The organism is Bacteroidota bacterium, from assembly GCA_016706255.1.
Taxonomy (GTDB): domain Bacteria; phylum Bacteroidota; class Bacteroidia; order Chitinophagales; family BACL12; genus UBA7236.
In genome coordinates this window covers 115,343-173,013 of record JADJJZ010000030.1, presented here as the reverse complement: position 1 = coordinate 173,013, position 57,671 = coordinate 115,343, and the positions used below count along the sequence as shown (strand labels likewise).

At 36.2% G+C, this 57,671-nt stretch carries 41 protein-coding genes (2 of these 41 running past the window's edge); 26 read left to right on the top strand and 15 right to left on the bottom strand.

The features are described from left to right. A protein-coding gene (locus IPI65_23260; protein MBK7444352.1) for a gliding motility-associated C-terminal domain-containing protein crosses the window boundary here: on the bottom strand, window positions 1–24 show its start. 1,842 nt of this gene lie to the left of the window's left edge; 24 of the gene's 1,866 nt are visible here — the first part of the coding sequence; its start codon is at window positions 22–24; the stop codon falls past the left edge of the window. A 175-nt stretch (window positions 25–199) separates the two neighbouring features. Between IPI65_23260 and IPI65_23255 the strand changes: the two genes are divergently transcribed. Further along, window positions 200–385 carry a hypothetical protein gene (locus IPI65_23255; GenBank protein MBK7444351.1) on the top strand — a complete coding sequence of 62 codons (186 nt, stop codon included), beginning with the start codon at window positions 200–202 and terminating at the stop codon, window positions 383–385. A 191-nt stretch (window positions 386–576) separates the two neighbouring features. On the opposite strand, the gene IPI65_23250 is transcribed toward IPI65_23255, so the two are convergent. Further along, complete coding sequence (locus IPI65_23250) at window positions 577–2,223, bottom strand: Ig-like domain-containing protein (protein ID MBK7444350.1); 1,647 nt, start codon at window positions 2,221–2,223, stop codon at window positions 577–579. A gap of 119 nt (window positions 2,224–2,342) precedes the next feature. After that, on the bottom strand, window positions 2,343–4,205 hold the full coding sequence (mnmG, locus tag IPI65_23245; protein ID MBK7444349.1) for a tRNA uridine-5-carboxymethylaminomethyl(34) synthesis enzyme MnmG: 1,863 nt from the start codon (window positions 4,203–4,205) through the stop codon (window positions 2,343–2,345). A 392-nt stretch (window positions 4,206–4,597) separates the two neighbouring features. Here mnmG and IPI65_23240 point away from each other — a divergent pair, with 392 nt between their 5' ends. Beyond that, window positions 4,598–5,689 carry a fibronectin type III domain-containing protein gene (locus IPI65_23240; GenBank protein ID MBK7444348.1) on the top strand — a complete coding sequence of 364 codons (1,092 nt, stop codon included), beginning with the start codon at window positions 4,598–4,600 and terminating at the stop codon, window positions 5,687–5,689. A gap of 232 nt (window positions 5,690–5,921) precedes the next feature. Further along, window positions 5,922–7,616, top strand: a complete 1,695-nt coding sequence (locus tag IPI65_23235) for a T9SS type A sorting domain-containing protein (protein ID MBK7444347.1) — start codon at window positions 5,922–5,924, stop codon at window positions 7,614–7,616. Between the two features lie 243 nt (window positions 7,617–7,859). Here IPI65_23235 and IPI65_23230 read toward each other — a convergent pair whose 3' ends face one another. Continuing rightward, window positions 7,860–9,092 (bottom strand): T9SS type A sorting domain-containing protein, encoded by a 1,233-nt coding sequence (locus IPI65_23230; GenBank protein MBK7444346.1) that lies wholly within the window; start codon window positions 9,090–9,092, stop codon window positions 7,860–7,862. Between the two features lie 179 nt (window positions 9,093–9,271). Between IPI65_23230 and IPI65_23225 the strand changes: the two genes are divergently transcribed. Further along, window positions 9,272–9,625: a DUF1801 domain-containing protein gene (locus IPI65_23225; protein ID MBK7444345.1), complete on the top strand. Its 354-nt coding sequence runs from the start codon at window positions 9,272–9,274 to the stop codon at window positions 9,623–9,625. Window positions 9,626–9,685: 60 nt separating this feature from the next. Here the strand turns inward: IPI65_23225 and IPI65_23220 are convergent, their stop codons facing one another. Further along, window positions 9,686–11,593 (bottom strand): T9SS type A sorting domain-containing protein, encoded by a 1,908-nt coding sequence (locus tag IPI65_23220; GenBank protein MBK7444344.1) that lies wholly within the window; start codon window positions 11,591–11,593, stop codon window positions 9,686–9,688. Window positions 11,594–11,792: 199 nt separating this feature from the next. On the opposite strand from IPI65_23220, the gene IPI65_23215 reads away from it, so the two are divergent. After that, entirely contained in the window at window positions 11,793–13,298 is a 1,506-nt protein-coding gene (locus tag IPI65_23215) for a hypothetical protein (protein ID MBK7444343.1), read from the top strand. Window positions 13,299–14,619: 1,321 nt separating this feature from the next. On the opposite strand, the gene ybeY is transcribed toward IPI65_23215, so the two are convergent. From ybeY to IPI65_23195, 4 genes are read right to left on the bottom strand one after another with little or no spacing between them, the layout of a single operon-like run. Then, window positions 14,620–15,045, bottom strand: coding sequence for an rRNA maturation RNase YbeY (ybeY, locus tag IPI65_23210; protein ID MBK7444342.1), 426 nt, complete (start codon window positions 15,043–15,045; stop codon window positions 14,620–14,622). Further along, entirely contained in the window at window positions 15,045–15,455 is a 411-nt protein-coding gene (locus IPI65_23205) for an ATP-binding protein (GenBank protein ID MBK7444341.1), read from the bottom strand. Before IPI65_23205 ends, ybeY begins: the two co-directional genes overlap by 1 nt. Before the next feature lie 17 nt (window positions 15,456–15,472). Beyond that, window positions 15,473–17,074, bottom strand: a complete 1,602-nt coding sequence (locus tag IPI65_23200; GenBank protein MBK7444340.1) for a hypothetical protein — start codon at window positions 17,072–17,074, stop codon at window positions 15,473–15,475. Between the two features lie 26 nt (window positions 17,075–17,100). Beyond that, window positions 17,101–18,822: a hypothetical protein gene (locus IPI65_23195; GenBank protein ID MBK7444339.1), complete on the bottom strand. Its 1,722-nt coding sequence runs from the start codon at window positions 18,820–18,822 to the stop codon at window positions 17,101–17,103. A 141-nt stretch (window positions 18,823–18,963) separates the two neighbouring features. On the opposite strand from IPI65_23195, the gene IPI65_23190 reads away from it, so the two are divergent. From IPI65_23190 to IPI65_23165, 6 genes are all read left to right on the top strand, one after another. Beyond that, on the top strand, window positions 18,964–19,329 hold the full coding sequence (locus tag IPI65_23190) for a hypothetical protein (protein ID MBK7444338.1): 366 nt from the start codon (window positions 18,964–18,966) through the stop codon (window positions 19,327–19,329). Continuing rightward, window positions 19,326–20,072, top strand: coding sequence for a peptidylprolyl isomerase (locus tag IPI65_23185; GenBank protein ID MBK7444337.1), 747 nt, complete (start codon window positions 19,326–19,328; stop codon window positions 20,070–20,072). Before IPI65_23190 ends, IPI65_23185 begins: the two co-directional genes overlap by 4 nt. Before the next feature lie 144 nt (window positions 20,073–20,216). Continuing rightward, a complete protein-coding gene (locus IPI65_23180; GenBank protein MBK7444336.1) occupies window positions 20,217–21,119 on the top strand; it encodes an ATP-binding cassette domain-containing protein in 903 nt (300 codons plus the stop codon). A 4-nt stretch (window positions 21,120–21,123) separates the two neighbouring features. Further along, the gene (locus IPI65_23175) at window positions 21,124–21,891 is read left to right on the top strand and encodes an ABC transporter permease (protein ID MBK7444335.1); all 768 of its coding nucleotides are present in this window, start codon (window positions 21,124–21,126) and stop codon (window positions 21,889–21,891) included. A 195-nt stretch (window positions 21,892–22,086) separates the two neighbouring features. After that, window positions 22,087–23,145, top strand: a complete 1,059-nt coding sequence (locus IPI65_23170) for a sensor histidine kinase (protein MBK7444334.1) — start codon at window positions 22,087–22,089, stop codon at window positions 23,143–23,145. Continuing rightward, window positions 23,145–23,825 carry a response regulator transcription factor gene (locus IPI65_23165; protein ID MBK7444333.1) on the top strand — a complete coding sequence of 227 codons (681 nt, stop codon included), beginning with the start codon at window positions 23,145–23,147 and terminating at the stop codon, window positions 23,823–23,825. The genes IPI65_23170 and IPI65_23165 overlap by 1 nt, the downstream gene beginning before the upstream one ends. Before the next feature lie 12 nt (window positions 23,826–23,837). Here the strand turns inward: IPI65_23165 and IPI65_23160 are convergent, their stop codons facing one another. Continuing rightward, window positions 23,838–24,647 carry a hypothetical protein gene (locus IPI65_23160; GenBank protein MBK7444332.1) on the bottom strand — a complete coding sequence of 270 codons (810 nt, stop codon included), beginning with the start codon at window positions 24,645–24,647 and terminating at the stop codon, window positions 23,838–23,840. Then, complete coding sequence (locus tag IPI65_23155) at window positions 24,644–27,073, bottom strand: VCBS repeat-containing protein (protein ID MBK7444331.1); 2,430 nt, start codon at window positions 27,071–27,073, stop codon at window positions 24,644–24,646. The genes IPI65_23160 and IPI65_23155 overlap by 4 nt, the downstream gene beginning before the upstream one ends. Window positions 27,074–27,367: 294 nt before the next feature. Between IPI65_23155 and IPI65_23150 the strand changes: the two genes are divergently transcribed. The 5 genes from IPI65_23150 (at window position 27,368) to IPI65_23130 (ending at window position 38,403) form a co-directional block, all read left to right on the top strand. Then, entirely contained in the window at window positions 27,368–30,319 is a 2,952-nt protein-coding gene (locus IPI65_23150; protein MBK7444330.1) for a SusC/RagA family TonB-linked outer membrane protein, read from the top strand. A gap of 11 nt (window positions 30,320–30,330) precedes the next feature. After that, the gene (locus IPI65_23145; protein ID MBK7444329.1) at window positions 30,331–31,920 is read left to right on the top strand and encodes a RagB/SusD family nutrient uptake outer membrane protein; all 1,590 of its coding nucleotides are present in this window, start codon (window positions 30,331–30,333) and stop codon (window positions 31,918–31,920) included. Between the two features lie 87 nt (window positions 31,921–32,007). Then, the gene (locus tag IPI65_23140; GenBank protein ID MBK7444328.1) at window positions 32,008–33,846 is read left to right on the top strand and encodes a glycoside hydrolase family 13 protein; all 1,839 of its coding nucleotides are present in this window, start codon (window positions 32,008–32,010) and stop codon (window positions 33,844–33,846) included. Between the two features lie 98 nt (window positions 33,847–33,944). Further along, window positions 33,945–37,160: a glycosyl hydrolase gene (locus IPI65_23135; GenBank protein ID MBK7444327.1), complete on the top strand. Its 3,216-nt coding sequence runs from the start codon at window positions 33,945–33,947 to the stop codon at window positions 37,158–37,160. A gap of 151 nt (window positions 37,161–37,311) precedes the next feature. Further along, window positions 37,312–38,403: an acyltransferase family protein gene (locus tag IPI65_23130; GenBank protein ID MBK7444326.1), complete on the top strand. Its 1,092-nt coding sequence runs from the start codon at window positions 37,312–37,314 to the stop codon at window positions 38,401–38,403. Here the strand turns inward: IPI65_23130 and IPI65_23125 are convergent, their stop codons facing one another. Then, window positions 38,404–39,753, bottom strand: a complete 1,350-nt coding sequence (locus IPI65_23125) for an MFS transporter (protein MBK7444325.1) — start codon at window positions 39,751–39,753, stop codon at window positions 38,404–38,406. It abuts the gene before it with no gap. Window positions 39,754–39,948: 195 nt separating this feature from the next. On the opposite strand from IPI65_23125, the gene IPI65_23120 reads away from it, so the two are divergent. Genes IPI65_23120 through IPI65_23110 form a run of 3 tightly spaced genes read left to right on the top strand, consistent with a single transcriptional unit; the run spans window position 39,949 to window position 42,844 of the window. Then, window positions 39,949–41,235 carry an MFS transporter gene (locus tag IPI65_23120; protein ID MBK7444324.1) on the top strand — a complete coding sequence of 429 codons (1,287 nt, stop codon included), beginning with the start codon at window positions 39,949–39,951 and terminating at the stop codon, window positions 41,233–41,235. 49 nt (window positions 41,236–41,284) lie between these two features. Next, window positions 41,285–41,923, top strand: coding sequence for a DUF3575 domain-containing protein (locus IPI65_23115; protein MBK7444323.1), 639 nt, complete (start codon window positions 41,285–41,287; stop codon window positions 41,921–41,923). Between the two features lie 39 nt (window positions 41,924–41,962). Further along, window positions 41,963–42,844, top strand: a complete 882-nt coding sequence (locus IPI65_23110) for a cytochrome c (protein MBK7444322.1) — start codon at window positions 41,963–41,965, stop codon at window positions 42,842–42,844. 46 nt (window positions 42,845–42,890) lie between these two features. Here IPI65_23110 and malQ read toward each other — a convergent pair whose 3' ends face one another. Genes malQ through IPI65_23095 form a run of 3 tightly spaced genes read right to left on the bottom strand, consistent with a single transcriptional unit; the run spans window position 42,891 to window position 48,292 of the window. Continuing rightward, a complete protein-coding gene (gene malQ / locus IPI65_23105) occupies window positions 42,891–44,372 on the bottom strand; it encodes a 4-alpha-glucanotransferase (GenBank protein MBK7444321.1) in 1,482 nt (493 codons plus the stop codon). Between the two features lie 28 nt (window positions 44,373–44,400). Beyond that, entirely contained in the window at window positions 44,401–46,035 is a 1,635-nt protein-coding gene (locus IPI65_23100; GenBank protein ID MBK7444320.1) for an NADP-dependent glyceraldehyde-3-phosphate dehydrogenase, read from the bottom strand. 1 nt (window position 46,036) lies between these two features. Then, complete coding sequence (locus tag IPI65_23095) at window positions 46,037–48,292, bottom strand: T9SS type A sorting domain-containing protein (protein MBK7444319.1); 2,256 nt, start codon at window positions 48,290–48,292, stop codon at window positions 46,037–46,039. Window positions 48,293–48,334: 42 nt separating this feature from the next. Between IPI65_23095 and IPI65_23090 the strand changes: the two genes are divergently transcribed. From IPI65_23090 to IPI65_23060, 7 genes are all read left to right on the top strand, one after another. After that, entirely contained in the window at window positions 48,335–49,753 is a 1,419-nt protein-coding gene (locus tag IPI65_23090) for a T9SS type A sorting domain-containing protein (protein ID MBK7444318.1), read from the top strand. Then, window positions 49,750–50,904, top strand: a complete 1,155-nt coding sequence (locus IPI65_23085; GenBank protein ID MBK7444317.1) for a hypothetical protein — start codon at window positions 49,750–49,752, stop codon at window positions 50,902–50,904. The genes IPI65_23090 and IPI65_23085 overlap by 4 nt, the downstream gene beginning before the upstream one ends. A 490-nt stretch (window positions 50,905–51,394) precedes the next feature. Beyond that, window positions 51,395–51,547 (top strand): hypothetical protein, encoded by a 153-nt coding sequence (locus IPI65_23080; protein MBK7444316.1) that lies wholly within the window; start codon window positions 51,395–51,397, stop codon window positions 51,545–51,547. Window positions 51,548–51,687: 140 nt separating this feature from the next. After that, complete coding sequence (locus IPI65_23075; GenBank protein ID MBK7444315.1) at window positions 51,688–53,973, top strand: alpha-glucosidase C-terminal domain-containing protein; 2,286 nt, start codon at window positions 51,688–51,690, stop codon at window positions 53,971–53,973. Between the two features lie 14 nt (window positions 53,974–53,987). Then, window positions 53,988–55,304, top strand: a complete 1,317-nt coding sequence (locus tag IPI65_23070; protein ID MBK7444314.1) for an alpha-glucosidase C-terminal domain-containing protein — start codon at window positions 53,988–53,990, stop codon at window positions 55,302–55,304. Window positions 55,305–55,386: 82 nt separating this feature from the next. Beyond that, on the top strand, window positions 55,387–56,844 hold the full coding sequence (locus tag IPI65_23065; protein MBK7444313.1) for a glycosyltransferase family 39 protein: 1,458 nt from the start codon (window positions 55,387–55,389) through the stop codon (window positions 56,842–56,844). Window positions 56,845–56,960: 116 nt separating this feature from the next. After that, a protein-coding gene (locus tag IPI65_23060) for a family 16 glycosylhydrolase (protein ID MBK7444312.1) crosses the window boundary here: on the top strand, window positions 56,961–57,671 show its start. The gene runs 1,026 nt beyond the window's last position; 711 of the gene's 1,737 nt are visible here — the first part of the coding sequence; the start codon lies at window positions 56,961–56,963; the stop codon falls past the right edge of the window.

The window sequence follows — 57,671 nt, the reverse complement described above, 5'->3', positions numbered from 1 at the left end:
GAGTAAGGTATAACAATGCTTCATAATGCTTTGAAATTTAGATTGTTAATTTCGAAATAAAGATAATAAATTTTTACACTGTCTTTTCTGCTGTATAATCGTCAAAATAATGTGAAAAGCTTTGCTGCGTTAAAGTTTTATAAAATGCAACATTTGTATAATTAACCCGTTAAGAGAATATAATTACAAAGAAATGACGATGCTTGAATACTGCAAAATGATCCTTGAAAAGGTAAGTTTTGATATGAGTTTATTCCGTATTGAGTTGACTAAAGCGCTCACTCAATTAGTTGATGATGAAATTACGGAATTAAAAAAATGGTGTATCACCCGTTTTGGTATAAATTATTGCCGAACGGCGGCTCCGGAAATTGCATTGGACTGATTCCGTTTTTGGGCTATTTTCTCCGAATTAATTTTCAAAAAGCTTAAATTTTCGCGTTTATTTTGATTTTAAACGATGCAACTTCTTTTTGATAGTCCAGGTCGAAAAAATGAAAATCTTTTAACAGCGTTTAAATATGAAAGCCGTTTTTTTCAGAAAAATATTTTTTTTTGGGGGAGATGGGAATGCGTTTAAAAAATTTCCCAATCGATTTCATTTTCCCAATTTGCCCTTAAATTTTGATCTACCGGAAAAAATAATACGGTTTCGGGAAGTTGTTTTGTAGCTAAATTACCGGGCGTCCATTTACCATTTCCATCAGCATCTATAATAACTCTGATTTTATAAACACCCGGCAATAAATTTAATTGTTTCACAAGAAACGTTTTATCCGGATTTTCAAATAATGTTTTGGAGAGATATCGTTCGTCTAAAATTGTTAAATCGAATTTCATTAACTGAAATATCAGGTTGCTGTTACTATTGTTTTTTATGGTTGTAGACAAAGTTGCATAAGCATCTACTTTCCTGGTTTGAATCATTAATGTATCACCGATATTAGTTAAACCAAAAATATCTTTTGTGCTTTTTGCTGCTATGATAATATTATACGGTGTACCCGGTAACCAGTCGTATTGAATATATACTTTTCTGGCATCAAGCGAATCAATTGTAATAGTTGCGGTTGTTAATGCAACACTATCTTTAAAAACCTGAATGGCATTTGGTGTAATTGATTTAATAGGATTATAAAAATTTAATTGCACAGTTCGACCCGGATCCCAGTCGGCGCGAGCGTTTGCATCGGCGCCTTTGCTGATACTACTAACATTACCGGTAAATGTATTTGTCTGTTTGTAGAAATTTGAATCTTTGGGAAAAGATTTAATTTCTACCATTCGGTTTATTACAGAAGTATCAAATGATATTGTTAACTGATGTGTATCTAATAAGTAATTTGTTTTCCAAAAGAGGATGGTATCGTTGGTTTTATTTCGGGAAAAGTATTCTGAAGAAGTATCGCTTCCGGTAAATGTTATGTTTGTAGCGGATGTATTTTTTGCAAATATTAATCGTGTTTGTCCGTAGCGGGTAGATTTAATTTCTTGTAAATTCTGCAGTGTTTTATCCTCCGAAAAGAGTTGCAATTTCTGATTGCTGATATTACTGTCTATTTGAATTGTTGATGTTTGAAATGCAATTTTCTCATTTGGTAAATCGTAATAATAATTAAAGTTCTGATCTTCTATAGCATATAAATTATAGTTACCGGCTTTGATATTATTAATCGTAAAGTTTCCGGTATTATCTGTTTTAGCAAAATAATACGGTTTTGTTTTTGTGAAGGAAGTATCCGTTGGTTCGTAATATAAAACAACATATGCTTTTGTTGCCGGCGCCGCAGTTAATAAATCTGTAACCTTTCCGCTTACTTTTAGTGAGTCAATAAAAGCACCGGTTGAAAAAACATAGGTAAAATTTTCCAGTGCATTTCCTTCAGTAATATCTTTTATCGCCTGACCGAAATTTATGGTATAAGTTGTTGCAGGTTTTAATTCTGAATTTAAATTGATGGTAACCGTTTTGCCTTTTAATTTAATTTCTGGAGTTGCATCTAAAGGGGGAGAAATAATTACCTGATTAAATACATCATTTAATTGAACATACTCATCGAATACTAAAGTAATTTGTTGTGCATCAAAAAACACGGTTGCGGAATCCGGTTCGTAATCTAATACCACCGGCGGTGTGGTATCTTTTTTACCTCCGGTTGGCGTAACCTGATTTGCACAACTTGCAAAAATTAAACTTATTAATAAACAGAGTAGTAATCGCATTGAGTTGGCAAAGATATGATGTGCTTTAAGTTAAATGTTAGTTTGGAGGTAATATTATAGCGAAATTCAGGCCAGAAAAATAACAAATAAATTGATGTAATATATTGATAATCAATTAGTTATCTACCAATATGAATCATTAAAACAGCGATATCACTTGGTGAAACACCACTAATTCTGCTTGCCTGGCCTAATGTTTTAGGTTTTATTTTACTGAGCTTCTCTCTTGCTTCAGATGAAATGGAATGCAGCTGATGATAATCGATAGCATCATGAATAATAATATTTTCAAGACGCAACATTTTATCTACCAGTTCTTTTTCTTTAGCAATATACCCTTCGTATTTAATACTGATTTCCGCTTGCTCTCTGAATTCGGTTTCATAATTAAGTAACTCAGCATCAACTGCGGCGTTTAATCCGATCAGGTCGTTTAACCCAATATGTGGTCTGCTCAATAATTGAGCAACTTTAGTTTTTTGTTTAATTGTTGTTGAGCCTTTCGATTCGAGCATGCCATTCACCTGATCAGGATCAACAGATAAATCACGGAGGAATGCGATGAGTTTTGCTGTAGCAGCAATTTTTTCATTTACACGTTTTAACCTTTCATCGCTGGCTAAACCAATGTCATGCGATTTTTTAGTCAGTCGAATATCAGCATTATCTTGTCTGAGCAATACTCGATACTCAGCTCTGGAGGTAAACATCCTATAAGGTTCTTCAGTACCTTTATTTATCAGATCATCAACCAGCACACCGATATAACCTTCACTTCTGTCTATTTCAAAAGGTGCTTTTTCTGCTACTGATAAGGCGGCGTTGATACCTGCCATAAGTCCCTGACAAGCAGCTTCTTCATACCCTGTAGTCCCATTAATTTGACCCGCGAAAAACAGGTTTTTAATCAGCTTGGTTTCCAGTGTATGTGTCAATTGCATAGGAGGGAAGTAATCATATTCAATAGCATACCCAGGTCTGAACATCTTTACATTTTCGAAACCTTTAATCTTTTTGAGGGCTGCATACTGCACTTCTTCGGGCAGACTGGTAGAAAATCCATTGATATAAACCTCAACCGTATTCCATCCTTCCGGTTCAACAAATATTTGGTGACGTTCTTTACTTGCGAAGCGGTCAATTTTATCTTCTATACTAGGACAATACCTTGGTCCCGGACCTTTAATTCTACCCGAATACATTGGACTGCGGTCGAAGCCTGTTCTTAATACATCATGAACGGCTTCCGAAGTGTATGTAATCCAGCAACTACGTTGAGTTGCCAGCGGTTTTGTATCGGTATAGGAAAACTTCTGTGGTATTGCATCACCCAGCTGTTCTTCCATTAAAGTATAATCTAAACTTCTTCCATCTACCCTTGGCGGTGTTCCGGTTTTCATTCTGCCGCTTTCGAAACCGAGGTTGATGAGTTGTTCGGTTATGCCTGTCGCAGCTTTCTCAGCCACCCTGCCACCACCAAAGTTTTTCTCACCAATATGTATTAGGCCATTGAGAAAGGTGCCATTTGTAAGAACAACTGCTTTAGAAGGTATTTCCATTCCTAGGCTTGTTCTAACACCTGCTATTCTCCCATCTTTAATCAATAAACCCGCAACGGTATCTTGCCAGAAATCTACATTTGGGCTTTGTTCCAGCATGTATCTCCATTCCGCGGCAAATAGCATTCTATCACTTTGAGCTCTCGGGCTCCACATAGCAGGACCTTTACTCAAGTTCAACATCCTGAACTGAATAGCTGATTTATCTGTCACTATACCCGAATACCCACCAATTGCATCAATTTCCCTAACAATCTGACCTTTCGCAACCCCACCCATTGCAGGATTACAACTCATTTGTGCAATGGTTTGCATGTTCATGGTAACGAGCATCACCTTTGCTCCCATATTGGAAGCAGCGGCAGCGGCTTCACATCCGGCATGACCGGCACCCACAACTATAACATCATATTGATTGAACATCGTTTGCAAAGATAAATAAGAAGTACTGGATTAAAGTTCCACACATGGAACGCAGAACCCGGCGGGGCGGGTCGCGGATTTTTGCTGATTGGGGCTGATTTTTTTGTTTGAATGTTCCACGTGGAACACATGCAACGCAGAACCCGGCGGGGCGGGTCGCGGATTTTAGTGGATGGACGCGGATTTTTGTACGATCTATAATAGATGGATGATATTGGGTGTTCCCCGTGTTCCACGTGGAACGTTATAATGGAACACAGGTTGAACGGATTAAACGGATTGGGACGGATTTTTTATTGTTTCACGTGGAACGTTAGTACGGATTCAAAAAAGGGGTTGCATGGTTTCTATTGATTTATTTTATTATTTTTGAAATACCCAAAAGTTAAACCATGAGAGCAATTACGAATAAGAAACTTGGCGCTTACCATTTATTTGCTGCAGCATTTTTACCAATCGCGGGATCGGGGCAGGTTGTGGTTACTGATTATGACCCGGATATTATGGTCTATGATGGGCCGTTTCCGGCGCCGGATGAGGTGTTTTTGGATGTTGATGGTAATGGCGCTGATGATTTTAGGATTGAGGCAGTATATTATGATTGGACGACCTTTGCCGGAGAGTTTGGGTATTTTAGTATTGAGCCCTTGGGAGAAAATGGTGTGCTGTTTTACACGGGAACGTTTACACAATATTGTTTTGGAGCAGGAACTAACGTTGTAGATATTAATATGGCACAAGAGCTTGAATTGGGTGCATTTATTGGCGTTGGCCTTGCAACAATTGAAGCGCCGGTTTTTATTAATAATTGGCAAATTGATAGCGGAGGCGCATGTAGCACAGTATTTAATTTGGGAGGATTTTCAAGTGGCGACACCTATGTAGGATTTGTACTTAAAAATGGTGCAGCAGAGAATTATGGATGGATGCGCATAAAAACAGTTACTTACGGATTTGAAAACATGACCATACTTTCTTCAGCAATTAATTTGACTGAAGGCGCGCCTATTTTAGCGGGATTACCTGTCGATTGTTTTGCTCCTATTCCGCTTCCAACAGCTGCAATTACAGCAACAACCGCAAAAATAAAATGGTCGCCAATGGTTGATGTCGATCATTTTGAATTGCAATATCGACCGGTTGGCGCCGCGGATTGGACAACAAAAATTGTATCGGGTGTAAAATCGTTTAGAAAAGTTGCGGGACTCGCCTGTTCAACACCATATGAATGGCAAATTAGGTCGATTTGTGTTGGTGGAGATGTTTCAGAATATGCTGATATTCAGGCATTTACAACTGAATCGTGTAGAATTTCGGATGAAACTGAATTAGAGAATGAGTATATTGAAATTTATACAGCCGCCGGTGAAATTTTTATAAATATTACTAAAGATATTTGTAGTCCCCTAATTCAACCTGATTTGATGGCGGGAGTTTATGTTGTTAAGGTTGGTAGCGCAATGGTGGAAGTTGTGATTTTGTAAAAACGAATACGGTTAAAAATCTTTTATCGCATTTAAACTTGGTAGAAATCTTAAAGAAATGTTTGACCCCATTAATAATTATTATCTCTCACAACCGGAACCCAACCAAAGTAACCTGTTAAGAGCAATGGGGCAATTTTACTACTCTAAGTTGTTGTTTATTTATAAATTTGTTTGTATTATTTATTAATATTCATAGTCCCCAAACATTCCGCCCAGCATGTTACACAATATGAAACGATTGATACTTTATAGGCTGAACGCAAGCCATAATAATGGTAAGCGCCATATTATTTCCGTCATCTCATTCGGCCCTCAATGCTGCAGAAAACCACAGCAGGGTATTCAAAACACATTGAAAGAAGGCAAATTGCTGTTTACCATTTTTGTGCTATTAATTAGTAATGTATTTAATTGTTACAGCCAAGATGGGGTAATGGATAATACATTTGGTGAACAAGGAGTTGTAAATTCAGAAATTGAAGGTGATTTTGAAATTGCTACTGATATGATAATTGATTCAGAAGGAGCAATTTATATCACCGGATCGGAGAGAAGTGTAACAAGTAATTTAATAATTTCAAAAATTTTAGAAGACGGAGCGCCTGATATTAATTTTGGTTTAAATGGCGTTGTCGCAATACCGGGAAACGACAGCATATTCAGTAGAATAGGTGGTGCAATTGAGTTATTAGAGAGTGGTAAAATAGTAGTTGGCGGATGTGCAAATGGCTGGCCTAATTCATACGGATGTTTATATCAATTTTTACCTGATGGAACTATTGATACTTTATTTGGAACAAATGGTTGTGCTGTTTTGTATTCCGGCAATTATGATAGTGATAACATCAATTCAATTGCTATACAGAAAGATGGGAAAATTCTTTTTTGCGGATATAGCTACAATGAAACATACACCCATAGTTTCATTGTTGGGAGAGCATTACAAAATGGCATATTGGACACATCATTTGGTGACAATGGATTGATAATAACAAATTTCAGTGGCGGCAATTCCGTTGCAAAAAGTATAAAAATCATGTCGGATGGGAAACTACTTCTTGCCGGCATCAGCGACGGAAAATTCATATTTTATAAATTACATCCCGATGGTGAACCGGATTACAGTTTTGGTAATGCAGGAGTTGCTTTTGTGGAATTTAGTGATACGGTTTTACTCTCAGGATTTGACATATTGTCGACCGGACAAATAATTGCGGTGGGAACAATGGTAATTGAAAACCCGGCCTATTGTCAATACAGCCGACGAAAAATCGCAATGGCTATGTTGCAAAAGGATGGCACATTGGATCTTAGTTTTTCAGACAAAGGAACACTCTTATATAACTTTAATTCATGTACTGACAGAGCAGATAATGTTTTAGTGCAACCGGATGATAAAATTTTAGTTTGTGGAAACACCGGGGAAGCATCTTTATTAGACCCAACTCATTTATTTGCCATGCGACTTTTACCGACAGGAGATTTAGATACAATATTTGGCGAACAGGGTACCTTTCAAATGGAGCAGGACGAATTCAATAACACATCGGTAGCCATTGGGTTTCAACCTACCGGAAAAGCCATTATTGCCGGCACCTCTGTTGATAATATAAATAGTAAATCGAATTTTTATTTAACGAGAATAAACACAGGTGTTGCACCTGAAGATTTAATTCCCGCTCCATCTGAAAATAAAAATGCATCAATTTATATTAGTGAGAATATTATTTATTTATATCCGGCAATATATCCTTGCGAATTTTATTTATTCGATTTGCAGGGTAAAACTATAGTTCATTCAACTATTAATAGCAGCACTGCAAGTATATATTTAAACGAACTAACAGAAGGAATTTATTTTGGTGTTTTGAAAATGAATAATACCATACAAACTGCTAAATTATTTGTTGAACCACGGCGTTAATCTTTACAAATTAATTCGGATTAGTCAAAGGGTTTTTATAAAACGCGATTAATTCAATCCAATCGGAGCAACTACTTTTCTGCTAGCCCCGACAGAAGTGAAAACCCCGGCTCCGCAGGAACGGAGTTGAAACGGATGGCGGGTGAGGATGTAACTGGGATGGAGCATTTTGCTGCTCCAACAGGTTAAAAAATATGTGTTTTTTAAGAAAGCGTTATGGGGCAAAATCCATTTAAAAAAATGTTACAAAACAATTATCTGCGTTGTCGGATACTTGTGAGCGCCTTCAATTAATAAAAAATAACTACCGGATGATATAGCCGGCTCTGCGTTATTATATAAATATAATGGTATTTGATTTTTACCGTATGTAATAGGTATAAAATCAGATTGAAATATTTTTTTTCCGGTAATATTATATAATGTAAATTGCACCTCGTCTTCATGGTCCGAAATGAGATTGATATAGCTTATATGTGTTGCAGGATTTGGAAAAACAGATATTGTTGTTTGTTCGGGAATATTTTGTGGTTTTGGCATATAGTAATATGTTCTTATAGATTCCGCAAACCAATCGTTTAATCCTGTATGGTGATAGCTAATTGAAGTTTCTAAAAGACCTTCTGCATTATAATTATAAATATCCTTTAAATAAGGATAAAACACATTATCATCAGTCAAGCAATCTTCGATTGTTTTTTCTATTAAATGGTCGCTGCTATCATAATACCAAGTATTGCGTGAATTATTATAATATATATCCAAAGACGAGTTGTACATACCTTCAATAGCCGTGCTCAATAAGTTTCCGGAATAAGTGTAATGGTGATACCTTCTACTTATCCATGCAAGCTCGCCCTGATCCCGCTCAAAAGAGCTATCGCCAACACACTTGCCCTCAGCATTGTAATAATAATGGGTGCTGACCTCCAAGGCTCCCTGATAATTGATCATAGGATAAAAATAGGAACTGATTAGTTCCGCTGTTGCCTCCCAATTAGAAGAAAACAAGGTTTTTTTGTCAACAATTAATCGGCACATTTCATCATAATATAAATCATGTTTTTCAACTATAGTATCATTATAGAATGAGGTTTGTGTTTCTTCCGGCAATAAACAATAGTTATAACTGTATGTGATAGTTCTGTCTTCATCCTTATAAATTATAAGTTGCTGATTTTCACTATATTCGAAAGTTTCAAAATTGCTCATTTCGTAGTAGGCCTGGTCGCTAGAACTCCATGCATAAAATTTTGTTAATTCGGGATCACCATATGTATTATATTCATAATTGGTTATCAAATTGGGAAAAAAACCTATTGTATCGTCGGAATAATCAATACTCTGTTCCATGCTTGCCAACAACATATTGTCAGATCCGGCTTTTACAACAGGATAACTAATTTGAGCATTACTAATATTAAAATTAAAGATAAAGGCTACTACAAGTGTTACCGATTGAAACTGGCGAAACATAGGAATTTTATTTACAAAAACTAAGTTAATCCTATTTTGCTTCTAAAACAAGGACTTTCCTCCTGATCACCATCGGTAAATTGAAGGCAACTCTTAGTTGGGAGCGAAAACTTGCGTTTAGCAAAGAAACTGATAGAATTTTTAAAACGAACCACAAATTCGCCTAACTTTAACCAACAATGCACCCAAACGCCGACAACTATTTCCTATCACAACCGGAACCAACACAAAGTTGCTTGCTATCGTTGCGTGATTTGATTTTGGTGCAACATAAAAATATTTCACCCGAATGGAAATACGGTATGCCATTTTTTTATTACAAGGGAAAAATGTTGTGTTACTTGTGGACGAATAAAAAAACGGGACAACCTTATATTGGATTTGCTGATGGGAATAAAATGGATGTTCCGGAATTAATTCAGGAGAAACGTTCGCGGATGAAAATATTTATGGTGGATGCGGAAAAAGATTTGCCGGTGAAAAAAATTAAATTGTTATTGAAGGCTGCGATTGAAGTGCTTGAAAATAAATAAATACCTGTACACAAAAAAAGGTCACCAAGTGCGGTGACCTTTTGTTTTAATAAAACTTTTTTATTCAATAACTACTGAAGTAGAGGAAGTATAATTATCACCAACTAATTGGATGATATATGTTCCACTGCTGATACTGTTTTGTAAATGAATATTAATTAAACCGGATTCGCCGGAATTACTATTTTCGGAATAAACAATTCTTCCTGATAAATCGGTAATAATTAAGTTAAATGATTTATTGAATTGTGATGCCGGCACCTGAATATTAAGTTGCTCCTTTGCAGGGTTTGGATACACAGTTATAGCTGCATTGTCGGCGCCGCCTTCACGTGGATGTAAAAATAAACGCACACGTTTTGATTCGATAGTGCAAACACCGGTTGTTACAATTACTTTATAATTACCGGTAAGGGTTGTAACATAAGTGTTTGAAGTTGCTCCGGGAATGTCTATATTATTTCGCTGCCACTGATAGGAATAACCGGGGCGTAATGGAGTGCTTAATGTTACCGGGAAAGCGGCGCTCACTAATAAAGCAGATGCAGTAATTGTAATTTTTACATCACAGTCCTGAATGGAACTGAGGAAATATGCATTTTGATCAGAATAGGTGGTGTCGTTTTGATAAACATTGTTTGATGCAAATTCACCGCCTACCGCTAAATACGAACCTAACACCGATATACCATGCACAGCGGTTTCATCAAACGGTCCAACGTTGCCGGCGAAACGTTCGCCCCATTTTAATATCCCTGTATTACTCAATTTTAATAAATATCCGTTTGCATAAAATAAATACGGCGATGAGTTAGATGATAATGTATTACCATAATAATTTAATGTTCCGGAAAAAGCGCCGCCAAGAAATACATTACCTTTTGAATCGACTGCAAATGGTGCTTCTGCATCAGTAGGATATTCAGTCATGTATAATTCCTCTGCAGAAAATTGTTTTAAAAACATATACGTGCCGCTTGCATTTAATTTTGCAACAAAAGCATTTGATTTACCGGAATCGGGAATTAATACGGTGCCATCAAAATCTGCATTGCTGCCAAATGTTCCGTATGCATACACATTATTTTGTGCGTCGGTACCAATTGCAGAAACAATTTCAAAACCGAGGCCATTTATTTCTTTGCCCCAGATACTTCCGAAGTTTGCATCCATTTTCCAGATAAAACCATCGGGCAATGCATATGATGGATTCGTATCGCAAAAGGGAAAAGCAACAGTATCTACTTCATTCATGCAGTTTCTGCGATGGCTTCCGGCAAAAATTACATTTCCCGATCTGTCGGTTTCTAAAATATAACCATCAACCAGATATCGTTGAATATTATTTCGATACGAACTTATTTGACCTGTTGCCGTTGAAAATTTAGTCAATAAAATATCCTGGTCTCCAAATCCGGTTGGGAAAAAAGCTTCACCGGTTTCGAAAAGCACATCGCCAATATATCCGTTTTGCATATACACATAATCGCCAAGCGGAGAAAGTGCTATGGACTGACCGCCGTCAATCGGGTAACCCATGATACTATAAGTGTTATTCGACCAAATTAAATTCCCGCTTGCATCGAATCGCATGATAAAAGAGCGATAAAAATTGGTTGAAAATCCACTGAAGGTTTGGGAGTTTTGTTTAATTCCGCCCACATAAAAATCAGCAATAAAAGCACCGCTCACATAACAGTCGCCGGTTGAGGCATTTACTTTCATCGATTTGATGAGTTGTGATGACGGTCCATTAATGGTTTGCACCCACAAAACGTTACCTGCGGCATCATATTTTGCAACATAGGCATCGTTAGAACCATCGTTAATGTAATTGGGATATGCTACACCATCTATAAACAGGGTATCAGCATAGTTTCCGGCAACATAGTGGTTGCCACTCAGATCCAGCTCAGTGGTAAATGCCTGGTCGTTACGGTTGGGGGATGAAGGATCGGATGCAGCCATCCACACTAAATTTTGGGAAAAAGCGTTCGCCGAAAATACCAGCGAAAACGCACAGTAAAGGGTTAAATTTTTCATAATAAGTCTACTTTTTAGGCAAATCTATTAGCTAAAAAAGGCGAAGTCAATACAAAAAATGCGAAAATCTGATATTCCGAGATTGGTAATATTTGTCGTGAATGCTCTATTTTTATAGGCACTTATGTCAAAAGCACTAAATTCCGAGCAGTTAAAGAATCAGTGGAAACCTTTATTTGAGCTGATTTCCGCTATGACAGCAAGTGAAAAGGGTTATTTTGTAAAATCTGCGGGTGGATTTACGAATCACAAGCCGCAAACATATGTTCAATTATTTCATTTAATTGATAAACATGGATTTGAAAGTGATGCGCAGTTGCGTGAAAAACTTGGCGCCGCTAAAACGAATATTCATAGCGTTCGCAATTATTTGTACAAACAATTACTAAAAAGTTTGCGCGCATTTCACAGCGAAAAAAACACACAATTTAAAATTCGTGAATTGCTCGATTATGCAGAAATTCTTTCTGAAAAAGGATTATTAAAACAAAGTCAGCATTTTACCGATTTAGGTATTGAATTAAGCGATCCGGTTACGCTTCCCGCTTATCAGATTATTTTTCAAACACATCAGATTCAATTGTTGCGTTTTTATGATGAGGCAGAAAAAATAAAAAAAACAGATGATATTGTTTTATCGATTACAGAAAGTGCAGATATTATTAAACATGCTTATGTAACGAGACAGGGATTAACGAAGGCACTGTTTTATGTAAATACTTATTTTCCATTACGCAATCAGCTTATTAAATTGGAAGTATACCAACTGCTGAATGAACTTACTTCACTACCCGATACCGAAAAACAAAATTATCGTTTCAGGAATTCGCGGAATGCGGCGCTATCGTTGTTATATCGTTTATTAAACGATTGGGATAATGCTTTATTTTATCAGGAAAAAACGATTCGCATTTTTGAAGAAATGCAACCGCAATTGCTGAATAGAAATATTCCTGCAATTGGGGCTTATTACAATTATATTTCATTATTTATTAATAAAGGTGATAGAAATAATTACCGCCGGCAACTGGAAAAAATGCGCAGTCTGCCAGTGTCGGGCAAGGCAGAAGAGCAATATCTTAAAGCAGTAATTTATCAGTTGCAATTAGATGATATTATTTTTAATAAAGATATTGCTGCAGGAAAAAATGTTGTGGATGAAGTGAATATTTTTCTCCAAGAAAAACATCCGATTGTAAATATTTATCACGACACGTTAATCAGGCTTGCTGCATATTTTATATATGATAAAAATTATGTTGACGCGTTGGGAATTATTAATAAGCTGATTAATTCAAATTTTAATCATCCGCTACGTTCGTTTGCCGTTCATGTTAAATTGTTAAATATTTTAATTCATTTCGAATTAAATAATTTCTTGTTGTTACCCGGATTAATCAGAAGTGTATATCGTTTTATGATGCAGCAGGAATTAAAATATGAAATTGAAAAGGCGATTCTGAATTTTTTCAGACGGTCGTTCGTGGTAACAAATCCCGCTCAACTTGAAAAAGAATTAGAAAAATTATTTCAACAACTGCAGGACATTTCAAACGATGCATATGAGCAACAGGCGTTGTTATCGTTTTTTGATTATAGGTATTGGATTGCCGGGAAGTTGATGTGCTAATGTGTCCGCCGCGGCGGATGTTGATGTACCAATGTGCGAATGTACCGATGTACCAATTAAACAGCCAATGAACAGCCGGATTTGAGTATGATTTTCATTCGGAGCTTACGTTGCGGTTGGTGAATGTGCCACAATGTGCGAATGATATGCAGCCAATTAAACAGCCAATTAACAGCCGATTTTGAGGTGAGATTTATATTCGGAGCTAACGTTGCGGTTGGTGAATATGGTGCGGAGAATAGCCGGATATCCAATTAATTGCGCGGGAAGCGTTTAGATTAAACAGCCAATTAACAGCCGGTTTAGAGTGAGATTTTCATTCGGAGCTACTGTTGCGTCTGGGATGATGTACCAATGGAACAGTCAATTAATGTGCTGATGTGCTAATGTGTAGATGTGCTAATTAACAGCCGGTTTTGAGTTTGATTTTCATTCGGAGCTAACGTTATGGATGGGTGAATGTATCAATGTACCGATGAACCAATGGAATAGCCAAAGAACAGCCGAATTTGATTATGATTTTCATTCGGAGCTGACGTAGTGGCTAATCAATATTAGCCCATGACGAAGCAACAATAGAACAACAAAAAATTACGAAAACTTTCATTCGAAGTTCATGTAGCGGCTGACACATAGGTCAGCTCTACCTGATAATGTAATAATTAAACAGCCGAAACCGCTGAGTGCGCAGAGAAACAGCCCGCGGAGGTCACGGAGAATTTTTAGTTGGAAGAATAATATTTTATTTATTAATCATTTATTCATTCATTTAGTAATAATTGACTGAATTCGAAATTTAACTAATTAGTTTAAACATATAAAAAATCCAATTTTATTGATGTGAAATAATTTTAATAAAATGCCCATACTACAAATCATACGAATAATCCAGCTCTGTAAGAGTGAAAGATTGGTAAAAAAACGTACACATCATATCGAATAAAAAACCAGCTCTGTAAGAGCGACAGAATGGTAACAAAACGCAAAAAATATATCGTATAAAAAATCCAGCTCTGTAAGAGGGAAAGAATGGTAACAAAACGCAAAAAATAAATCGTATAAAAAATCCAGCTCTGTAAGAGGGAGAATGGTAACAAAACGCAGAAAATAAATCGTATAAAAAAACCAGCTCTGTAAGAGCGAAAGAATGGTAGAAAAACGACGGACACAAAAACACCAGCTCTGTAAGAGCGGAAGAATGGTTCTGTTGATGTAATCAACGCAATTTGTGGAGGAATGTAATTATATGAGAAACATTAAAAAACACACAAATTACAAAACTCATCACTCATGTCCGCTGCTGCGGACAACTCATTACTCATTAAACGCGGGTGAGGATTTCCAACGCTTCATTTTCTTTCTCCTGCATTTGTTTTTTGTCTTTAGGAGATTTGTCATTTAATCCGCATAGATGTAAAATGCCGTGAATCATTACACGATGGAGTTCTTCTTCTGTAGTTGTTTTGTAAGTAGCGGCATTTTCTTTTATTCGGTCGATGCTGATAAAAATATCGCCGGAAATATAGTGGCCGGTATTATAATTAAATGTGATGATATCGGTAAATGTATCGTGCTCGAGATATTGTTGATTCATCTCAGCAAGAAAATCATCATCACAAAAAATATATTCGATATCACCCGGGAATTTATGATGCATTAAAATAACACGCTCTATCCAGGTGGCGATACGCTCTTTTTCTTTGAGTTTGTAAGCGGTGTTTTTATTTGCGAATTGGATAGCAGCCATTAGAGTCGGAATTGGATTTCCACTTTTGATCCATCATTTGAAAAAACCACCAGGTCGCTGAGGTGTTTCATTAAAAATATGCCTCTGCCACCACAGTTTTCGATATTTTCTGGTGCGGTCGGGTCGGGAAGATTGGTAAAATCGAAACCGCAACCTTCATCTTTCACCAGACAGGTTAATTTGTTTTGTTCTTTTTGGATGCTTACCACAACTTGTTTGCTTTCATCGGCTTTATTGCCGTGCAGAATTGCATTATTAACCGCTTCGGTGATGCATACGAGTATGTTTCCATACATCTCATCTGCAATATTGAGCCGACTTCGAACCTCTTCAATAAAGGGTTCGATTAATACAATATTTGAAGGTTGTGACTGGAGACTGATTTGTTTACTTAAGGTTTCTGCTGACATTTTACCTTGTTTACAGTTTAGTAGCTAATAGACCGCAAATATTCTTCTACTAAATTTTTGTAAAAAGGTTTCAATTCCGGTGAAACAGTTTTGTATAAATCGAGCTCGGCGTTCCGTTTTTTGAGGTATTCTTCAATTGCCGGAGGAACAGTTCTGTTAATTTCATTGGCTGTATTCGACTTGCGTTCGTTGTCCTGCTTGCGTTTGCGCTCACTTTCTTCGGCTTCGAGCAGTCGGGTTAAAATTTCTTCCTGTCTTTTTAGGGTTTCAATAGAAAGTTGCTTGTTTACAATGTCTTCTTCGGTTTTATCCATTTGGTCGGCAAGCTGTTCGAGTTGTTTTGCCAGTTTTCCGTCTTCGGTATTGCCGCCGCCGAGTTCCTGAGCCATTTTTTCCAGCGCTTCACGAATCATAGCCTGTTTTTGAGCCATTTCGGCCAACTCTTTACTCTGACCTTGTTGTTCACCCTTTTTTTGACCGGATTTCATTTGACCTTGCATTTTTTGCAACTGGTCGTTGAGCTGTTTTTGCATTTCGCTCATGGAAGGCATCTGCGACTGGTTTTTGCCGCCGGGTTTTTGGCATTGCTGAGCGCCGGGCATTGATTGTGCCATTTGCTGCTGCATTTGTTGTAAAACCTCATCTAGCATCAGTGCCAGGTTGTTATACCCGGTCATGGTAAGCTGCTGATATAAATTGCTTTGGTTGATTTGACGTTCGCCCATTTGCTCAACGGAATTGCTGAGGTTGGTGTTTACATCAGTCATTTCGCGCGTAATAAAACTGCTGATTTGTGTTACGCGTTTGGCGAGGGCGAGCAGACTATCTTCTACAATTTTAGTGTCTTCCTTAATTTTTTGCTGTTGCGCCATCAGGTCGATAAATTTTGGATTTGTTGGTTTGAGTTTTTTCACCTCATTCATCAAATCTTCCTGATCAACCGAAAGTTTTATCAGGTTATCGAGTAATTGTTTCAGCGCCTCCATGTCTTCTTCCTGCTGCTCTTGCTGTTGTTGCTGCATTTGCTGTTGCATTTGTGCAGCCATTTCTTTCATTTGCTGTGCAGCACTTTTTTGACTCTGACCGGCTTGCTTTTTATTATTTTGTTGCATTTGCTGCTGCGATTGTTCCATTTTTTGTTCAATCTGCTGCTCTTGCTGTTCGGTATTTTCCAATTCTTTTGGCGCCTCGAGTTCTTTGTTCATTTCGCGCATTTCCTCCATGTCTTTCTGAACATCGTCAAACTCCTGATTTAATTTTTCCTGCTGCTCAATATTTTCTTTATTGTCGCTTTGTTTTTGCTCTGTTTGTTCCGATAATTTACCCTGTTTTTCTGAAAGTTCATTCAGCTTGTCGATGGTTTCCTGCATTTTTTGTTCCATCTCCATTTGTTTGAATAATTCCAACATGCGATCCAATTCCTGCTCGAGTTGTTTATTATTCATTTCCATGTCCTTCATTTCTTCCAGCGACTGTTCTTTATTCATTTTCTCCATTAATTCCTGTAACTCTTCCATGAGTTTTTTCATTTCTTCAGGAATTACTTCTTCAAACATTTTTTCAAGTTGCTCTTGTTTTTGTAATAATTCAGGATCCGGTTCGAGATATTCTTTTTGCATCTCGAGATTTTCTTTATACTGCTCTTTTATTTCTTCAACCGATTGCTGAATGTTCTGATTTTTTGCATCAGATTTTCAATCGCCTTTTTATCTTCCCAATTCAATTCTTTTTTATCGAAAATTTTATCTTCCAGTTTTTCAGTTTGTTTTTTTACATCAGCAATATCATCTAAAACATTTTCAAGTTTGTCTTTAATATCTTTATTGTTATCATCTTTTATATCCTGCAACTCATCGATTGTAGGCACTACAAACTGCATCGTTGCTGTGCGCGTGCTTTTGCTGCCATGCACGCCATCATTATCCCACACTTCAAAATAATAAGTAACACGATCGCCGGGTTGCAATGTTTTAGCACGCAAATCGAAAGCATGTGTAAAACGATTATTTTTTACACCTGAAGGAATTCCTACCGGTTCACTTTTTTCTTCTTTTACAAAATAATTATCACCGGCATCTCTGCCTTCAACTTTATATTTAAATTGCATGGATTTAAATCCGTAGTCATCATTTATTTCTCCCAAAAAATAAAAGAATTTTTCGTCGGTGCTGTCTTTAAATTGTTCAGCAGTAATTTCAGGATACGTATCAGGTATTACGGTAATGGTATAACTAATAGTATCATTATTATATACGCGTTCGTTGCCAATTCCAATTTTATAAATTTCGTTGGTCATTGCACGGCGTGTACTTTTAAATGCAGATTTACCATCTTTAACAGCATTTATTTTCTGCCCTTCAAAAAACAATTCAATACGGTCGGTATTTTCTGTATTAAATAACCATTCAAGATTTGTTCCTTCAGGAATTAATAAATCGCCGGTGTTTTGTAAACGTTCATCTTTAATTCCGGTATAATCAGGATAATTAACATCGATAGCAAAATTGAGTAAGGTTGGTTTTGGAACAACGGTGAGTCTTGCTTCTTTAGAATTAAAACCATTTGCCAAGAAATGAAAATCGGTATTTGAAGGTACTTTATTGAATACATAAGAAAAGGCATCATCGGCAGATTTCTGCATGGTATACGTACCGGTTTCGGTAACAATAGAAACCTGTTCGGGCAAAACGGCGCCGTTTATTTTCAATTGCACTTCAAAATCTTCATACTGCACCACTTCCAAATTTTTATTTTGCAGCATAAAATTGAATGGAGCCGGTTTTTCAAAAGGCGTATTATTTTTTAAGAAACGGAAGTTGCTGTCTTTCAACACATTAGGCGCAGCAAACACCACAAATACCAATACGGCTAAAGGTGGAAGTGCGTACCGCAGATATTTTCTGTTTTTAGAGATATCAATGGCAAGTGAAAACGGAATCGGTTTAATTTTTTCAATTTTCTGGTTGATACCGGCTTCAATAAGTGCCTGGTTGCCGGTGCCTTGTGCCTGTTCGCGCAACTCGAGCACGTTTAATAATTTGTCCTGAATCTCGGCAAAGTGTGTCCCAATAATACTTGCAGCGGTTTTATGATTGATAGTTTTGCCTAAATGATAGTATTTTAATAAAGGCGTAAACACCATCTTCCACAATAAAAAAGCAGTGCCGCCGAGGAAACTGTAAAACAACACTTTTCGAACTCCGGTAGAAAAGTAAAAACGGTATTCGAGAAAACTGAATAATAAATACGCAGAAACTACGATTGCCGCGGTATACAGCAAACCTTTGATGAGCTGATTCAGGTAATATTTCCTGATAAACTCGTCGAGTTTTTGAATGAGTAGATGATAATTACTGTTTGTTTGCATACTTATACAACAATATTAACGCAAATTGTGCCAAAGTTGTGCGGTACTAACGAATTTTAACGCATAAAGTTTTTCTTAACACATTGTAGGTTGGAGTGAGCGCTTTTTTACCCATCGATATTCTTTACTTAACTTTGCGGCATGGATGCTTTGACGAGGGAGGAATTACCGATAGATTTTGATCCGAGATGGATAGCGGTGTTGAAGCAAATGAAGGAAAGGTTTGGCAAAAAACCGGAACTGGAAGCTGTTTTGTTTTTGATTGGAATGAATGAATTGGGGCGGCTGATTGAAAAGTTTACCAAAGAGGAAAAACAGGATTTGATGCATATTGCGGTTTGCAAATTACTGAGTTACGATAATTATTATCGTTTTGCAGGCTGGGATGATGACAACTGGCCCATGTGGGAAGTAGTAGGCGTTTTGCCGCAGTGGGATACGGGTGAACAAGAGCGTGTAATTAAATTAAACATTATCAGATATTTTGAAGAAAATAAAATCATATGAAAAAAATCGTATTAATAGCAACCTGCTTTATAGCACTAGCAGCCTGTAAAGAAAAAGCTGCTGAACCAACAGAAGGGCCAAAAGCGCAACCTGTTGCAACAACCGAAACAACAACACAAACAAATACAATGGAAAATCAAAACGACACAACGCAGTATTATGTAAATATCAGCACCAGTTTTGGTGATATGGTAGTGAAATTATACAACGAAACCCCAAAACACCGCGATAACTTTTTAAAACTTGCTAAAGAAGGTTATTTCAACGATTTATTATTTCACCGCGTAATTAAAGATTTTATGATTCAGGGTGGAGATCCGAATTCAAAAAATGCAGCTCCAAATGTACAATTAGGCGCAGGTGGACCAAGTTATACCATTCCGGCAGAATTTAACCGTGCATTAATTCACAAAAAAGGCGCATTAAGTGCTGCTCGTCAGGGCGATCAGGTGAATCCTGCCAAAGCAAGTTCAGGCTCACAATTTTATATTGTGCAGGGAAAAGTATCTTCGAAAGCGGAACTTGATCAAATAGCACGTTCTTACAATATTACTTACACACCGGAACAAATTGAAACGTATACAACAATTGGTGGAACACCATTTCTGGATATGAACTATACTGTGTTTGGCGAAGTAGTAAAAGGATTGGAAGTAATTGATAAAATTGCAGCAGTAAAAACTGCTTATGGCGACAGGCCATTACAAGATGTAAAGATGACAGTAACGGTAGTTACCAAATAAAATTAACAAGCGGGTTTAGGCCCGCTTTTTTTTTGCAGAACATTTTGCCGGTTTTGCAGACAAACCGGATTAAATAGCCTATTACATAATTTGTATGGCTTAGCTTGCATATACTTTTACATTACTAAAAGTAAAAATCAGTATATGTATTGCATAACAACCAAAAACTTATCGTATCGTTTTAACGGACAAGACACCGTTTTAAGTGATATTGAACTTGCGGTGCCCAAAGCCTCCATTTATGGATTTTTGGGACCAAATGGTGCCGGAAAAACAACCACACTTCGGTTGTTACTCGGACTGTTAAAAAAACAAACAGGGTCGATTCAATTTTTTGAGAAAGATTTTGAGGGAAACCGATTATCAATTTTGCGCAAAACCGGTTCGTTAATTGAGGCGCCATCTATTTACGCACATTTATCGGCGAGTGAAAATCTGGCGTTATTACAAAAAATTTATCGCTGTGATAAAAACAGAATTGCCGAAGTATTAAAGTTAGTAGGCCTTGAACATACCGGTAAAAAAAGTGCCGGAAAATTTTCGTTGGGGATGAAACAGCGGCTTAGTATTGCTATTGCATTAATGCATGAGCCGGAATTATTAATATTAGATGAACCCACCAACGGTTTGGATCCCAATGGTATTATTGAAATACGCGAATTGCTCAAAAAACTTAATCAGGAGCAGGGGCTTACCATTTTAATTTCGAGTCACTTACTTGCAGAAATAGAAAAAATGGTAACGCATGTGGGTATTATTAATAAAGGAAAATTAATTTTTCAGGGTACTATGCAATCGTTGCATGAAGCGCAACAACAACAATCGGTAATTTATTTTGAAACAAATAATCTACCTGCCACCAAAAATATTTTACAGGCTGCGGGATTACCCGCTGTTGAATATGAAAAAGGGCTGCGCATTCAATTAACTGAGCCGGACAAAGTTGCACTTGTGAATACACAACTGGTGGAGCAGGGTATTGCTGTTTATCAGATTAGTGTGATTAAAAATGATTTGGAATCAATATTTATGGACCTTATAAAATAATAATATGCAATTGATAAATAGTATTCAAAGCGAATGGTTAAAAACACGCAAAAGCGCCGGTGCATGGCTTAGTCTGGTTGGCGGCTTATTTATACCCATTGTTTTTTTGATTGGATTTATATATAACCATAAAACAATTAGTACTTATGGAGAAGATACTAATTTGTGGACGGCACATTTTTTTCAGGTATGGCAATCGATGGTAGTTTTTTTATTGCCTATGGGGCTGATATTGGCAACGAGTTTAATAACACAAATGGAATTTAGAAATAATACCTGGAAACAATTACATACAACACCTCAAAAGTATAGCACCATTTTTACGGCTAAGTTTATTGTTATTATAGGGCTTACGCTTCAGTTTTTTATTTATTTCAATATCGCATTTATTTTATCCGGCATCGTTCCGTCGTTGATATTTGATAAACAATTGCCAAATTCAACATTTCCTTTTAAGGACTTATTGATGAATAATGGTAAAATATTAATTACCTGTTTGCCTGTATTGGCTTTCCAGTTTTTAATTAGTTTGCGGTTTAAAAATTTCCTGGTACCGATAGGTGTTGGCTTAATGTTTCTGGTTACCACGTTAATTTTAATTGGAAGCTGGGAACATGCTTATCTGAGTCCGTTCAGTTATAGTCCGCTCACCATAATGGGTTCGCCTGAAATGATGAGTCGCGTAAATATTTATTTCTGGAGCTTAGGTTATTTTGCGGTGTTTACCGTTATAAGCTATGTGATATATATAAATCGTTCGGAAAAAGGGTGATTAATAGAACTCGACTCAAAAATACCTTTGACGTCTTTTCTGCGTCTTCGCTCTTTATCCTTCGTTGCTTGAATTGCCCGTACTTCCTCCAGTATGGGCTGCTTCAAGCGCCTCGGCTAAAGAGCGAATACTTGAAAATACTAACACAAACCTATTTTTGAGATGAGTTCTAGAAATTAAACATACATTTGAAAAATGAAAAAGCCGGTTATTGTTTTATTACATATTGGGTATTGGCTTATTTTTATGTTATTGCTGACGGTGTTGTTTGGATTAAGCAATGCGGCTGCAGGATATAATAATAATGATGAAAACATGTCAGTATGGAACTGGTATCGAATGATGACAGCCACAACCATTTTGCCGGGGGTGTTTTGTTTTTATGGATATTACACCATTTTGTTTTCTAAATTTTTACACAAACGAAAAATCGTTGCCTTTTTTATTGGTGCGGTTGTGGTAGCAGTTAGTTCGGCGATAATTGGTGCGCTGGTGGGTTCCACTAATTTATTTTTAGGCTACCATTTTTTTCTGGATAAAAATTTTGCGACTGCTTTATCGATGTTAGCTTTTTTGTCGTTTGTTGCCATGTTGAATGGTGTTGTAGGCTTGGTAATGCGTGGCTTTATAACCTGGTATTCTGAAATAAAATTGAAAGAGGATTTAAACAGGAAAAACTTTGAAATGGAACTCGCGTTGGTAAAATCGCAAATTAATCCGCATTTTTTATTTAATACAATTAATAATATTGATGTGCTGATAACCAAAGATCCGGTTATGGCATCAGCCTATTTAAATCAGCTTTCGGATATTATGCGTTTTATGTTGTATGAAACCAAGCCGGAAAGAATATTATTTAGTAAAGAATTGGAATATATCAATAAATTTATTGCGCTACATAAAATAAGAAGTAATAATCCGGATTATGTGCATTTAAATGTTCAAGGAGAAGCTCCGAACCTAACAATAGCGCCAATGTTGTTTATTCCTTTTATTGAAAATGCATTTAAACATGTTAGCGATAAAAAAGCAAAACCTGCGATAGACATTAAAATTGCTGTTGACAAACAAACGATACTATTTTGTTGTATTAATAATTTTAATACGATTACTAACGACCACGATGAGCATAGCGGACTTGGGGATGGTTTGATAAGAAAACGATTACAATTATTATATCCTGAACGACATTCGTTGGCCGTGAGCGCTGAAAATGGTTTGTATAAAGTAGAATTAAAAATCGACATATTATGATGCATTGTATTATAGTTGAGGATGAACCACTGGCATTGGAGCGGACAAAGGGCTACGTGGAAAAGTTACCCTTTTTAAATCTGGAAGCAACTTTCGACAATGGTGTTGATGCTTTATTGTATTTGAAAACTAATAAGGTTGATTTATTGTTTCTGGATATTAATCTTGGTGAATTATCGGGTATACAAATGCTGGAAGCAGCAAAACCGGAATGTGCAGTAATTATTACAACGGCTTATCATGAATATGCTTTAAAGGGATACGAATTAAATGTAACAGACTATCTATTAAAACCGTTTACGTTTGAACGTTTTTTTCAGGCTGTAGAAAAGGCGCAATTGTTTACTACTAAAATTGAAAGCGGAGATATTAAATATGTTTTTATAAAAACAGAATATCGCCTGGAAAAAATTATGCTGCAGGATATTTTATATATAGAAGGAATGAGGGATTACAGAAGAATATTTTTGAAGGATAAAAATATTATGACGCTGCAAACATTTAAAGAGTTGGAAGAAATGATACCGGCCAATATTGTTTGTCGTGTGCATAAATCATACATGATAGGAATAGATAAAATCGAATCTATAGAAAAGGAGCGGATTAAAATTGGCAATATCAGAATACCGGTATCAGAAACCTACAAAAAAACGTTTATGCATTTAATTGGCAGAAGCTGATTTGAAAAGCGGTTAATTACTTAATTGCAAAACCTGTAAACTGCCATGGTTTTTAGCTATCATTAAATAATGTTTTCTATTTATGGAAACAATCTGCATATCGCGGGTTTCACCGGGAATAAATACATTACTTTTTAAAGATGGAACCGCAGTAAAATCATGATTTGCATTTCCATTTAGCAGTAGACCAAACCCCGCATCAATTCTTCCACTTTCAGGCCGAATATCATAATTATTACCTGCAATAAGGATATCTTGAAAACCATCTTCATTAAAATCTCGAATAAGGATGCTATTTACAGGAAAATATTGTGCTTGAGGAGGCAATATTTCAATTGAAAAAGTACCGTTTCCATTATTTCTGAAAATAGCGGATTCAAATTGATAAGCATTTAACTGTGGCAGCGAGTCGGAATTTATGCCGGGAAATAATTTCGACATTGTTGCGGCAGCATAATCTTTATAATAAACAAAAGGTTTTTTCAGGCCGGGAATCTGGTCCAACATATCATCTTTAGATGCATACGGATAACTTTTACCATCGTTAAAAAAATAGGTAATAATTGGGTCGATGGTGCTATTTGCATCGATATCAGCCGTATAAATGGTTGCAGGATGTTGTTTATCAGCAAAAATTGGATGATTGGTGCCTCGATTACCGCCAATTAAATCGATATCGCCATCATCATCCAGGTCGGCAGCAGCAATAGTGTTCCACCAACCCGAGGTATAGTTCATTCCTGCTTTTTGAGTGGTATTTACAAAACGATTGCCTGTTCGAATAAAAATCTGAACAGGCATCCAGTCGCCAACTATTATCAAATCATTTTTTTATCGCCATTAATATCTGCAAAAACAGCATCGTTCACGGCTCCGAGATTGTGCAGTTCTGGGCAATAATTATCAGTTACGTCAGAAAAAATGCCATTATTATTTAACAGTATCATGCTTTGCGGCGCAAGTGGATATTTGCCCGGTATTAACTTCCCCCCCAAAAAAAGGTCCAAATCGCCATCGCCATCCAAATCGTTCGTTTTTACACAAGATTTGCTAAAATCGAGATTGGGTAAATTATTTGTTGCCGAGATAAAAACACCATTACCGGAATTGATATAGAGCCGGTCCTGATACATTCCGGAGCCCGTTTCATACTCATTACTGCCACTTACCACATATAGGTCGTTCAGTTTATCACCATTTACATCAAAAATAACGGCATCTATGTCTTCAAGAGCAGAGTCAGCTTCCCAAATTGCACCTGCAACCGGATTAAACGTACCATCGGGGCTTGCGAGATATAATTTGGCTTTTTTATTTTTTGCGCCGCAAATAAAAACATCATCTAAACCATCACTGTTAAGATCGCCAACAGCCAGTTTCGGGCCTTGTTCTGAAAGTTTATAAGGCAAAAGTGGTTCACGTTTATAATCGATATAAGCTGTTTCGTTGTGTGCGTAATTTAAAACCGAAGTTGTTACATCTTCAAATAAATTGGACTGTAATTTATGAGAAGGCATTACCAAATTTGCCTGTTGCTCATCTAAAATTAAAAGAGTATCAACTGTTTGATTGGATAAAAAAATTCGTTTTCCTGATGGGAAAATAATTTCAACATCTACTGTTTTAATCTCGCCTAATCCAACATGAATTATTGGTTCCACAGAAGATTGAAATCCGCGAGTCGGCATTAACTCTCTGGTAATTATTTTATCGGTTGTGCTAATATTTATTCTTGTACCGATACATGAAGCATTTTTGGAACTACTTTTAAATTTAAATTTCAGATAATGATTGTTGTTTATTGATTCACTATTATTTCTAAAAACAAAAGCGGTATCATTAATATTATTTACAATTAAATCGAGGTCGCCATCATTATCTAAATCGGCATACACGCCACCATTTGAAAAAGAAGGAATATTTGCGCCGGAGGATGCTGTAATATTTTTAAATTTAATTTCTTCTGTTCCTAAAAATAAATAATTACTGATTTTTAATTCATCCATACTGTTAACCAGATCGAGCGTATTAATTTCTTTTCCTGCAGCCTGAGCTTCTTTTTCTACTTCACCGTAACCATATTTAATAAAATCCATATCGGTAAAATCGTGACGATATCCGTTAGTGATATATAAGTCGGAAATTCCATCGTTATCAAAATCGGCAATAAGGGGAGCCCAACTCCAGTCGGTAGCCGCAACTCCAGCGCTGTAGGCTATTTCAGAGAATGTGCCATTACCATTATTGAGCTGTAACATGTTGTGCATAATCTGGTGATAGTAACCAAGTTCTATACTCATTTCATAGGCGTCATATCGAAGCGGGCCTTTCAATTTTTTCTGTCGGAAATTATCTTCCGGCAACATATCGGCAACAAATAAATCGAGTAAACCATCATTATTAATATCAGCCATATCGCAACCCATAGAAAATAGCGGAATATGACCTATTTGTTTATTAAGCACTTCGGTAAAGGTTCCGTTTTTATTGTTGAGATATAAAAAATCCTGTTCGCGATAGTCGTTGGTAACATAAATGTCGGGATAATTATCATTATTAATATCTCCAATACTCAATCCTAAACCAAAGTTTACCAGATTGCCTTTAATTCCTGCGGCGATGCTGATATCGGTAAAAAATCCATTATCGTTTCTAAATAATTTATTTCCTGCAAATTCATTTCGCTGATAGCGTAAATCCCCCAATATTAAACTTCGTGGTTGAACAACAGCATGGTTTAATAAAAACATATCTAAATCGCCATCAGCATCCATATCAAAAAAAGCTGCTTGTGTAGAAAATGCAGAATCATTTAAACCATATTTTTCTGCCTGTTCAGAAAATGTATTATTTCCGTTATTGATATACAAAAGGTTTGTTCGGTTAACGGTTGAAAACTGACCTGAGCGGCACACATAAATATCTAACCAACCATCACCATTTACATCGGCCATTGTAGTGCCCGTACTCCAACCAGTGGGTTCATTTGGCAGGGCAGATTTTGTAATATCTTCAAACTGTAAATTTCCTTTATTCAAATACAACCTGTCGCTTACCATATTGCCGGTAAAAAACAAATCGGTGAGGCCATCATTATTAATATCGCCTGCAGCAATGCCGCCACCATTGTACATATATTGATATAAATAAACGTTAGCCGTAGCAGATTCGACCAAAACATTATCAAAACCAATACCGGAATATTCGGCCGGAATGCTTGTAAACAGGGCATTTTGCGCGATCGCCAACCCTTTTGGAGCGATTGGGGAAAGCAATATCAAAAAAGAGAAAAAATTAAAAAATTGCTGTTTTGTCAATGTGAACGCCAATTGGCCTCCAAATTTATCGAATATTTAATAACTGCTTGTTTTACCCATCATAAATTTAAGTAAGTAAAAATTCGTATAAATTCCTTACAAAAAGACTTATTTTACGATTAACAATTAGTAAAATTGCATAGAATTTCAGTCGCTGCACTCCTTATCTCTGGTGAACGTATGAAATTATATCTGATATTTTTTTAAAACCAAATCTAAAAGTTCATGAAGAATGTTTATTTACTAGTCAAAAGCACTTTTGTTCTGGTGGGTATGTCGCTGTCTGCCTTCGTTTGGGGTCAGGCTGCTACATTATCGGGAACTATTACAGACCCGCGTGGTGAAACGCTTCCGGGTGTTACTGTATTAATTGATGGCACAGGGCAAGGTACCATTTCCGACATCGACGGTGTTTACAATCTTGCATTTGAAGCTCCGGGAACGTATGTTATTACATACACTTACATCGGGTTCAAAAAAATTACTGAAACCGTTACACTTGCTTCAGGTCAAAATATGAAGAAGGATTTAGCGATGGAAGAAGACGCATTGATGTTAGAAACCGCAATTGTAGTTGGTTATGGAACGGTAAAATCGAAAGACTTAACCGGTTCAATTACCAATGTGGGTGTTAAAGATTTCCAAACAGGAAATGTAACAACACCGGAGCAGTTAATTGTTGGAAAGGTTTCAGGGGTTCAAATTACATCTAACAGCGGTATGCCGGGAGCCGGCAGCCGAATCAGAATACGAGGCGGTACTTCATTAAATGCAAGTAACGATCCTTTAATTGTAATTGATGGTGTGCCAATTGATAATAATGGTATTTCGGGTTCCGGTAATGCATTAAGTTTGATTAACCCGGATGATATTGAAAACATCACCATTTTAAAAGATGCATCGGCAGCAGCTATTTATGGTTCACGTGCAGCAAATGGGGTAATTATTGTTACAACTAAAAAAGGATTTTCTGATTCCAAATTACATATTGATGTTTCAACAACCGAATCGTTTGCTACTGTTACCCAAACAGTTGATGTATTAACAGCAGATGAATTACGTGATGTAATTAATACAAATGGAACAGCAACACAACAGGCATTATTAGGAACAGAAAATACCGATTGGCAAAGTGAACTTTACCGTTTAGGTATTGTTACCGATAATGATATTACTTTTTACGGCGGGGTTAAAAATTTACCTTATCGTTTAAACCTGGAATACATGATGGAGCAAGGTGTGTTAGACCGTTCACAATTAAACAGAATGGGTGCATCACTTGCATTAAATCCTTCTTATTTTAATGGTAAATTAAAAACCGACGCTAACGGTAAATTTTTTCATACCGATAACTTTTTTGCAGATCAGGGATCTATTGGTACGGCAATTACATTTGACCCAACCAAACCGGTTTATGATGCTGCATCAATTTATGGTGGATATTATGAATGGCAAAATGCTGCAGGATTAATTTCATTAGCTCCAAAAAATCCGGTTGGTTTATTAAATCAGCGCGATGATGAAAGTAATGTAAACCGTTTTATTGGTAACATTAAACTGGATTTTGAATTAATGAAAGATTTACACGGTGTTGTAAACGGTGGTTTAGATATGTCGCGCAGTGCAGGAACAATAGTTGTTCCGGAAGAAGCTGCTTCCAGTTTTTCAAATGGTGGCGTGAATAATCAATATGAGCAAAGTAAAGACAACCGTTTGTTGGAAGCATATCTGAACTATAAAAAAGATGTGAATTCAATAAAAAGCAAAATTGATTTTACTGCGGGTTATTCTTATCAGTTTTGGACAAGAAAAGAACCTGCGTTTGCCAGTTTAAATTTTGCGGGTGATACAATAACACCTGCGGGTATTCCTACAGAAACTGAAAACGCGCTGATATCTTTTTATGGCCGTTTAAATTATACCCTGAATTCAAAATACCTTTTAACTGCAACGATACGAGAAGATGGTTCTTCAAGATTTAGTCCTGAAAACCGTTGGGGTTTATTCCCGTCAGTTGCAGTTGCTTGGTTGGTGAGTGATGAAAAATTCATGAGCGATTCAAAAATGTATTTAAAATTCAGAGCAGGTTTCGGTGTAACCGGTCAGCAGGATATTTTTAACGACTATCCATATATCGCAAATTATGATTCAAGTACATCTACAGCACAATATCAGTTTGGCGATGTATTTTATTATTTACTCCGTCCTGATGGTTATGATCCAAATATTAAATGGGAAGAAACATCAAGTTACAACGTAGGTATCGACTTCGGATTTGCCGGCGATAAAGTTTCCGGTAGTTTAGATGTGTATAAAAAAATTACTGACGATTTATTAGCAACTATTTCAATTCCTGCAGGAACCAACTTTACCAACAAAATTTTAACCAATGTTGGCAGTATGGAAAACATGGGTGTAGAAGCTAATATTAATATTGTTGCCATCAACAAAAAAGATATGAATCTTGAATTTGGCATTAATGGAACGGTTAATAAAAATGAAATTACCAATTTAACCAAAGTTGCCGACCCTAATTCACCGGGAATTTTAGTTGGCGATATTGATGGCGGTATTGGAAATAAAGTACAAATACAAGCTGTTGGTTATTCGGCAAATACATTTTACATGTATGAGCAGGTATATGATGAGGATGGCAATCCAATTGAAGGAGAATATGTTGACCAAAATAATGATTCAATTATAAATGCAGATGATTTAATTCAAGGAAAAAGCCCAACACCGGATTTTTATGCAGGGTTTTATACAAGTTTCCGTTATAAAAAATGGTCTGTTGGCTTTTCGTTACGCGGCGAATTTGGTAAATACATGTATAATAACATTTCTTCAACACGCGGCGTTTATCAAAACATTCCTGCGAGTAGTTATATGCAAAATCTTTCTACAAATTATTTAGAAACAGAATTCCAAACTTATCAGTTGTTATCTGATTATTACATTGAAAATGCATCGTTTGTGCGCATGGATAATTTTAGTGTTGGATATGATGTAGGGAAAGTATTTAATGATAATGCCTCATTAACTGTTTCTGCAATTGTTCAGAATGTATTTGTGATTTCACCATATTCAGGTTTAGATCCTGAAATTGCAACGGGTATCGATAAAACAATTTATCCGCGACCACGCATTTATTCAATCAGTGCAAATCTTAAATTATAAATTTATCAGTGATGAAAAATAAAATAATTTTTCCGGTAATGCTACTTACTTTAGTAAGTATTACCACACCTTCGTGTTTTAATGATTTGGATTTGGAACCGGCTTACGGATTAAACTCTGTTGCTGTGTATGAAGATCCTGCAAATTATATTCACGTTTTGGCAAAAATATATTCCGGTTTAGCTATTTCCGGAAATCAGGGTCCTGCGGGTAATCCGGATATTTCAGGTATTGATGAAGGGTTTTCTCAATATGTGCGCGTTTTATGGAATTTACAGGAAATTCCAACAGACGCAATTAAATGTGCATGGAATGACCCGGGTATTCCTGAATTAAATAAAATGCAATGGTCATCAACAAACGATTTTGTTGAAGCGATGTATTATCGTATTTATTTTCAGATTCCTTTATGTAATGAATTTTTGCGTGAATCTACAGATGATAAAATGGATGAACGTGGATTTTCAGATGCAGATAAAACATTAATCCGAGGTTATCGTACTGAAGTGCGTTTTCTTCGTGCTTTAAGTTATTATCATGCAATGGATTTATTTGGTAATGTTCCATTTATTACTGAAGAAGATGCTTTTGGTTCAGACGCACCTAAGCGTATAACCAGAGCAGATTTGTTTACCTATGTTGAATCTGAATTACTTGCTATTGAATCTGAATTACCTGCAGTTAATGAATATGGCCGGGCAACAAAAGGCGCAGTTCAAACATTACTTGCTAAAGTTTATTTAAATGCAGAAGTGTATACAGGAACAGCCAGATATTCAGACTGTGCAACTTATTGCGCAAAGATTATTAATGAAGGTGGATATACTTTAGAACCGGTTTATGACCATTTATTTATGGCAGATAACCATAATTCAAATGAAATTATTTTCCCGGTAACATTTGATGGTATGTTTACACAAACTTTTGGAGGAACTACGTTTTTAACCCACTCAACAATTGGTGGTGATGCAATGAGTGCTCTCGACTCATCTTATTTTGGTGTTCAGTTCGGATGGGGTGGAAACCGCTCAACACCGCAATACGCAGCCAATTTCCCTGATAACGATGATGCAAGGAATATGTTTTTCTTAGATGGTCAAACACTTGATTTTACTGACGATGCTCAGTTAGGTCAGTTTGTTGTAGGTTGGCCAATTGCAAAATGGAGAAACATTACGAGCACCGGTCAGGTTGGTTCAGATATTACGGGAAACTATGTAGATACAGATTTTCCAATGTTCCGTTTAGGAGATGTGTATTTAATGTACGCTGAATGTGCTGCCCGCGGCGCAGGTGATGTAAGCCTTGGTTTAGGTTATGTGAACGCTTTACGCGAACGCGCTTATGGCGATGCTACGCATAATGTGGGTTCTATTACTCCGGAATCTGTTTTGGAAGAACGTACACGTGAATTACAACTAGAAGGTTATAGAAGAACAGACTTAATTCGTTACGGATTATTTACCGGTGGTGAATATGTTTGGGCCTTTAAAGGTGGATCTTATTCAGGCGCTTCAGTACCTGAATACTTAAATCTTTACCCAATTCCTTCTGATGATATTGTAGCAAATCCGAATTTAATTCAAAATCCGGGTTATTAATATTTAAAATAATTATTCAAAGAGGCTTTCTATAAACGAAAGCCTCTTTTTTTATGTTAGGTGATTTGGTTTAATTAATTTTATACAATGAAAAAAGTCCTGTTGTTATTATTGGTAGTATCTACTACACTACTATCTGCTCAGCAAGTTGAAAATATTTGTCCGCCAAATTGGTGGGTAGGCATGCGCGACTCCAGTGTGCAATTAATGATTCACGGAAAAAACATCGGTAATTTTCAATTGGAAATAAATTATCCCGGTGTACATTTAATCAGCGCAACTACTGTAGAAAATAAAAATTATTTATTCGCAGAAATTGTAATTGATGATAATACCAAACCGGGAATTGTGAACCTGCAATTTAGTATGGGCAAAACAAAATTTGTTCAGCCATATTCACTAAATGCACGCGAAAAAAGAACATTTGAATATGGATTAAACGCCGGCGATTTTATTTATCTGCTTATGCCCGATAGGTATTCCAACGGCGATGTAACTAATGATGTTGTTGCCGGACTAAAAGAAGACACAGTAGATCGAAAAAACCCAAAAGGCAGACATGGTGGCGATTTGCAGGGAATTATAAATCACCTTGACGATATAAAAAAATTAGGTGTTACCGCCACTTGGTGTACACCATTAATAACCAATGATCAACCAAAATGGAGTTACCACGGTTATGCTGCAACCGATCATTATAATATTGACCCAAGATATGGAACCAGCGCTTTATTTAAAACGTATGTAGATGAATCGCATAAACGCGATATGAAAGTTGTTGTAGATGTTGTTCATAATCACGTAGGTTCTGAACACTGGTTTATTAAAGATTTACCAATGGCAGACTGGATTCATCAATGGGATACCGGGTTTGTTCGCAGTAATTATCGCACCAGTGTAAAAATAGATCCTTATGCAAGCGAATATGATATTAAAAAAATGAATGAAGGTTGGTTTGATGTACATATGCCGGATTTAAATCAGGACAATCCTTTTTTAACGAATTATCTTATTCAAAATAATATTTGGTGGATAGAAAACTATCATATCGATGGGTTCAGATTAGATACCTATCCTTATTCAGATTTAAAATTTTTAACCAAATGGTCTGAAGCAATTAACTATGAATATCCCAACTTCGGAATTTTTGGTGAGGTATGGGTAAATGGTGTTGGCGTGCAGGGCTATTTTCAGGGCGATAATCATTTAATTACCGGTTATAATTCTAAATTACCGGGTGTAACCGATTTTAACTTATATGATGCACTCAACACCGGCTTAAATGAAGGGTTTGGCTGGTACAATGGTGTAACACGCATTTATCATAATCTTTCACAGGATTATATGTATGGCGATGTTATGAAAAATGTATTGTTTTTAAGCAATCATGATGTAAGCAGATTTTATTCGGTAGTTGGAGAAGATGTTGCAAAGTTTAAATTGGGGATTGCATTTATTATGACAACCAGGGGAATGGTGCAATGGTATTATGGAGATGAAATTGGTATGAAAAACTTTTCATTTCCGGAAGATGGTTTAGTGCGTGAAGATTTTCCCGGAGGCTGGACAGGAGATTTGGTAAATAAATTTGATACCAGTAATCTTAATGAAAAAGAAAAAGACATTTACAATTATGTAAGTACAATTGCCAACTGGCGTAAAAATTCGGATGCAATTAAAAATGGTAAACTCATGCAGTTTATTCCGGAAGAGGGTGTGTATGTTTATTTTCGTTACACCGAAAAAGAAACAATAATGGTGATCATGAATACAAGTTCGAAATCCTATACTCTTGATGCAGCAAGGTTTGCAGAACGTATTTCCGGATTTTCTTCAGCGTATGAAGTAATAAGTGGCGATACTACATCAGGATTAAAAAATATTTCGGTAAAAGGCATGCAAGCCGGTATTTACATCTTGAAGTAAAAAAAGCAATATATAAAATTGTTTATCCGATATTCAAATAAAGCCACTATAGCAAATTTAGGTAAATTGTATATTTGTATCTACCATTAATTAAATTTATGAAATCATTATCCTTCCTTTTTTCCCTGTTAATTTGTTTCACTTCAACATTTGCTCAAACCGGTAAAAAAAGCAATCCAACGCAACCCAAAACCGAAAATATAATTCCTGCAGAATTATATAATGGTTTACACTGGAGAAACATTGGCCCTTTCAGGGCCGGGAGGTGTATTGCCGTAACAGGAGCTTACAACGATAACCAAACATATTATGCCGGTCAGGTAGGAGGTGGTGTTTGGAAAACACAAGACGGAGGAGTTAGCTGGCACTGTGTTTCTGATTCGATATTTACATCTTCAAGCGTTGGTGCAATTGAAGTTGCCCAAACAAATTCCAATATTGTATATGTAGGCACAGGCGAAGTGGAAATGCGTGGAAATATTTCGTTTGGTGATGGTATGTATAAATCGATTGATGCAGGAAAAACATGGAAACATATCGGATTAAATGATAGTTATGCGATTGGTTCAATTGCCATACATCCGCAAAATGAAAACATTGTTTACGTTGCAGCACAAGGTCATATTTGGGGGCCTAATAAAGAAAGAGGATTATATAAAACTACGGATGGCGGCGCTACATGGAATTTAATTTTAAAAGGTGCAAATGATACAACAGGTTGTGTTGATGTAAAATTAGATCCAACTAATCCGAATATTATTTATGCAAGCATGTGGAAGGCATTTCGCACACCGTATTCATTAAGCAGTGGTGGCAACGGAAGTGGTTTATATAAAAGTATTGATGGTGGTAATACCTGGAAAATGATTTCTGTAAACCCGGGAATGCCAAAGGGTTTGATGGGAAAAATAATAGTGACCATTTCATCTAAAAATCATAACAATTTATGGGCATCAGTTGAAAATAAAGATAATGCCGGAATTTATTTTTCAGGAGATGGTGGTGAAACCTGGAGTTTATTAACAAAAGAAAATGATTTAATTCAACGACCATGGTATTTCAGTAATATTTATGTTGACCCGCAAAACGATAATGAATTATTTATTTTAAGTGTTGAATATTGGAGAAGTAAAGATGGTGGTTCGTCTTTTGAAAGAGCAGAAACAAATACCTGGGATAATCACGTAATGTGGATTAATGCAAACAATCCTGATAATTATATTATTGGTGGTGATGGTGGTCCAACAATTACTTTTAATGATGGTGCTACCTGGTCGGAAACAGATATTCCAACCGCACAATTTTATCATGTAAATTTAGATAATGATTTTCCTTACCATGCATATGGTGGGCAGCAGGATAATTCATCAATAAAAATTGCTTCCAGAACAAGTGGTGGAAGTATTGGAGAAGGCGACTGGCGTTGGGTTGCAGGAGGTGAGGCGGGATATATTGTTCCCGACCCGACAAATTCAGAAATTACTTATGGCGGAGAATATGATGGGATTTTTTCTTCGTTTAATGAAGCAAACGATATGTATCGTATTATTTCAGTAGAGCCGGAGCAACATTATGGAGCCGGAGCAAATACTGCACAAAAAAGATTTAACTGGACGTTTCCGATTTTATTTTCACCACATAATAAAAGTTGTATGTATGCAACAAGTAATTATGTGCACCGCAGTTTTGATGGTGGTGTAACCTGGGAAACCATATCACCGGATTTAACACGAAATGATCCAAAAACACTATTACCAAGTGGCGGCCCGGTTACTTTAGATAATACAGGTGTTGAGTTTTATGCTACCATATTTGCCTTTGCTGAATCATATGTGCAAGCCGGTATTTTGTGGTCGGGTAGTGATGATGGATATGTATTTGTGTCGCAGGATAATGGTAAAAACTGGACAAATGTTACACCAACGGGTTTGCCTGAATGGAGTATGATAAGTTATGTGGAACCATCACATTTTGATGCCGGGACCTGCTATGTTTCAGCAACAAGATATAAGTCAGATGATACACATCCTTATATCTATAAAACAACTGATTACGGTAAAACCTGGACAAAAATTACCGATGGTTTGCCGGAAAACACTTATAACCGCTGTGTTCGCAACGACCCGAATGTTAAGGGGTTGTTGTTTGCAGGATTAGAAACAGGCGTTTATTTTTCGATAAATGATGGTGCATTCTGGCAGCCATTAAAATTAAATCTTCCGGTAACACCAGTTGTAGATATTCAGATAAATAAAAACGAACGCGATATTGTTATTGCAACACATGGAAGAAGTTTTTGGATTTTAGATGATATTACACCAATTTATGAATTGGCAAAAAATAATGATAGCTGGAAAGAAATAGAAAAAAATGCTGTTCATCTTTATCCAATTCACGATGGATGGAGAACACCGGGGCCAAATTGGAATTCAGAAGAAGCCAGTGATCAAACAGGAGAAAACGAAGCAGTTGGTGTTAAAATAAATTATTATTTAAAGAAAAAACCAGCAGATGAATTAAAAATTGTTTTTTATGAAAACGATGGTGATGAAATAATTACTTATTCCAATTTATATGATAATAAACGCACACCGGTAACAACAAAAGATGAATTTTATGAAAATGAAAAACATGCTGAATCCGGTAAATTAAATGGCAATAAAGGCATGCATCAATTTGTATGGGATATGCGTTACCCTGATGCGAAAGGTGATACCAGCGCCACTTTTGAAGCCTCCTTAATGGGGCCTTTGGCTGTTCCCGGAAAATACACCGCTAAAATGTTTATTGGCGATTCAATTGTTGGAACACAAGAATTTACTATTCAAAAAGACCCTCGTAATCCGGCAACACAACAAGATTTGCAGGCGCAATTTGACATGAACAAAAAGATTTGTGATAAATTAAATGAAATTGCAGCGGCTACTGAGTTAATAAGAAGTATTAAATCACAAATTGCAGCACATACTGATGCAGAAGCAGACGAAACGAAAAAAGAAAATTTTGAAAAAGTATGTAAACCGATTGTTGATTCATTAACAGCAATTGAAGAACAGCTTTATAATCCGTTAATTCTTGCTTATGAAGATAATTTGAAATTTCCGATAATGCTGGAAGAAAAAATTGCGGGATTAAATTATTTTCTTCAAATGGCAGATACGGCACCAACAAAAACCATGTATACTAAGTATGATGATTTAACGAAACGTATCGATGTGCAGCTTAATAAGCTAAAACAAATTGTTGCAAGTGATATTAAATCGTTAAATGAAATGGCCGGAGAACAAAAAAGTAAGGCAATTGAGCTGGATTAATTAAATTGATTTCGGCACCGGGTTTTTAGTTTGGGCGATTGTTTGGTTTTTATAAAAACCGGCAATCAGGGAAGTTTATGTCATTACCTTAACTGGTTATTAATTGTATATTTGCTCCGTGTTAACGGCTGCACGCAGCTTTGTTCAAAACATGACGCAAGACCATTCCATTCCTATACAAAAACGAGCAGTTCATTTCGATCTTGTTCGGTTTATTGCCACATTTATTGTAGTACAATTACACGTTGCCACCCCCTGGTTATGGCGGGAAACGGATGTAAACAGTGGTTTTTGGCTAATCTGCCTCATTTTTGACACATTCGGCCGGGTTGGGGTGCCAATATTTTTAATGATTAGCGGCGCTTTGCTACTCTCTAAGGAAGAATCCTATCCCTCCTTCTTTAAAAAACGCTTTGTCAGGGTGCTGCTCCCATTAATTTTCTGGACAATTGTGTATGAAATAAAAATTGTTGCCGACCACCATTATTTACATGGCGGAGTTTCTTGGAATACCTTGTTTTCTGTTATGAAAAACCCGATTGTGGGACCCGTATATGATCACCTTTGGTTTTTATATATGATTGTGGGCATGTATCTGGTTACGCCATTTTTGCGAAGAGTAATTCCGGTTTTACGCAAGCAGGATTTATATTACCTCTTAGGGTTGTGGATTTTTTCAAACGTAATTTTACCCTTAGTTTATAATTACACACCGGTTAAATTGGGATTGAATATTCCTGTTGTAACATCTTACCTCGGTTTTTATGTGTTGGGATATTATTTAATGCAATATAAATTTAATTTAAAACAGATTAAAATTGCGTGGATTACTTTTATTATAAGTTATATCATAAACATTTTCCTGGTTTGGTTAGATTCCAATCAGCATAAAACGGTAGACATATTTTACTTATCGCATCACCGCCCGGGCATATTTGTACAGGCTGTTTCAGCATTTATATTGTTGGAACACTATGCCATGAAAGCATTTGCGAAATTTTCTGAAAAAAAGTATAAAATTCTTGCTTATTTAGGCGGCGTAACCTTTGGTATTTATTTATTACATCCGCTTATTATTGAATTATTTGAGGGTGTATTTTTAGGATATATCGGTATTTATGCTCCTGCAATGTATGCTGTTCCTTTTATTACCATTCCGGTTACAGCAGTAATTATAACTGCAATAACAATGGGTATTGTAACCATTATGCAAAAAACACCTTTCCTGAAAAACTTTGTTTAATTAAGCAATAGGTTTTGTTTTAATTACATTAATATCACCATCGTCGTGCACATAAATTACGGAGACTGCTGCACAAATCATAAATATACCGCTCATCACAATTGCATAAATAGCATTGTCGCCATAAATACTATGCACAATTGGTCCGCCAACAATACCATTAATAATTTGCGGAATGGTAATAAAGAAATTAAAAATGCCCATATATACACCCATTTTACCTGCAGGAATACTACCTGCTAAAATCGCATAAGGCATTGCTAAAATACTTGCCCATGCGATACCTACGCCAATCATTGAAAAAATGAGCATCTCCGGTGATTTAGCAAAAAACATGGAAATAAGCCCGATGCCGCCGCAGGTTAAAGAAATTGCATGCGTTGATTTGCGACCAATTTTTCTTGAAATGGCCGGTAAAAAAATGGCATAAATAGCGCTCACTAAATTATATACACCGAAAATAATACCCACCCAGTTTCCTGCTTTTCTGAATTCATCGCTTGAAGTATCATCAACCGGTAATTTATAAATATGGTGTGCAATTGCCGGTGTTGTAAAGACCCACATCCCAAATAAAGCAAACCAGCTAAAAAATTGTACTAAGCCAAGTTGTTTCATTGTTTTTGGCATCTTGCTGAAATCGCTAAAAATTTCAAAAATGCCTTTGTTTGATTTATGTGGTTTGCCATGAAACTGCTCATATTCTTTTGGGGGATATTCTTTCGCAAACAAAATAGTTACCATTATAGCACCAAAAAAAACAATTGCGCCAATGTAAAATGAATAGATAACGTTATTAGCAACATGACCTTGAGGCGCAGATGATGAAACACCTGCCCAGTTTGCTAACACCCACGGTAACCAACTTCCTGCAACAGCACCAATACCAATTAATACTGTTTGAATACTAAATCCGATTGTGCGCTGCTTATCCGGCAAATTATCTGCAACTAATGCACGGAAAGGTTCCATGGCAACATTTATACTCGCATCCATAATCATTAAAAATCCTAAACCAATCAATAATGCGGATTTCCCTGCCAGAAGCACCGCTGAGTTTGGTAATAAAATCAATGCAAGACAACATACGATAGTACCAAATAAAAAGTAGGGTTTTCTTCGCCCAAGTCGATTCCATGTTTTATCACTAAAATGACCAATCAAAGGTTGTATGATCATGCCGGTTAGTGGTGCTAACACCCAATACCAACTCAAGCGCCCGATATCTGCACCAAAATTTTGCAAAATAGCTGAGGCATTCCCATTTTGTAAGGCAAATCCGAACTGTATCCCTAAAAATCCAAAACTCATGTTCCAGATTTGCCAAAAACTCATGCGAGGTTTTTCCATACCGTGCTGTTTAATTTGGTTGCAATTTAAGGAATCCTGCTAAGATAAAAGCAGGTTAGCGGCGTTAAAAAAACCACTTTTTGTAATTTCAACAATAACCAATCTGAATAACGTTAAATCCGCATTGTCTACTTTCCCGCATTTTGTATATTTATTGCCGATTGAACCGGTTGTTCAATTAATAAATGTCACAACATGTTGTCCATTCAAAAAAAGCTAAGTAATTCATTTTATGCCATATTAGCCATGCCTGCGACGGCAATGGGGTTTGCATTATGTGTGCAGATAAGTGCACTGAGCTGGATTTTATCTACAAAATACCATCTCGAAATTGATGAAATTGGTTTAATCTGGGCGAGCGGACCACTTGCAGGATTGGTAATGCAATTATTGGTAGGGTTGGTATCGGACAATGCATGGTTTTGGGGTGGAAGAAGAAGACCATTTATTATTATTGGTGGCACGATAGCGGCGCTCATGCTAATTTGTTTACCCAATCTTGATGTTATTCAAAAATTGTTTGGCTCAGAAAGCCTTATTCCGATTGCCCTGGCGGTGGCTACCACACTCGATTTGGCAATTAATCTAGGATTTAATCCTACCAGAAGTATAATAACAGATGTAACACCCGATGGTAAAGCGCGCACAAAAGGATATACCTGGATGCAAACAGTTTCAGGAACACTTGGGGTTGGCGCCTATTTTTTAGGGGCATATTTTAGTAATTATACATTAATTTATGTAGGCGTATTTATAGTATTGGCATTTAGTATAATTCCGGTGTTTTTTATAGAGGAACCAAAACAATTACAGGCAGATACTACTGATGCTGAAATTAATGCACTCGACATTCAGGCACATACACAAAAAGCGGAAGTTAATGAATTGATTAAAATTTATCTCGCAAATGCCTTTTCCTGGATTGGCGTTCAAACGATGTTTGTGTTCATGTTTGCTTATGCTTCGCAGATGTTATTTAATACCAACGATTCGGCAACACTCAATGACGACCAGAATAATAAAATTGGGCAGATAATTGGATATTCTTTTCTGATATTAAATGCTGTTGGCGCATTTTTACCGGCAATTGTGTTAGAACCGCTTACTAAAAAGTTCGGACGTATAGCTGTGCAATCTACTTGTTTACTTGTAATGAGTATTGCTTATGGATTAATTGTTTGGATTGGCAATAGTGTGACTGCATTGTATTGTTGTATGGCATTGGCCGGAATCGGCTGGGCGGCTATTGTAAGTTTGCCGTTTGCCATTATGAGCGAAAAAGTGAATAAACAACGTATGGGTTTGTTTATGGGGATTTTTAATATGAGTATTGTAATTCCGCAATTGGTGGTAAGCCTTATCATTGCTCAGTTTGTAAGCTCAGCGGCTAATAAAGACATCATATTTGAAATTAGTGCGGTCAGTTTATTTTTGAGTTTCGTAATGTGGCGATTAGTAAAAGAAAAACGTTTTGAGGCATAATTTTCGCTGTTTATGCAGTAACTTTATACTATTAAATAAATATCCTGTTATGAAAAAACTGATCCCGTTATTTTTGTTTTTTGTTGTTATAAATAACATAAACGCGCAAACAAGTGATAAAGGTTATGCTATTAAGTATGATTTCTTTTCACCTGTTGCCGGTTGTTTTGGATTTGCCTTCGAAAAACCAAAAAGTAATTTTACTTCTTTAGATATTGAAGCCGGTTTAATTGGATTAAAACTTGGCGATTATTATTTGCACGAAAAATTCGGTGGTGGTTATTTAGCTGTTGGGCCACGTTTATATTTTAATAAAGATGATGCCAATACAAACGACTTTAAAGGTCCTTATTTTAAACCTGAAGTGTTATTAAATTATTTTCAATATAATTATCAAACCTATTATTATAATTACATAGATGGTATTGAATATCTTGGAAATGTTGATGGCTCAGACTTTTCTGCATCTTTATTATTATGTATGGGCAATCAATGGATTTTATCTGATTTAATTGTTTTTGATTTGTGGTTTGGATTGGGTTATGGTGGCGACTGGATAAGCGAAAAAACAGATATACCACCTGATTTTTATCAGGAACAAAATAAATTCTACAAATATTCGCATATCCATTTTGGTGATTCACCAATGGTGTTTGATGGCGGGCTGTCTATTGGGATGTTGTTTTAAACAACAACAAAAGTTGACTACAACGTAATTAAAACTACATTGGGAAGAAATTTAATTGTTATAGCTAGCGTAATTATAGTTACGTTTCTGCTATCATTTAAAAATCAACACAATAGTACTTATTCAAGTAATACTGCTGATACTATTTCAGTAAGTTTAGCAGATTATGGCAAATACCTATTCACGAGAGATAAATGTGATAAATGCCATTCATTTGATCAATCTGAAGATAAGAAAATTAAGAGTCTGGACGGGTTGGGTGAATTATATACCAAGGAATTTATTTATACATATCTTTTAAATCCGGCAGCGCTGGAGGCTGGCTCCAAAAAGAAACCAAATCAGTATTTGCCATCTGGAGTTATTAACAAAAATTCATTTGAAAAAAACATCGGTAACATTACCGAAGAACAATGGAATAGCATTCAAGATGGGGCCCGCGCACTTAGCGATACTTTTAAATTACTCGATATTTATTTGAACCCCAATAGTGAAGCCTTGGCACTAATGGCTTATTTAATAAATGTTCCACAAAGCGAAAGCCTAAAAGCAAAACGAATAGCTGAACAAAAAAAATGGGATAGCGCTTATTCCTTTGCTGCTGAAACAATTCGATTTGAAATTACCAAAGAGGGAAGTAAAGAGAAGGGATCAGCCTTATTTAGTGTATATTGTTTTACTTGCCATGGTAGTAAGGGAGAAGGAATTGTAGGGCCAAATCTAACAGACTCCTATTGGAAGCATGGCGGAACAAATGAAAATATTGCAGAAATAATATTTAACGGAGTGCCGGAAAAAGCGATGCCTGGTTGGAGAAGTGTTTTAACACCTGAAGAAGTTGGTCAGCTTGTGGCTTATATTATTTCTATACAGGGAACTAATCCACAAAATGCTAAGACAATTGAAGGTGTTGACCATTGAATTAATATAATTCAATAATCAACACAATTAAAATTTAATTGAACTTTTATTTTGCTGCTCTGTCGTACAATACTGTTAATGTACGCAATTCATTTGCTAAATCATCCTGCAAATCATCGCCTTTCATCCTCCACAACCAATTATTTACAGTGGTGCCCGGTAAATTCATTCTTGCTTCACCACCAAGTCGCAACAAATCCTGCATTGGAATAATGGCGGTATTTGCAACACTTGCCCAGGCGGCGCGAATTAAATCTTTACAAATATCCGTTCCGTCGCTGTTAATGTAATTGAGGAAATATTTTTTATCAGCTTCAGCAGCTTTTTCAAACCAGCCAATAATTGTGTCGTTGTCATGAGTTCCGGTGTATACAACACAATTTTTAATATAATTATGTGGAATATAATCGTTTGCCTCACTGCTGTCGAATGCAAATTGTAATATTTTCATTCCCGGCAAATTAAAATGATCGCGCAATTCTGTTACATCCGGTGTAATTAATCCGAGGTCTTCTGCAATAATTGGAATTTCTCCCAATACATTTTTAATTGCGTAAAATAGTTTTTTCCCCGGACCGGTAATCCATGCTCCGTTGATGGCAGTTGGTTCGCCATAGGGAATACTCCAATATCCTGAAAATCCTCTGAAGTGATCTACGCGAACCCAATCATATAATGCTAAACTCGCGCGAATACGGTTAATCCACCATGCAAAACCATCCTCTTCCATTTTATTGTAATTAAAAATCGGATTGCCCCAAAGCTGACCGGTCTCGCTGAAATAATCGGGCGGACAACCACCAACTACAATAGGATTTTTATTGCTGTCAAATTGAAATAATTCAGGATTACACCAGGTATCGCTGCTGTCCATCGCAACATAAATAGGAATATCACCAATAATTTTTACGCCATTTGCATTTGCGTAATTTTTAATCGTATTCCATTGTTTAAAAAAAATATATTGAATAAATTGTTGAAATGAAATACTTTCTTTTAACGCAATTGTTTCATTTTCCAAAACTGTTTTATTGCGCAAACGATAATCGTTTTCCCATTCATACCAAGGTCGCTTATCGAATTTTTCTTTTAATGCCATAAATAAGGCATAATCGTTTAACCAATGTGCATTTGCCTGTAAAAAAAATGCGAATTCAGCATTGCCTTCCGGATTAAAATTGGTTTTTGCTTTTTTGAGGATGGCCATTTTATGGTCAATTACATCACCATAATTAATTCGAGTTTCATCTTCAACGGTTAATTCAGGGATATCAGCATCGGTAATTAATCCATCAGCTACCAACTCATCAATATCAATCAAATACGGATTTCCGGCATTGCTGGAAAAACACTGATATGGTGAATCGCCATACCCGGTTGGTCCCAGCGGTAATATTTGCCAATAAGTTTGGCGGGCTCGGCTTAAAAAGTCAATAAATGCTTTCGCCTCTTTCCCTAAAGCCCCCATACCATATTTTCCCGGCAGGGAGGTTGGATGCAATAATATTCCGGATGCACGTTTATTCATATTGCTGACAAATATATTGGAAACGGAATTACAAAATATAATCTGTAGAAAGGAAATTCGATTTGCGGTTTTCTAAAATATCATTTACCATGTCGCGGTTAATAGCTGAATCCTTAAAGGCAACCGTGGTTCTGATACTGAATACACGTAATGCATCCTGAACACTCAAAGTACCTTCCGCCGAATCTTTTCTTCCATTAAAAGGATATTTATCCGGTCCGCGCTGACACTGTGAATTAATATTTACACGACAAACCTGATTTACCAATGGGTCAATCAATTTCGCCATTTTATCATGGTCGGTTCCAAAAACTGCCACCTGCTGACCATAATTACTGTTTTGAATATAAGTGATTGGTTCGTTGATATCTTTAAAAGTAGCAACAGGAACTACCGGACCAAATTGTTCTTCATGCCAAACGCGCATATTTTCATTCACAGGAAAAAGTACTGCAGGATAATTAAAACTTAAAAAGTTTTCTCCGCCATGTTCATTCATAATTTTTGCACCGTGGTTATTTGCATCATCAATCAACTCTTTTAAATATTGCGCTTTATTTTCTTCAGGTAATGGCGTTATCATTACTTTTTCTGCCCAAGGCATACCATATTTTAATGCGGCTAATTTTTGTTTATATAATTCCATAAACGGAACAGCAATACTTTCGTGCACAAAAATTATTTTTAATGCCGTACATCGCTGGCCATTAAATGATAAACTTCCGGTAATACATTCGCTGGCAGCAATTTCTAAATCGGCATCCGGTAAAATAATTGCAGGATTTTTTGCTTCTAATCCTAAACAAGCACGTAACCTGTTTGGTTTTGGATGTGATTTGCGAATAATATTTGCAACTCGACTTGTTCCAATAAATGCAAATACATCAACTTTACCTGATTCCATTATTGGGGTAATTATTTCTTTTCCCTCACCATACAACATATTTACCACACCCGCTGGAAAACTATCACGGAAACATTCCTGCAACGGGTTAATTAGTAATACACCATATTTAGCCGGTTTAAATAAAATACTATTTCCCATAATTAATGCAGGAATCAACGTACTAAATGTTTCATTCAGCGGATAATTATATGGCCCCATACATAACACTACACCAAGCGGACCACGACGAATTTGTGCATATATCCCTTCTTCTTTCTGTATTTTAGATGTAGTTCGGTCTAATTCTTTTAATGCATCAATCGTATCATAAATATATTGAACTGTTCTGTCGAATTCTTTTTCTGAATCAGCTCTTGATTTTCCAATTTCCCACATTAATAAACGAACTACTTCCTCACGTTTGGTTTTCATTTTTTCTGTGAAGTTTACCAGACAGGCAATACGTTTTTTTACCGGCATGGTAGGCCATTCGCCACGGCCGAGGTCATAGGCGTTTACAGCAGCGTGTAATGCGCTCATCGCTTCTTCTACAGTGTAATGCGGCACTTCGCCTACTTTCACATGTTCGTATTGTTCACCGTTTTTAATATATACCGGAGAGTAAATCGGTGTAAATTCACCTGTCCATGTTCTGAATTCACCGTTAATTAAATATTGCGCCTGCTTAATTGGTAAGTCTAACTTCGCATTTTCCGGAATTGCATCCGCGGTTGGAAATATGTTTGCAAAAATTGATGCTGTTTGTTCTGTTGTCATTTTATTGTTTAATAAATTTTGCTATTCGGATAGTGTCATCCTGAATAATTTGAATTAAATATGTTCCTGAAATTAAATTTTTTGTTGAGATAGTATTTTGTGTAGATAAATTATTTTGTTGCAAAACAACATTACCTGTTATATCGTAAATGGAGATTAATAAATTATTATTATTCACAAGCGGAAAATCGAAAGTAACTAAGTCGGTTGCCGGATTGGGAAATAACTGAAATGCTAATTCGCCCGGAATTGAAGTAACGGAAACAGGTGTGCTGATATCAATTAATTCATCCTGCAAATCGCCTTCAACAAAAACGGCAAAACTGCGCGGTGGAATTTCCAGATAAATCTGGTTGTCATTCTGAACAGTTATGAATGGATAAATGGTTTGTGCAAAAATATCGGTAAGTGTATCTCCTGCAGCGATATTTGCAGTATTTATTGTTTGATCAACTTTTAATGTGTTACCTGAAAAATTTATTGCAACAACAACTTCTCTTCCACTTTCAGCATAACTGGTTTGATATATTAAAGAAGTATTTGCACCGCCTGAAATATAATTTGCAAAATATGGTGAACTATAGCGACTTAGATAATCAACCTGTGTAGCACCATAAATATAACGACGATGTGCTTCCATTAACCCGTTAATTTGATAACGTAAATTAAGCGGACTATAATAATCGGAAAAATACACACATGGAATTCCAAGCTTATTATTGGTTAAGATATAAGCATAAGCTAAAATCGGGTCATTATCTACTGGCTGACCGGGATCACGAAAATCATGATTATTTATAAATGTTACGACATTAAATCCGCTTCCACCTGCGCCATCTACAATGCCTGAATTAAATACATTGCGCACATCGAATCCAAATGCATCACAAGCTTGCTCTAAATTATTTCTCAAAGCAAAATCAAACACACGAACATTAATTGCGGCTTTGGTATCATCATCCATGTTGAACATAACATCATCTAACCAGCCTTTTAATACGGAAGGTGTAAAATCATAATTTTCACCCACAATCATCCCCGGGTTCATGCCACTATCATGCAATTCATCCATTAAATCACCAATAAACCATCCCGGAAAATGTTTAACCGCATCGAAACGAAAACCTCTTATATCTTCATCACTCCATAAATATTTTGTGTAGTCGTATAAAACAGTTTTAGTGGAAGGAACATATTGGTCGATATCATAATAAAAATAAAATGCATCCTGATCGCCTGCTAATTGTGTTGGATTGCCATTCGGTTTAAAATTGAGATAACTCATGGAGCCTTGTCCGCTTGGCAAATTTGTAAAATCGGTAGCAGTCTGAAATTTTATCTGAGATTGAACATCTGCCCCCAAAGCGCCGTTCCACAAGCCATATACATAGTGGTCAGTCATATCGCCGAGGCCACCACCACCGGTGTTCACCATTTTAAACCAGATGGTATCGCCTGCTGCATTAAAATCGGCAGCCGAAATTGTCAGTGCGAATTCATCAGTTTTACAACCTGCATTATCAATTGTGGCATTTTTGCGTTTTCCTAACAGAATAACGTTGTTCGATTCGCCACAATCTCCACCACCATTGGGTTCTGCCTCTGTTGTGGGAGCGGTAACGTAATCGGCAGCAACGGTATTGGTCCAAAAAACCACCTGATAAGGCTTGTCAAAATAGTTGGGATGTTCGCTTGCAGACCGTATTTTAAAATAATAGGTTCCGGCTCCGTTTCCGGTTGCACCGCCAATTGGCAGATAACACTGATAGCGGTCGCTTGGAAAAGGTTGGTCGCCGGCGGCAACTTTGGTGTAGTTCATGTTTTCAATCCAACCTTCAACAGCGCCGTTATCTTCCCAGGCACCTCCGTCGCGGTGATTAAAAATCATATCTGCTACCATGTTGATTCCCAACGAGTTATAAACGGTTTTGATGTTTTCAAAACCTTCTCTGTCGCCCCATCTTGCCGGTCCGAAATCGCCGATATCATAATAATCACGCACATTATAACCCATGCTGGTTGAGCCAGAAATTGACTTTGCCAGCGGTGGTAACCACACATAAGTGAAACCAGCGTTTTTCAAATTTTCGCCTTCAGCAGCTAAATAATCGATTTGATTGCCAATTCCGGCATAAAAAAACGGATAATCCCAGTTCCAGCCCTGAAGCATAAAATCGGGCGTTTGACTTTTTACAGTATTAGTTGAAAAAGCAAAAAAACCCAGGAGGGTTAGTGTAATTAACGACAGCTTCTTCATATAACCTGACTATATTTGTTAAGTAGACAAAAATACGTGAATATGGTATACGCTAAAGGAAATATGGTAAGGAAAACAAGGATGATGCGTGTTTTTTGGATGTTTTTGATGATATTTTTTCAATTGAACAACAAACTTATTGCACAAACTACAATAAGGGTAGTTTCTGTGCCACAATATTTTATGCCGGTATTGGATTCTGTATTTATTGCAGGTACTTTTAATGCATGGAATCCTGGTGATGCGGCATACCAATTACAAAAAGATTTTGATGGCAGTTATTTTATTGCGTTAGATGGTGCTGACGGCGAAAGTTTTGAATTTAAATTCACCAGAGGCGATTGGGCAAGAGGCGAAACAATGGCAGATGGCAGTTTTTTACCAAACAGAACCGGTGTTTTTGCAGATGGCAGTGAATTAACTTTTACTGTTGCCAATTGGGAAGATCAAACCGGAACACATACCATAAATGGTAATGTAATTCAACTCGATTATAATTTTGAAATACCGGAATTAAATCGAAGTAGAAGAATATGGATTTATTTACCGCCCGATTATTTTACATCAACAAATTATTATCCTGTTGTTTATATGCAAGATGGTCAGAATGTGTTTGATTATGCAAGCAGTTTTGCAGGAGAGTGGGATGTAGATGGCAGTATGCAAAATATTATTTCGAACGGACATACATCAGCAATAGTTGTTGCTATTGCAAATGGTGAAATAGATAGAATTGATGAATACAGTGCGTGGAATAATCCGACTTATGGTGGAGGGGATGGCGACAAGTATGCACAATTTCTTGTAAATACATTAAAGCCGTATATCGATGCAAATTACCGAACACTAAGCGATAGAATGTTTACTGCAATTGGTGGTAGTAGTTTGGGCGGATTAATTGCCTATTACACCGCATTGGAATTTGATACCGTATTTTCAAAAGCATTAATTTTTTCGCCTAGTTTTTGGTTTGATGATTCAGTAAATATTTTCACTGAAAATTATGAAAAAACACTCCCATTAAAATTATATTTTACTGCTGGTGCAACAGAAGATGTAGATATGGTTCCGGATATAAATACTGTTACCGCAACATTACTTGATGCCGGATTTACATCTGATGAAATACTCACCGTAATAAGAGCTGATGGCGCACACAGTGAATGGTTTTGGAAGCGTGAATATGACGATGGTTTTTTATGGTTGTTTGAAGATGTAGTTCCGTTAACAGTATCAGCAACAACCAATACTTTGCAATATTTATATAATGCACAACAACAAATAATTTATTTACAAAACATAATAAATGCTGAATATCAAATTACTGATTTGCAGGGAAAACCGGTTTTGGAGGGTAACACTTCACAAACAATTGATTGTTCAGGGCTTGATCGAGGTGTCTATATTTGTGCTGTGCATACTAACAATATATTTACTGCGTTTAAGTTTGTTGTAATATGAAATGTATTTTAAAAATCTTATTGCTGTTTGCTTTTTGTTTTTTGTTAGTCGACAAAACAAGATCTCAAATTACTATTGTAGTTGCAAATGCATCTACATTTCCCGATTCGATAACAGATAAAATGTTTGTCGCAGGAAATTTTAACAACTGGAATCCTGGTAATGCAGACTATCGTTTAAAGTGGAAAGAAAATAAATTAACCGTTACCATTCCAATTGATGCAAATACAAGCTCTGTTGAATTTAAATTTACCTGTGGCACCTGGGAAAAAGAGGAAGTAAATGCAGATGGTTCGAAAAAAGAAAACAGGTCGTATTTTTATAAACCGGGTATTGTATTAAATGAAACGATAGCGAGCTTTTCGCATGTAATTCCACCCAAAATAATTGCGCCAAATAAAAATGTTATCAAATTTAATGTTTATTCACCACAGCTAAAACGCGACAAACAAATTCGAGTTTTACTGCCCTGTGATTATGATAATACAAATAACAGTTATCCGGTATTATATATGCTCGACGGGCAAAATTTATTTGATGCAAGTGAATCAAATAATGGAGAATGGGGTGTAGATGAAGCAATGGATTCATTATGTAATCTTGGTTTAAAAAATGCCATTATTGTTGGTGTTGATAATGCGGGTGATTTGCGTTTGGAAGAATATTCTCCATTTCCGATTAAAGACTACATACTTAACGGTAAAGGTGACGATTTTGCGGCTTTTGTAGTAAATACCCTAAAACCGGCTATCGATAGTATTTACCGAACCTTGCCGGGCCGCGAATATACAGGTGTTGCCGGAAGCAGCATGGGTGCTGTTGAAGGTTTGTATATGATAATAAAGTATGATTCAATATTTTCTATGGCCGGATTATTTTCACCTGCATTCTGGACCAATAAAGAGAATTTTCTTTACGCAGAAAAATCTACTGTGACTTATCCTATTAAATTATATTTTTTAGCAGGCGCCATGGAAGGTGGTGATTTCGTAATGGTAACCGATATGCAAAAAATGATGCAATTGTTACTCAACCAAAAAAATCCAAACATAAAAATGCGTTCCACCATCCAAAGCAACGGCACCCACTCCGAATCCTTTTGGCGCAACGAATTTTTTGATATGTTTAACTGGTTGTATTTGGAGGAGTAGAATTCATTAATAAAGTTGTATCATCCCATTTTTCTTTAATATCAAATTCGGATTATAAATATCATTTATTTAATTTACCACGAAGGCACAAAGGCCTCAAAGTTGCACAAAGATTGTAATGTGTAATTTATATTTTAATAAATTTGCACTCATACAAAAACACCTTTAAAATACTTCGTGAATCTTTGAGGCCGTTGCGTCTTAGCGTTTCAGCTCATAAATTAAATAATTATTCCTGCTGTGTTGAAAAAGAAATATTTCAACACTTAATCATCACCCAACTTATTTATTTTTCAATGGATAAGCGGCTTTTACATAATTAAATTGAATAGCTAAGCGGTTAACACCTCAAATACTACAAAGAATAAAATTTTGTTTTTAAAAAAATTTTTGACCTAATATGGTTTAATATTTTCTCTCGGCGTCTTAAATTTTTTTAACGCTTAAATTTAATTGTTGGAAAATTAAATTATCACCACGGAAGATTCGGATGCAGCTACAGCCGCCGGTTTTGGGGGAATACCAGGCACAAATACTTACTCAACTCAAATTAACAGGTAAAAATTTAGGATACCTTATTAACTTTAATGTTCCGTTGATAAAAGATGGAATACACAGGTATATATATAATCATAAACAATGACTAATAATAAGATATTCAATAATCACACTTCCGGAATTGTTTTAGGTAAGTTGAAAAGACGAACTAACATTTTCCTTTTACTATTTTGTTTTATAACTTTTAACATTCATTCTGTCAATGCTCAAAATGAAATTTTTGGATTGGCAGAACCGGTACAACTCGAATTAGATACCACCACAATTCAATTACAGGATTATTTTGTTCAGGTAAATGCAATTAAAACAATTGTAGCTGACCCGGCATTTAAATTTAATTTGAGTGCAGATAAAAAAACTTTGCAACTCATTCCAGTAAATAAAATTCCGGTATTAAGTCTGCTCACCATCGAAACCGATTCCGGAAGATATGATATATTATTACGCAAATCAAAAAAAGAAAAAGTAACCTTCGCATTTGACCCCAAAGGCAAAACATATCAAAAAGTTTCCATTGTCGGCGACCTCACAGGATGGAACCCGGATGTTATTTATATGGAGCTTAAAAAGGGTGTCTGGACAACAGATCTTATTTTATCTCCGGGAAGATATCAATATCAGATAGTAGCTGATGGAGCCTGGTTTCTGGACCCGAATAATCCTCAAAAAATAGATAATGGCATTGGCGGATTTAATTCACTGATAGTGGCCGGCGAGCCGGGAGGAAAATCTGCCCCATTATATACAAAAAGTAGTTACAACACGAAAGTAGAATTTGGTATTGGAGCAGATAATTTATTTGATGAATTATTTGTATTTTGGAATAACAAAATAATATTTGTCACTGCCGGATATAATGAAGAATTAAAAAAAGAAGAATTATATACGATTGTCCCTGATGAAGGAATTGAAATAAAACGCTCCTATATTCGTGCCTATGCCGTTGTAAACGGAAAAGAAACTAACGATTTATTAATTCCATTGGAATATGGTAATGTAGTTACCGATCCGAAGTTGCTAGAAAAAGATGACTTCCAACGCACAATTATGTATTTTATGATGGTAGACCGATTTAAAAACGGTGATACCAAAAACGATGCGCCTGTGCAGGATGAAAGATTGCTGCCACAGGCAAATTATTATGGAGGCGATTTAGCTGGCATACAACAGAAAATTGATGACGGCTATTTTAAAAATTTGGGCATTAATTCACTTTGGATTTCACCCGTTTTTCAAAATCCGTATGGCGCCTATCAGGAATTTCCGGAGCCACATCGCTGGTTTAGCGGATATCATGGTTATTGGCCAATTTCATTAAGTCAGGTAGATACCAGATTTGGTTCAAATCAGCAATTTAAAGGGCTGGTAACAGATGTACATAAAAATGATATGAGTGTGTACCTGGATTATGTTGCAAATCATATTCATGCCGAACATCCTGTCTGGAAATCGCATCCGGAATGGTTTTCACAACTTGACTTACCCGACGGAAGAAAAAACCTGCGTTTATGGGATGAATATCGTTTAACAACATGGTTCGAACCGTATATGCCAAGTTTTGATCACAGTAAACCGGAAGTTGCGGAGGCCTGTGCCGACAGTGCAATGTTTTGGTTAAATGAATTTAATTTAGATGGTTTCCGACATGATGCAACAAAACATATTGAAACAGAATTTTGGAGATTATTGACTTATAAAATAAAAACTGAAATTGAAATTCCACAAAACAGAAATATTTATCAGATTGGAGAAACATTTGGTTCACGCGAATTAATTGGTTCGTATTTAGGAACAGGTTTATTAAATGCACAATTTGATTTTGCTTTATATTTTGACGCAAGAAGTGTTTTTGCAAACAATGATGTAGGCTTTGATCGGTTAAATGCCAGTTTAAATGAAACATTTAATGCATTTGGTTGTCATCACGTAATGGGTAACATAACAGGCAATCACGACATGGCGCGATTTATTTCTTATGCCAGCGGCGATTTAAAATGGGATGAAAACGACAAGGAAGCCGGATGGAACCGCAAGATAGAAGTTACCGATACAATAGGATATGCTAAATTGAAAATGTTGCATGCGTTTAACATGACAATTCCCGGAATTCCGATAATATATTATGGTGATGAAATTGGAATGCCCGGAGCAAACGACCCGGATAATCGCAGAATGATGGAATTTGATAACCTGAACAAGTATCAACTCGATGTAAAAAACACCGTAACCACACTTACCCATTTGCGCAGCAGCCATATGGCATTGTTATACGGCGATTTTCAAGTGTTGCAGGTGAGCCCTACGTTATACATTTACAAACGCACATATTTTGATGATGTGGTTTATGTATTATTCAACAAAAGTGCAGGTGCCGTTGTTATGCCCTTAACAAATATTGAAACCGACAAACCTTATCATACAAATTTTGGCAGCGCTACAAAAATGAATACCACAACGTTGCAGGTTACCGTACAACCATATTCATTTGAAATAATTACTTTTGGAAATTAAATCAGCTCATTTTTATGAAAAAAATTATCGTCCTAACATTAACAATCATACAGCTTCAGTTCATTTTTGCGCAGGCACCTGAATGGAGTAAAGACAAAACCATTTACGAAGTAAATATCCGTCAATACACGCCGGAAGGCACATTTGATGCATTTGCTACACATTTGCCGAGACTCGAAAAAATGGGTGTTGGTATTTTATGGATGATGCCGATACAACCTATTGGCGAATTAAACCGAAAAGGTAGTTTAGGCAGTTATTATTCTATTGCTGATTACACGGCAACCAATCCTGAATTTGGGTCGCTGAAAGATTTTAAAAAATTAGTTGATGAAGCACATAAACGCGATATGCATGTTATTCTCGACTGGGTTGCCAATCACACGAGCTGGGATCATGTGTGGATGAAAAAACATCCTGATTTTTATACGACAGATAAATCCGGTAAAGTAATTCCTCCCGTGGCCGACTGGAGTGATGTTGCAGATTTAAATTATGATAACAAAGCCATGCGCGCGGCCATGATTGAAGACATGAAATATTGGATAACCGAAGCTGATGTTGATGGTTTTAGATGTGATGTTGCAATGATGGTTCCTGATGATTTCTGGAAAGAAGCATTAACCGAATTAAGGAAAATAAAACCGGACATTTTCCTTTTAGCCGAAGCAGAAGGCCCGCAATTACATACTGATGGATTTAATATGACCTATGCCTGGAATAAGCATCATGTCATGAATGAAATTGCAAAAGGCACAATGACAGCCGATACCATGGATGTGGCAATTCAGAAAGATTTGAAAAACTATACAGCAGATAGTTACTTCATGAACTTTACCAGCAATCATGATGAAAACAGCTGGAACGGAACTGAATTCGAAAGAATGGGAAATGGGGCTCAAACCTTTGCTGTTATGGCTGCTACAATGCCGGGCATGTTATTAATGTATTCAGGTCAGGAAGTTGCATTGGATCGCCGATTAAAATTTTTCGATAAAGATTCAATAACCTGGGTCGACAATAAAAATTACACGCAGTTTTATACAACACTTATTCAATTAAAAGAAGATAACCCTGCTTTATGGAATGGCTCCTATGGTGGTGCATATACAAGAGTTGCTACACAACACGATAAAATTTATTGTTACACCCGCACGCTTGGAGATAATAAAGTAATGGTTATACTAAATTTATCTTCCGACGCACACGATGCCGTATTTTCAACCGATGGCGGAAAATATAAAAACTACTTCACCGGAAAAAAACAAAAAATAAAAACGGGTAAAAAAGTTACTATTCCGGCCTGGGGGTATTTGGTGTTGGTGCAATAAAATTAATTTAAATATCGTGAATGATTTATCATAAATGACGGCACATGTAACCGGATTAATAATTTTTATAACAACATTGGCGATGTATGGAATCGCAATGTATTGTTTTACAAAATCTAAAATAAAACCTGCTTTATTACTCGTAATAATAGCAGGTTTTATTTTAAGGGTATATGTGTCTTCAGATAATTATTTACACCCCTGGGACGAGCGTTATCATGCACTTGTGGCAAAAAACATGATTTCCCATCCGTTGACACCAACACTATACGAAGATCCTGTATTGCCTTACGATTACAAAGAATGGTACAGCAACCATTATTGGGTTCATAAACAACCAATGCCACTATGGTTTATAAGTGCAAGTTTGCAAGTGTTTGGAATAAATGAATTTGCAGTCCGAATACCCGGCATTTTATTAACAACACTTGGTATATTATTAGTTTATTATATCGGTAATTTCTTTTTTAACAAACGTGTGGCATTCATTAGCGCATTGCTGTATTCAATGAATGGTTTAATAATTGAATTAACAGGGGGCAGAGTTGCAACCGATAATTATGACATATTCTTTTTGTTTTTTATACAGCTGGCGGTATTTTTTTGTATTAAATTTATTAACACAGAAAAAAAGGCTTATAACATTTTAGTCGGAGTTGCAATTGGGTTTGCTATTTTAACCAAGTGGTTACCGGCATTAATAGTACTGCCAATTTGGTTTATTCTTGTTTACGATAGTGGCAAATTTTCAAAAAAACAAATTTTTATACAATTGGCATTGCTGGTATTCGTCTTAGTTGTTGTAGCACTACCCTGGCAAATTTATAGCGCCAAGGCCTTTCCACTTGAAACAGCATGGGAGCAATATTATAATAATTTGCATTTAACTGAAGCACTTGAAGGTCGAGCGGAGGCCAGATGGTTTTTTTTAGAAAGGCTAAGAATAAGTTATGGCGATTTAATTTATTTACCGCTAATATGGTTTACCATACAAACCCTAAAAGGTAAGTTTTTGAATAAGCAATATGCATTATTAATTTGGGTATTTATACCTATAATCTTTTTTACAATTGCCGAAACCAAAATGCAGGGTTACATTTTATTTACTGCTCCGGCTCTATTTATTATTACAGGATTGTTTTATGATAAAATAAATGAATTAAAATTTAGTGGAATTAAAAGAGTTTTTGCAATCATTATTTTGGCCTTGCTAATTTTACTTCCCTTTAGATATTGTGTAGAACGAACCAAAATGTTAAACCCAAACACAACTTCTACCGAATGGGTAGAAGATTTAAAAAAACTGGGCGAAACCAATCATGGTAAAGCAATTCTGTTTAACTATCCCCGTCCAATTGAGGCCATGTTTTATACCGATTTTATTGTTTATAATACAATACCGGATATTGAATCATTAAAGGAAATTCAAAAACTAGGATATAAAATTTACTTTGCTGGAAGCAATAACCTACCTGAAACCATACGTGAAAACCCTGATTATCAGATAATTGAGATGAATGATATCCCTGAATTAAAATAATAATACTTTACGTTTAAAATCTCCATCTGTTGGAAAGGTTTTTGTCAAATTATATCTTTTCATTATAATTTTATATTTTTATTATTAATAGGCATCATTAAATAAATGGCGCGCTTATGAAAACAACAATTTTTTTATTTTTACTGGCATTAAGCACATGTTTAAAGTCCCAACACCTTTGTGATGTTTGGTATTCAAGTTATAAGCAAGTCGGTTATAATTCTCCGCCATCACCAATTTATAAACCGGGATGGCAATTAATCTTTAATGATGAATTTAATGACAATGAAGTTAATCCTGAATATTGGAATAAAAGCACCAATACTGATGATGCATATCACAATTGCCTTCATGGCATAGTTTTTAATCCTAATAACGTAACTGAAGCAGACGGTTCTTTAAAATTGACACTAAGTAGTGATGATTATGCAGGTTGCGCACATTCTGGTGCTGAAATCAAAACATTTTCAACAGACGACGATAGCTTTAAGGAGTTTAAATTTTACCCTGATTCTTATATTGAAATTAGAGTCAAAAACTTACCTTTTTCCAAAGGCGCAGGCTCTGCTTTTTGGTTATTTGTTGCAGGTGGTGGAGATGCCGAATATAGAGAAATTGATATTTGGGAAACCTATAGCGGCCACAAAAATGTTTTAAAATCCAATTATCACTGGGACTATGGAACGCCTGAAATTGCAGCTGGAGAATCTCAAAAGATTCACCTATATAAACAATTGTTTATTGAACCTTACAATTTGGACTATCAATGGGTGAATATTGGTTGCGAATGGCATCAAAATATTATTAAGTTTTATTTAAATAACAGT

Excerpts from the sequence above, each read along its gene's own strand:
- IPI65_23135 (MBK7444327.1), top strand. The coding sequence starts at position 33,945 with ATGAAATCATTATCCTTCCTTTTTTCCCTGTTAATTTGTTTCACTTCA.
- IPI65_23190 (MBK7444338.1), top strand. The coding sequence starts at position 18,964 with ATGGATGCTTTGACGAGGGAGGAATTACCGATAGATTTTGATCCGAGA.
- IPI65_23235 (MBK7444347.1), top strand. The coding sequence starts at position 5,922 with ATGAAACGATTGATACTTTATAGGCTGAACGCAAGCCATAATAATGGT.
- IPI65_23065 (MBK7444313.1), top strand. The coding sequence starts at position 55,387 with ATGTATGGAATCGCAATGTATTGTTTTACAAAATCTAAAATAAAACCT.
- IPI65_23095 (MBK7444319.1), bottom strand. The coding sequence starts at position 48,292 with ATGAAGAAGCTGTCGTTAATTACACTAACCCTCCTGGGTTTTTTTGCT.
- IPI65_23150 (MBK7444330.1), top strand. The coding sequence starts at position 27,368 with ATGAAGAATGTTTATTTACTAGTCAAAAGCACTTTTGTTCTGGTGGGT.
- IPI65_23230 (MBK7444346.1), bottom strand. The coding sequence starts at position 9,092 with ATGTTTCGCCAGTTTCAATCGGTAACACTTGTAGTAGCCTTTATCTTT.
- mnmG (MBK7444349.1), bottom strand. The coding sequence starts at position 4,205 with ATGTTCAATCAATATGATGTTATAGTTGTGGGTGCCGGTCATGCCGGA.
- IPI65_23175 (MBK7444335.1), top strand. The coding sequence starts at position 21,124 with ATGCAATTGATAAATAGTATTCAAAGCGAATGGTTAAAAACACGCAAA.
- IPI65_23250 (MBK7444350.1), bottom strand. The coding sequence starts at position 2,223 with ATGCGATTACTACTCTGTTTATTAATAAGTTTAATTTTTGCAAGTTGT.
- IPI65_23120 (MBK7444324.1), top strand. The coding sequence starts at position 39,949 with ATGTTGTCCATTCAAAAAAAGCTAAGTAATTCATTTTATGCCATATTA.
- ybeY (MBK7444342.1), bottom strand. The coding sequence starts at position 15,045 with ATGGCTGCTATCCAATTCGCAAATAAAAACACCGCTTACAAACTCAAA.
- IPI65_23215 (MBK7444343.1), top strand. The coding sequence starts at position 11,793 with ATGTCAAAAGCACTAAATTCCGAGCAGTTAAAGAATCAGTGGAAACCT.
- IPI65_23195 (MBK7444339.1), bottom strand. The coding sequence starts at position 18,822 with ATGCAAACAAACAGTAATTATCATCTACTCATTCAAAAACTCGACGAG.
- IPI65_23070 (MBK7444314.1), top strand. The coding sequence starts at position 53,988 with ATGAAAAAAATTATCGTCCTAACATTAACAATCATACAGCTTCAGTTC.
- IPI65_23205 (MBK7444341.1), bottom strand. The coding sequence starts at position 15,455 with ATGTCAGCAGAAACCTTAAGTAAACAAATCAGTCTCCAGTCACAACCT.
- IPI65_23100 (MBK7444320.1), bottom strand. The coding sequence starts at position 46,035 with ATGACAACAGAACAAACAGCATCAATTTTTGCAAACATATTTCCAACC.
- IPI65_23115 (MBK7444323.1), top strand. The coding sequence starts at position 41,285 with ATGAAAAAACTGATCCCGTTATTTTTGTTTTTTGTTGTTATAAATAAC.
- IPI65_23165 (MBK7444333.1), top strand. The coding sequence starts at position 23,145 with ATGCATTGTATTATAGTTGAGGATGAACCACTGGCATTGGAGCGGACA.
- IPI65_23255 (MBK7444351.1), top strand. The coding sequence starts at position 200 with ATGCTTGAATACTGCAAAATGATCCTTGAAAAGGTAAGTTTTGATATG.
- IPI65_23080 (MBK7444316.1), top strand. The coding sequence starts at position 51,395 with ATGCAGCTACAGCCGCCGGTTTTGGGGGAATACCAGGCACAAATACTT.
- IPI65_23140 (MBK7444328.1), top strand. The coding sequence starts at position 32,008 with ATGAAAAAAGTCCTGTTGTTATTATTGGTAGTATCTACTACACTACTA.
- IPI65_23090 (MBK7444318.1), top strand. The coding sequence starts at position 48,335 with ATGGTATACGCTAAAGGAAATATGGTAAGGAAAACAAGGATGATGCGT.
- IPI65_23185 (MBK7444337.1), top strand. The coding sequence starts at position 19,326 with ATGAAAAAAATCGTATTAATAGCAACCTGCTTTATAGCACTAGCAGCC.
- malQ (MBK7444321.1), bottom strand. The coding sequence starts at position 44,372 with ATGAATAAACGTGCATCCGGAATATTATTGCATCCAACCTCCCTGCCG.
- IPI65_23220 (MBK7444344.1), bottom strand. The coding sequence starts at position 11,593 with ATGGCTGCATCCGATCCTTCATCCCCCAACCGTAACGACCAGGCATTT.
- IPI65_23180 (MBK7444336.1), top strand. The coding sequence starts at position 20,217 with ATGTATTGCATAACAACCAAAAACTTATCGTATCGTTTTAACGGACAA.
- IPI65_23145 (MBK7444329.1), top strand. The coding sequence starts at position 30,331 with ATGAAAAATAAAATAATTTTTCCGGTAATGCTACTTACTTTAGTAAGT.
- IPI65_23130 (MBK7444326.1), top strand. The coding sequence starts at position 37,312 with ATGACGCAAGACCATTCCATTCCTATACAAAAACGAGCAGTTCATTTC.
- IPI65_23125 (MBK7444325.1), bottom strand. The coding sequence starts at position 39,753 with ATGGAAAAACCTCGCATGAGTTTTTGGCAAATCTGGAACATGAGTTTT.
- IPI65_23085 (MBK7444317.1), top strand. The coding sequence starts at position 49,750 with ATGAAATGTATTTTAAAAATCTTATTGCTGTTTGCTTTTTGTTTTTTG.
- IPI65_23225 (MBK7444345.1), top strand. The coding sequence starts at position 9,272 with ATGCACCCAAACGCCGACAACTATTTCCTATCACAACCGGAACCAACA.
- IPI65_23240 (MBK7444348.1), top strand. The coding sequence starts at position 4,598 with ATGAGAGCAATTACGAATAAGAAACTTGGCGCTTACCATTTATTTGCT.
- IPI65_23170 (MBK7444334.1), top strand. The coding sequence starts at position 22,087 with ATGAAAAAGCCGGTTATTGTTTTATTACATATTGGGTATTGGCTTATT.
- IPI65_23200 (MBK7444340.1), bottom strand. The coding sequence starts at position 17,074 with ATGCAAAAAGAATATCTCGAACCGGATCCTGAATTATTACAAAAACAA.